The 57,671-nt window shown below is 54.7% G+C and carries 45 protein-coding genes (2 of these 45 running past the window's edge); 24 read left to right on the forward strand and 21 right to left on the reverse strand.

Annotated features, from left to right (window positions below):
* The 4 genes from GSQ62_RS01885 to GSQ62_RS01900 all read right to left on the reverse strand — a co-directional run.
* A protein-coding gene (locus tag GSQ62_RS01885) for a serine hydrolase domain-containing protein (RefSeq protein ID WP_161887936.1) crosses the window boundary here: on the reverse strand, positions 1-646 show its 5' portion. Its footprint begins 650 nt before the window's first position; only the first 646 of its 1,296 coding nucleotides appear in the window; its start codon is at positions 644-646; its stop codon lies off the left edge, out of view.
* A 530-nt stretch (positions 647-1,176) separates the two neighbouring features.
* On the reverse strand, positions 1,177-2,691 hold the full coding sequence (locus GSQ62_RS01890; protein ID WP_161887937.1) for a SpoVR family protein: 1,515 nt from the start codon (positions 2,689-2,691) through the stop codon (positions 1,177-1,179).
* Positions 2,692-2,814: 123 nt separating this feature from the next.
* Positions 2,815-4,080 carry a YeaH/YhbH family protein gene (locus GSQ62_RS01895; RefSeq protein WP_161887938.1) on the reverse strand — a complete coding sequence of 422 codons (1,266 nt, stop codon included), beginning with the start codon at positions 4,078-4,080 and terminating at the stop codon, positions 2,815-2,817.
* A 153-nt stretch (positions 4,081-4,233) separates the two neighbouring features.
* The gene (locus GSQ62_RS01900) at positions 4,234-6,162 is read right to left on the reverse strand and encodes a PrkA family serine protein kinase (protein WP_161887939.1); all 1,929 of its coding nucleotides are present in this window, start codon (positions 6,160-6,162) and stop codon (positions 4,234-4,236) included.
* A gap of 854 nt (positions 6,163-7,016) precedes the next feature.
* On the opposite strand from GSQ62_RS01900, the gene GSQ62_RS01905 reads away from it, so the two are divergent.
* Positions 7,017-8,276, forward strand: coding sequence for an asparagine synthetase B (locus GSQ62_RS01905; protein ID WP_161891271.1), 1,260 nt, complete (start codon positions 7,017-7,019; stop codon positions 8,274-8,276).
* A 286-nt stretch (positions 8,277-8,562) separates the two neighbouring features.
* Here the strand turns inward: GSQ62_RS01905 and GSQ62_RS01910 are convergent, their stop codons facing one another.
* The gene (locus tag GSQ62_RS01910; protein WP_161887940.1) at positions 8,563-9,813 is read right to left on the reverse strand and encodes a metallophosphoesterase; all 1,251 of its coding nucleotides are present in this window, start codon (positions 9,811-9,813) and stop codon (positions 8,563-8,565) included.
* Between the two features lie 309 nt (positions 9,814-10,122).
* Here GSQ62_RS01910 and GSQ62_RS01915 point away from each other — a divergent pair, with 309 nt between their 5' ends.
* Entirely contained in the window at positions 10,123-11,346 is a 1,224-nt protein-coding gene (locus GSQ62_RS01915; protein ID WP_202621823.1) for an MFS transporter, read from the forward strand.
* A gap of 472 nt (positions 11,347-11,818) precedes the next feature.
* Here the strand turns inward: GSQ62_RS01915 and GSQ62_RS01920 are convergent, their stop codons facing one another.
* The 4 genes from GSQ62_RS01920 to GSQ62_RS01935 all read right to left on the reverse strand — a co-directional run bounded on the left by GSQ62_RS01920 (position 11,819) and on the right by GSQ62_RS01935 (position 16,222).
* Positions 11,819-12,829 (reverse strand): cellulase family glycosylhydrolase, encoded by a 1,011-nt coding sequence (locus GSQ62_RS01920; protein ID WP_161887941.1) that lies wholly within the window; start codon positions 12,827-12,829, stop codon positions 11,819-11,821.
* Between the two features lie 77 nt (positions 12,830-12,906).
* Complete coding sequence (locus tag GSQ62_RS01925; RefSeq protein WP_161887942.1) at positions 12,907-13,803, reverse strand: aldo/keto reductase; 897 nt, start codon at positions 13,801-13,803, stop codon at positions 12,907-12,909.
* A gap of 80 nt (positions 13,804-13,883) precedes the next feature.
* Entirely contained in the window at positions 13,884-14,954 is a 1,071-nt protein-coding gene (locus GSQ62_RS01930) for a mechanosensitive ion channel family protein (RefSeq protein ID WP_237586903.1), read from the reverse strand.
* 437 nt (positions 14,955-15,391) lie between these two features.
* Positions 15,392-16,222: an MBL fold metallo-hydrolase gene (locus GSQ62_RS01935; protein ID WP_161887943.1), complete on the reverse strand. Its 831-nt coding sequence runs from the start codon at positions 16,220-16,222 to the stop codon at positions 15,392-15,394.
* A 139-nt stretch (positions 16,223-16,361) separates the two neighbouring features.
* Between GSQ62_RS01935 and GSQ62_RS01940 the strand changes: the two genes are divergently transcribed.
* The 5 genes from GSQ62_RS01940 (at position 16,362) to GSQ62_RS01960 (ending at position 23,905) form a co-directional block, all read left to right on the forward strand.
* Positions 16,362-18,029, forward strand: coding sequence for an alpha-amylase family protein (locus GSQ62_RS01940; protein ID WP_161887944.1), 1,668 nt, complete (start codon positions 16,362-16,364; stop codon positions 18,027-18,029).
* A gap of 124 nt (positions 18,030-18,153) precedes the next feature.
* Entirely contained in the window at positions 18,154-18,630 is a 477-nt protein-coding gene (locus GSQ62_RS01945) for a VOC family protein (RefSeq protein ID WP_161887945.1), read from the forward strand.
* A 274-nt stretch (positions 18,631-18,904) separates the two neighbouring features.
* The gene (locus GSQ62_RS01950; RefSeq protein ID WP_161887946.1) at positions 18,905-19,387 is read left to right on the forward strand and encodes an ankyrin repeat domain-containing protein; all 483 of its coding nucleotides are present in this window, start codon (positions 18,905-18,907) and stop codon (positions 19,385-19,387) included.
* A gap of 737 nt (positions 19,388-20,124) precedes the next feature.
* Positions 20,125-21,165, forward strand: coding sequence for a sensor histidine kinase (locus GSQ62_RS01955; protein WP_161887947.1), 1,041 nt, complete (start codon positions 20,125-20,127; stop codon positions 21,163-21,165).
* A gap of 808 nt (positions 21,166-21,973) precedes the next feature.
* Entirely contained in the window at positions 21,974-23,905 is a 1,932-nt protein-coding gene (locus GSQ62_RS01960; protein WP_237587161.1) for a M13 family metallopeptidase, read from the forward strand.
* Between the two features lie 129 nt (positions 23,906-24,034).
* Here GSQ62_RS01960 and GSQ62_RS01965 read toward each other — a convergent pair whose 3' ends face one another.
* The gene (locus GSQ62_RS01965) at positions 24,035-25,963 is read right to left on the reverse strand and encodes an OmpA family protein (protein ID WP_161887949.1); all 1,929 of its coding nucleotides are present in this window, start codon (positions 25,961-25,963) and stop codon (positions 24,035-24,037) included.
* A gap of 7 nt (positions 25,964-25,970) precedes the next feature.
* Positions 25,971-26,624: a 7-carboxy-7-deazaguanine synthase QueE gene (locus GSQ62_RS01970; RefSeq protein WP_161887950.1), complete on the reverse strand. Its 654-nt coding sequence runs from the start codon at positions 26,622-26,624 to the stop codon at positions 25,971-25,973.
* A 434-nt stretch (positions 26,625-27,058) separates the two neighbouring features.
* Here GSQ62_RS01970 and GSQ62_RS01975 point away from each other — a divergent pair, with 434 nt between their 5' ends.
* The 4 genes from GSQ62_RS01975 to thrA all read left to right on the forward strand — a co-directional run bounded on the left by GSQ62_RS01975 (position 27,059) and on the right by thrA (position 33,375).
* Complete coding sequence (locus GSQ62_RS01975; RefSeq protein WP_161887951.1) at positions 27,059-28,468, forward strand: aspartate kinase; 1,410 nt, start codon at positions 27,059-27,061, stop codon at positions 28,466-28,468.
* A gap of 10 nt (positions 28,469-28,478) precedes the next feature.
* Positions 28,479-29,438, forward strand: coding sequence for a homoserine kinase (locus GSQ62_RS01980; protein WP_161887952.1), 960 nt, complete (start codon positions 28,479-28,481; stop codon positions 29,436-29,438).
* Complete coding sequence (gene thrC / locus GSQ62_RS01985) at positions 29,435-30,757, forward strand: threonine synthase (protein WP_161887953.1); 1,323 nt, start codon at positions 29,435-29,437, stop codon at positions 30,755-30,757. Before GSQ62_RS01980 ends, thrC begins: the two co-directional genes overlap by 4 nt.
* Positions 30,758-30,927: 170 nt before the next feature.
* Positions 30,928-33,375 (forward strand): bifunctional aspartate kinase/homoserine dehydrogenase I, encoded by a 2,448-nt coding sequence (gene thrA, locus GSQ62_RS01990; RefSeq protein ID WP_161887954.1) that lies wholly within the window; start codon positions 30,928-30,930, stop codon positions 33,373-33,375.
* 76 nt (positions 33,376-33,451) lie between these two features.
* Here thrA and folD read toward each other — a convergent pair whose 3' ends face one another.
* The 4 genes from folD to lepA all read right to left on the reverse strand — a co-directional run bounded on the left by folD (position 33,452) and on the right by lepA (position 36,775).
* Positions 33,452-34,333 carry a bifunctional methylenetetrahydrofolate dehydrogenase/methenyltetrahydrofolate cyclohydrolase FolD gene (gene folD / locus GSQ62_RS01995; protein ID WP_161887955.1) on the reverse strand — a complete coding sequence of 294 codons (882 nt, stop codon included), beginning with the start codon at positions 34,331-34,333 and terminating at the stop codon, positions 33,452-33,454.
* A 197-nt stretch (positions 34,334-34,530) separates the two neighbouring features.
* Positions 34,531-34,683 (reverse strand): hypothetical protein, encoded by a 153-nt coding sequence (locus GSQ62_RS02000; RefSeq protein WP_161887956.1) that lies wholly within the window; start codon positions 34,681-34,683, stop codon positions 34,531-34,533.
* A gap of 104 nt (positions 34,684-34,787) precedes the next feature.
* Positions 34,788-34,913 (reverse strand): DUF4160 domain-containing protein, encoded by a 126-nt coding sequence (locus GSQ62_RS02005; protein WP_202621824.1) that lies wholly within the window; start codon positions 34,911-34,913, stop codon positions 34,788-34,790.
* 77 nt (positions 34,914-34,990) lie between these two features.
* The gene (gene lepA / locus GSQ62_RS02010) at positions 34,991-36,775 is read right to left on the reverse strand and encodes a translation elongation factor 4 (RefSeq protein ID WP_161887957.1); all 1,785 of its coding nucleotides are present in this window, start codon (positions 36,773-36,775) and stop codon (positions 34,991-34,993) included.
* Between the two features lie 190 nt (positions 36,776-36,965).
* Here lepA and GSQ62_RS02015 point away from each other — a divergent pair, with 190 nt between their 5' ends.
* The 4 genes from GSQ62_RS02015 to GSQ62_RS02030 all read left to right on the forward strand — a co-directional run bounded on the left by GSQ62_RS02015 (position 36,966) and on the right by GSQ62_RS02030 (position 42,550).
* Positions 36,966-37,517, forward strand: coding sequence for a DUF1003 domain-containing protein (locus tag GSQ62_RS02015; RefSeq protein WP_161887958.1), 552 nt, complete (start codon positions 36,966-36,968; stop codon positions 37,515-37,517).
* A 233-nt stretch (positions 37,518-37,750) separates the two neighbouring features.
* Entirely contained in the window at positions 37,751-41,161 is a 3,411-nt protein-coding gene (locus GSQ62_RS02020; protein ID WP_161887959.1) for a methylmalonyl-CoA mutase family protein, read from the forward strand.
* Positions 41,162-41,431: 270 nt separating this feature from the next.
* Positions 41,432-41,569 (forward strand): hypothetical protein, encoded by a 138-nt coding sequence (locus GSQ62_RS02025; RefSeq protein WP_161887960.1) that lies wholly within the window; start codon positions 41,432-41,434, stop codon positions 41,567-41,569.
* A 381-nt stretch (positions 41,570-41,950) separates the two neighbouring features.
* On the forward strand, positions 41,951-42,550 hold the full coding sequence (locus tag GSQ62_RS02030; RefSeq protein ID WP_161887961.1) for an FKBP-type peptidyl-prolyl cis-trans isomerase: 600 nt from the start codon (positions 41,951-41,953) through the stop codon (positions 42,548-42,550).
* Between the two features lie 203 nt (positions 42,551-42,753).
* On the opposite strand, the gene GSQ62_RS02035 is transcribed toward GSQ62_RS02030, so the two are convergent.
* The gene (locus tag GSQ62_RS02035; RefSeq protein WP_161887962.1) at positions 42,754-43,248 is read right to left on the reverse strand and encodes a hypothetical protein; all 495 of its coding nucleotides are present in this window, start codon (positions 43,246-43,248) and stop codon (positions 42,754-42,756) included.
* 308 nt (positions 43,249-43,556) lie between these two features.
* Here GSQ62_RS02035 and GSQ62_RS02040 point away from each other — a divergent pair, with 308 nt between their 5' ends.
* Positions 43,557-44,981, forward strand: a complete 1,425-nt coding sequence (locus GSQ62_RS02040; RefSeq protein WP_161887963.1) for a Glu/Leu/Phe/Val family dehydrogenase — start codon at positions 43,557-43,559, stop codon at positions 44,979-44,981.
* A 20-nt stretch (positions 44,982-45,001) separates the two neighbouring features.
* Here GSQ62_RS02040 and GSQ62_RS02045 read toward each other — a convergent pair whose 3' ends face one another.
* From GSQ62_RS02045 to GSQ62_RS02055, 3 genes are all read right to left on the reverse strand, one after another.
* Entirely contained in the window at positions 45,002-45,385 is a 384-nt protein-coding gene (locus tag GSQ62_RS02045; protein ID WP_161887964.1) for a hypothetical protein, read from the reverse strand.
* 417 nt (positions 45,386-45,802) lie between these two features.
* Positions 45,803-47,611, reverse strand: coding sequence for a M61 family metallopeptidase (locus tag GSQ62_RS02050; RefSeq protein WP_237586905.1), 1,809 nt, complete (start codon positions 47,609-47,611; stop codon positions 45,803-45,805).
* Positions 47,612-47,704: 93 nt separating this feature from the next.
* Positions 47,705-48,127 (reverse strand): hypothetical protein, encoded by a 423-nt coding sequence (locus tag GSQ62_RS02055; RefSeq protein WP_161887965.1) that lies wholly within the window; start codon positions 48,125-48,127, stop codon positions 47,705-47,707.
* A 288-nt stretch (positions 48,128-48,415) separates the two neighbouring features.
* Between GSQ62_RS02055 and GSQ62_RS02060 the strand changes: the two genes are divergently transcribed.
* The 3 genes from GSQ62_RS02060 to GSQ62_RS02070 all read left to right on the forward strand — a co-directional run bounded on the left by GSQ62_RS02060 (position 48,416) and on the right by GSQ62_RS02070 (position 50,562).
* Positions 48,416-48,976 (forward strand): C40 family peptidase, encoded by a 561-nt coding sequence (locus GSQ62_RS02060; RefSeq protein WP_161887966.1) that lies wholly within the window; start codon positions 48,416-48,418, stop codon positions 48,974-48,976.
* Positions 48,977-49,085: 109 nt separating this feature from the next.
* Positions 49,086-49,460: a hypothetical protein gene (locus GSQ62_RS02065; protein WP_161887967.1), complete on the forward strand. Its 375-nt coding sequence runs from the start codon at positions 49,086-49,088 to the stop codon at positions 49,458-49,460.
* A 670-nt stretch (positions 49,461-50,130) separates the two neighbouring features.
* A complete protein-coding gene (locus GSQ62_RS02070; protein WP_237586907.1) occupies positions 50,131-50,562 on the forward strand; it encodes a DUF2147 domain-containing protein in 432 nt (143 codons plus the stop codon).
* Positions 50,563-50,777: 215 nt separating this feature from the next.
* Here GSQ62_RS02070 and GSQ62_RS02075 read toward each other — a convergent pair whose 3' ends face one another.
* A complete protein-coding gene (locus GSQ62_RS02075) occupies positions 50,778-51,245 on the reverse strand; it encodes a hypothetical protein (protein ID WP_161887968.1) in 468 nt (155 codons plus the stop codon).
* A 204-nt stretch (positions 51,246-51,449) separates the two neighbouring features.
* Here GSQ62_RS02075 and GSQ62_RS02080 point away from each other — a divergent pair, with 204 nt between their 5' ends.
* Complete coding sequence (locus GSQ62_RS02080) at positions 51,450-52,046, forward strand: hypothetical protein (RefSeq protein WP_161887969.1); 597 nt, start codon at positions 51,450-51,452, stop codon at positions 52,044-52,046.
* 131 nt (positions 52,047-52,177) lie between these two features.
* Positions 52,178-54,694 (forward strand): gliding motility-associated C-terminal domain-containing protein, encoded by a 2,517-nt coding sequence (locus GSQ62_RS02085; RefSeq protein ID WP_161887970.1) that lies wholly within the window; start codon positions 52,178-52,180, stop codon positions 54,692-54,694.
* Between the two features lie 377 nt (positions 54,695-55,071).
* Here the strand turns inward: GSQ62_RS02085 and GSQ62_RS02090 are convergent, their stop codons facing one another.
* A complete protein-coding gene (locus GSQ62_RS02090) occupies positions 55,072-55,698 on the reverse strand; it encodes a cytochrome c oxidase subunit 3 (protein ID WP_161887971.1) in 627 nt (208 codons plus the stop codon).
* Between the two features lie 291 nt (positions 55,699-55,989).
* Between GSQ62_RS02090 and GSQ62_RS02095 the strand changes: the two genes are divergently transcribed.
* The 3 genes from GSQ62_RS02095 to GSQ62_RS02105 form a co-directional block, all read left to right on the forward strand.
* A complete protein-coding gene (locus GSQ62_RS02095; protein ID WP_161887972.1) occupies positions 55,990-56,559 on the forward strand; it encodes a hypothetical protein in 570 nt (189 codons plus the stop codon).
* A 193-nt stretch (positions 56,560-56,752) separates the two neighbouring features.
* Positions 56,753-57,409, forward strand: a complete 657-nt coding sequence (locus GSQ62_RS02100) for an HD domain-containing protein (RefSeq protein ID WP_161887973.1) — start codon at positions 56,753-56,755, stop codon at positions 57,407-57,409.
* 109 nt (positions 57,410-57,518) lie between these two features.
* On the forward strand, positions 57,519-57,671 hold the 5' end (the start) of the coding sequence (locus GSQ62_RS02105; protein ID WP_161887974.1) for a cation:proton antiporter domain-containing protein. Its footprint extends 1,845 nt past the window's final position; 153 of the gene's 1,998 nt are visible here — the first part of the coding sequence; its start codon is at positions 57,519-57,521; the stop codon falls past the right edge of the window.

Genomic DNA, 57,671 nt, shown 5'->3' on the forward strand with positions numbered 1-57,671 from the left:
AATGCAAGGGTAGTTTCGCCAGTTTCTTCACGCTCTCTCCGATGCTGACAGGTTCTGTGGTGAACAGGTCCGTCACCCCAGCCTTGTGGTACAGCATCTTAAAACGCTCGTCGCCGTCAATGACGCCGTAGCCCAGCCCGGAGGTATGCGTGAGCAACTGCCGGATGGTGATTTCGCTGGCGGCAGGCACGGCGGTATAGCTGGTGTCGCTGTACCGGAAGGACTGGAGCACCTGCGGGTTTTTGAACTCCGGGATGTACTTGGAAATCGGGTCGTCGAGCTGAAACTCCCCCTCCTCCCACAGCATCATCACGGCTGTGGACGTGATGGCTTTGGTCTGCGAGGCAATCCGGAAAATATCATCCTTTTTCATTTCCCGCCCCGACTCGTTGTCGGCCATGCCGTAGGCTTTGTGAAAAACGATTTTGCCATTGCGGGCCACCAGGGCCACCGCGCCCGGCACATCCCCCTCGGCCACGGCCTCCTGCAGCATCGCATCTATCCGTTGCAGGCGTTCCGGCGACAGGCCCACCTTTTCGGGCGCGGCCTCCGTCAGGGGTTTAGACTTTTGAATGGAGTTTGTCTGTGCATTGGCGGTAAAGGCAAAGGCTGCCAGCAGCAGGGTGCAAAGGGTCGTGGTGTTCATATATAAAAGTCGTGGTGTGGTTTATAGCTTCCGGCTTCCGCCCGCTTCCACAACAATATATATAATTCTGATGATTTGACGGCCATAACCGGGGTTGCTATTTCTTTTGCCTGCAAACTGAACAGGTATATATGGTATTCGATATAATTTATGCTGGTATAAAGCGGGTGCTTGTTTCTGTCATTTGCTTTTGTACCAGGTCCAACCACCCCTGCCCCTCCTTGTCTAAGGAGGGGAATCTGCTTTCACTTTCTCCATTTTATGGACTATAGTTGACCGTTCAGTATGGCTACGTGAACAGGTCATATATAAATCATATATACCTGCGCTTGCAATAAGCAAGTAAGGTGAAGGAGTAAGAAAAACGCCCCTACTGGGGGTAGAGGCCCTCGAAAAAGACAAGGAAGGGCAGGGGTAGTTGGATAGATACGCAAATCTATTTGATAGTACTATACATTCCCAAAACCTGTCAGATGTTCCGGGCAGCGCCGCTCATGCCACAGCCGTCGCGTGCTTGAAACAGGCTCTTCCTATAGCACATCATACGTGCTTTCGTTTATCCCCAGTTTGTTTTTGGAGTGGAGTTCCACCGGATATCCCCAGAGGTAGCGGATATGCTCCAGGGTGTCGTAGGTACTGTCGGCGTCGAGGCGGCGGTCTTTCTGGATGTAGTGCGTCAGGTACAGTTTGCTGGTCTGGTGCAGGTCCACTTTCGTTACCTGGATGTTTGGCACCATCGAGGAGCGGTCGTACTGGTTGCTGAGCTGCTCGCGCACCCTTCTGTAGCCCCGCTCGTTGTGGATGGCCCCGATCTCATACTCATTCTCCAATTCGTTGTCTATGATGGTGAACAGCTTCATGTCGCGGATAACTTTTGGGGAGAGGTACTGCAGGATGAAGCTGTCGTCGCGGAAATTCTCCATTACGTAATGCACCTGCTGCAGCCAGTCTTTCCCCACCAGGTCCGGAAACCACTGTCTGTCCTCCGCCGTCGGCTCCAGGCACATGCGCTTGATGTCCATGAAAATGTTGAAGCCGAGCGTGTAAGGGTTCAGGCCGGAGTAGTACTTGCTGTTGTACCCGGGCTGGTACAGCACGCCGCTGTGGCTTTTAATAAACTCCAGCATAAAGCCGTCGTTCACGTATCCCTCCTCAAACAGCTTGTTGATGATATGGTAGTGCGTGAAGGTGGCAAAGCCCTCATTCATCACCTTGGTGGCACCCTGCGGGTAAAAATACTGCGACACCTTCCGCACAATCCGGATGATCTCCCGCTTCCACTGCGGCAGCGCCGGGGCAAACTTTTCGATAAAGTAGAGGATGTTCTCTTCCGGCTCTTTCGGAAACACCTGCTCCTCCACAAAGATAGTATCGGTGGCGGCGGGCGCTGTCGGCAGTGTGCGCCATAGCTCGTTGTAATTCTCCCGCCGGATGTGCGTCAGTTTCTTCAGCCGCTCGTTCTCCTCTTTGGCCGATATTTTGGAAGGCTTCTTATACTTGTCCACGCCGTGGTGCATCAGGGCGTGGGCTGCGTCCAGCACCCGCTCCACCTCCTCTTCGCCATATTCCTCCTCGCACTTCAAAATAAACTCGCGGGCAAACACCATATAATCCACGATGGAGTCGGCGGAGGTCCAGTCAAGGAACATGTAGTTGTTGGCGAAGAAGGCATTGTGGCCCTGGCAGGCATGGGCGATCACGAGCAGCATCATACAGGTGGAGTTGTTCTCCATGTTGTAGCTGATGCAGGGGTTGGAGTTGATCACCAGCTCGTAGGAGAGCCCCATGCGGCCCTTGGTGTAGTTGTTCTGGTTGAGGACGAAGTCTTTGCCGAACTTCCAGTGCGGGTACGAGGTGGGCAGGCCCGTGAGGGCATAGGCATCCAGCATCTGCTCCGACGTCACGATTTCGATCTGGTTGGGGTAAGTTTTCAGTTTCAGGTACTCGCGCCCAATCCTGCTGATTACCTCGTCCGCCGCCTCCAGCGTGTCGTAGTCCCAGTTGGGGTTGCAGAACATCGCTCTGTATTTCTCTTTCTCCATCATGGCTTTCATTTTTGAGACACAAGTATCAAGACACAAGACTCAGGACTCCTGCTTGAATGAATTGTTTCACAAGCTCGCACCAGCAGGGAATCCTGTTAATCCCTTCCTCCTGTAAATCCTGATTCAGACAGTCGCTTCGTTCCGTTTTCGGAAGAGGCCCTGGAAGACCGGCCATATCTCATAGACCTCGTATATATGCCGGATGGCGAAGTTCTCGTCGTTGCTGATCCGCTTGTAGGCCTGCCAGAGGTCGCCTTCCTTGGGCTTGTTGTTGATCTCGATGTAGGCCATGTATTGGATAGCCGGCAGGATGCTTTCCTGCACCAGCTTTTTACAGTCCACCGCATCCTGCTTCGACCACACGTCCCCGTCCGAGGCCTGGCAGCAGTACACGTTCCAGCTCTCGTCGTATCTTTCCCGCCGGATCTGGTCCATCAGTTTCAGTGAAGGGGCCACCACGGTGCCGCCGCTTTCGCGGGAGTTGAAAAACTCCTCCTCGTCCACCTCCTTCGCCTCGGTGTGGTGCCGGATAAAGACCAGCTCCACATTCTTGTACTGCCGGGTCAGGAAGATATATAAAAGCGTGAAGAAGCGCTTGGCAATGTCCTTTTCATGAAAGCCCATGGAGGCCGACACGTCCATGATGCAGAACATGACGGCCGAGGTAACCGGCACCGGCACCCGCTCAAAGTTGTTGTAGCGCAGGTCGATGTCCTCGAAAAAGGGAATGGTGTTGGCCTGTTTCCGCACCTTCTCGATTTCCACCTCCAGGGCTGCTCTTTCCTCCGGGTCGGTAGTGGTTTCCAGCTGCTCCAACAGGTTTTGCAGCTTTTTATCGAACACGCCTTTCAGGGCCAGTTGCCGCCCCAGCGACTGCTGGTAGCTGGTCTTGATGTTCAGCCGGGACGGCACGCTATCACGGGTATAGCCGGCCCGTTTCATCTCCACGATCTCGGTGCTCTCCATCAGCTTCTTCACCATGTTGGGCAGAGCCAGATCCTCGAAGAAATACTTCAGGAACTCTTCCCGCGACAACACCACGGTAAACTCGTCTTCTGTCACTTCCGGGCTGTTGGAGCCTTTGCCAACGCCGCTGCCTTTGCCGCCGTTTTTGGGCTTGGGCACCCGGTCGCCTTCGTTGAACTTGTCGTTCCCCGGCTTCACGATCTGCTTTTTCCCGGACTTCGGGTCGTGCCGGAAGCTGGGCTCATCCAGCCCGCGCACGGGCACCTTCACGTTGCCGCCGGTCTGGGTATCCTTGATGCTTTCCTGGCTGATGATGTCGGGGATGGCCTTCTTGATCTGGCTCTCGACCCGCTTCAGGAACTTCTGCCTGTTGCCGGTAGACTTCCCCTTGTCATTTTTCCTTCTGTCAACGATATGGCTCATAGCTAATTTTGAATGAGTGAATGAGTGAATATTTAATTTCGGATAACTGACTTCTGAATAACTGAATGAGCCATATATGAATGAAGGCACGTATTTTATATATGCCATTCACCAAAATCACTCATCCACTCATTCAAAATTCACTCATTGTCACTACGCCATCGTCTTCCTTACCCGCATAAACCAGTCTACCAGTATCCGTATCTGCTTGTCGGTATAGCCGCGGTCCTTCATCCTTTTGGTAAAATCCCTGTGCTTCTTCTCATCCTCCTTGTTGGATTTGGCCGTGAACGACACCACCGGCAGCAGGTCTTCGGTGTTGGTGAAGATTTTTTTCTCGATCACGTTCTTGATCTTCTCATAAGAGTCCCAGCGGGGGCTCTCGCCGCCGTGGTTGGCCTTGTAGCGCAGCGTGAAATTGGTCACCTCAGCCCTGAAATCTTTTGGGTTGGCGATACCGGCGGGCTTCTCTATTTTCTCCAGCTCCGCGTTCAGGATGCTCCGGTCGAAGATCTCCCCGGAGTCCGGGTCGCGGTAATCGTTGTTCTGCATCCAGTGGTCCGCATAGATCACGTACTTGTCGAAGATGTTCTGGCCGTACGAACTGTAGGATTCTATATAGGCTTTCTGGATCTCGTCGGCGATGAACTCGGCATACTTGCTGGCCAGCACCGATTTGATCAGGTGCAGGTACTTTGTCTCCGTCTCAGGCGGCAGCATCATCTTAATCACCTCCTGCTCCAGCACATACAGCAGGTGTACCGGGTTGGCGGCAATCTCCTCGCTGTCGAAGTTAAACACCTTCGACAAAATCTTGAAGGCAAAGCGCGTGGAGATGCCCTGCATGCCCTCGTTGATGCCCGCATCGTCGCGGTACTCCTGGATAGACTTGGCGTTCGGGTCCGTCTCGCGCAGCGTCTCCCCGTTATATACCCGCATTTTGGAGTAGATAGTGGAGTTCTCCGGCTCCTTCAACCTGGACATAACCGAGAACTCGGCCAGCAATTCAATGGTCTTAGGCGCGCAGGGCGCCTCGCGCAACGAACTTTCCCGGATGAGTTTCTCATATATCTTAATTTCCTCGCTCACGCGCAGGCAGTACGGCACCTGCACTTTATAGATACGGTCCAGGAAGGCCTCGTTCTTCTTGTCGTTCAGGAATTTTGCCCACTCCGATTCGTTGGAGTGCGCGAGGATAATGCCGTCGAACGGGATGGCGCCAATCGGCTCGGTGCCTTTGTAGTTTTTCTCCTGGGTAGCGGTCAGCAGCGGGTTGAGGACTTTGATGGGGGCTTTGAACATCTCCACAAACTCCAGCAGCCCCTGGTTGGCGAGGCAGAGGCCGCCGGTATAGGAATAGGCGTCCGGGTCGCTTTGCTGGTATTCTGCCAGCTTGCGGATATCTACTTTGCCCACCAGGGTGGATATATCCTGGTTGTTCTCGTCGCCGGGCTCAGTTTTGGAAATGGCGATCTGCTCCTGGATGGAGGGGTACAGCATGATGACCTTGAACCGGTTGATGTCGCCGCCAAACTCGCGGAGCCGCTTGGACGCCCAGGGGCTCATGCAGCTCGGCACGTACCGGGGCGGGATACCGTACTCGCCCTCCAGTTCTTCGGTATAATCGGCAAACAGGCCCAGCGGGCTTTCGAACACAGGGCTCACCTGCTCTCCCGCCTTCAGCACATAGATGGGGTTCTGCTGCATCAGGTGCTTCAGCTTTTCGGCCAGCGAGCTCTTGCCGCCGCCCACGGGCCCCATCAGGTACAGAATCTGTTTCTTTTCCTCCAGGCCCTGCGCCGAGTGCCTGAAGTAAGACACAATCTGCTCCACGGTGCTCTCCATGCCATAGAAATCCCGGAAGGCCGGGTATACCTTGATCCGCTTGTTGGAGAATATCCTGCTCAGCACCGGGTCCTGGCGCGTGTCCACGAGCTCAGCCTCCCCGATGGCATCCAGTATCCTTTCGGCGGGCTTGGCATATACCTTCGGGTTTTTCTTGCATTCGTCGAGATAGGCAGCTACTGTCATCTCGTTTGTTGAGGCACTGTAATTCGTTTTGATCTTTTCTAAAATGCTCATAGGGTGTGTCTTTAACATTGTCAGAATCATTTTACAACTTGGAGCAAAAGCAGTGTCTCAACTCGGTTTTGTCAGGTGTTCAGGCTACTGCTCAGCAAAAATCTGATCATAGGAAAAGGGTGTTATATATAATAGTGTGTTTCTAAATCACTAACAGAAACCGGGTGCCTTTCGTGGGTCTCAGAAGCAGTTTTTGAGGCTTCTGCGTTTCTGTCCGCTAGCGTCGTCAGTTAAATCCCTGCTGCCTGCACACAACAGCTATATAGAGGTGCGCAATAGAGAAACAGGCCCGGCTGGCGGATGTTCTCCCGCAGGTTGTCAGTCCAAACAGGTGAAGGGAGATATATGGACCTCTTCAAAGAATCCCTATACACCCTGTGTTATTAAACATAAAAGATAAACATTCGCCACTTCAAAAACAAGAGGAAAATGCGAGGTGCATATTTTCAGGCGCGGGGCTACTACAGAAACAGTAATTAGATTTTTAAAATTCAAAATAGGTAATATTTTATAAATTCCTTTGCCTGCCGGTCCCGTCTTGGTAATGCACCACAAAGTTACATATGATTTAAGCCTCCGGCTATACAGCGGCCGAGCAGCCAGTTCCTCGGCTTTGCGTGGACTGTTTTCTGTGAAGCAAGCATAAAACCTGCCAAGTGTGAAGCTTCCGCCATATTTCCGGATTTATATATCCAGCTATATATAAGCTGCCTGCGAGCGCTTCTCCCGTGCGGCGCAGGGCTGCATCGGGTTTTCTAATGCAACTACTTGTGTACCAGATAAATTAACAGCTATATAGGATGAAGTTATGGCTGGATTTTATATATTTATACCTGTACATTTTCGGCCTGGTCATGAGCAAGCGACTTTTCATCAGCCTTACCTTCCTGCTGCTCTCCGCCACGGGTGCCGCCGCCTCGCAGGTGCTGGTGCCCATGGACGAAGCACAGAAAAATCACCTCAAAGCCTACGGCATCGCCTATTTTGTGCTGCAGCACCAGCAGGAAGTGGACTGGCTGCTCAACTACCGGGGCGGCAGCTTCGGGTTCCGGCAGACGCCGCTGTTTGAGGAGGAACTGCGGGCCAGGGGCGTCAGCTACGAGGTTTTGACCGATGGCCAGTACAACAACATACTGCAGCAGATTGCCGACCCGGAGGTGAACATGGAGGTGATGAAGCTGGAGAAGGCGCCTGCCATTGCCGTGTATTCCCCCGAATCGCAGCAGCCCTGGGACGATGCCGTGACGCTGGTGCTCAACTACGCCGAGATTCCCTACGACCAGGTGTTCGACGAGGAGGTGCTGACCAAACAACTTCCCCGCTACGACTGGCTGCACCTGCACCACGAGGACTTCACGGGGCAGTACGGCAAGTCCGGCCTCAGCCACGGCGAATGGCTGATGCAGCAGCAAATGGAGTCGGAGACGGTGGCCCGCAGGCACGGCTACGGCAAAGTGTCGCAGATGAAGCTGGGGGTGGTGAAGGAGATAAAGGCCTTTGTGACGGGGGGCGGCTTTATGTTTGCCATGTGCTCTGCCACCGACACCTACGACCTGGCCCTGGCCGCCAACGGTGTGGACATTGTGGATGCCCTCTACGACGGTGACGGCGTGGACCCGGAGGCGCAGCAGAAGCTCGATTTTAGCCTGAGCTTCGCTTTCCGGGATTTTGAGGTGTACCTGGGCCCCTATAGCCGCGAGTTCTCCAGCATCGACAACTCCTGGAACGAACGCGGCCTGTACGAGGGAAACGACTACTTCTCGCTCTTCACCTTCTCCGCCAAATGGGACCAGATACCGAGCATGCTCACCCAAAACCATGAAAAAACCATCCGGGGCTTTATGGGGCAGACTACCGCTTTCAAAAAGCAGCTTGTAAAACCGACGGCCACCGTGATGGGCGTGACTGAGGAGGCAGGCGAGGTGCGTTACCTCAACGGCACCATGGGCAAGGGCACCTGGACCTTCTACGGCGGCCACGATCCGGAGGACTACTGGCACATGCCCGGCGAAGCGCCCACCGACCTGGCGCTGCACCCGAACTCCCCCGGCTACCGCCTCATCCTGAACAACATTCTCTTCCCTGCAGCCAAAAAGAAAAAGCCGAAAACCTGATTCAGATTTGAAAATTTGGGAATATGTGGATTTGGAGATGAGTCAATGTGCTTATACAAAGTGTTGAAGTGATGGCTGGTGTTGGAAATAAACTGATGATTTACATCATCTCATTTTTCATTTCTCCTGAATGAAAGGCTTTTTACTTCGAATGCAGCGCAAGCATATATGATAGAAATAGCTTCTAATCATTTATTTCTCATCATTTATTTCTAAAATTTGGATTTCCATATCTCCAAATCCTCAAACCTCCAAATCCACACATTTCCAAATTCCCAAATCTGAATTACCCTTTCCGCAGCTCCAGCACTGTGATTTCGGGCCATATGCCCACCCTGCCGGAGAAGCCGATAAAGCCGAAACCACGGTTCACGTACAGCAGCCTGCCGTTTTCCTTCGCCAACCCTGCCCAGTTTTTGTAGCGGTACTGCGCGGGGCTCCACCTGACAAGCGGCGTCTCCACCCCTACCTGCATGCCGTGCGTGTGGCCCGACAGGGTGAGGTGTACGTGCGTGGGGTGTACCTTCACCACCTCCTCGAAGTGCGTCGGGTCGTGCGACAGCAGGATTTTAAAAGTGTCGGCCTCCACGCCGTTTAGGGCCTTGTCCAGGTCGCCTAGCTGGATGAAGCCCCTGCCCCAGTTCTCCACCCCTATCAGCGCTATTTTTTCACCATCTTTCTCAAGCATCACATGCTCGTCCAGCAGCAAACGGAAGCCCATGTCGGCGTGGTGCTGCTTCAGTTTCGCCAGGTTTGCCTCCTGCGCCGCCTCGCTCTCCCAGTTGTGGTACATGCCGTAGTCGTGGTTGCCCAGGATGGAGAACTGCCCGTGCGGTGCTTTAACCTGACGGAGCGCCGGTATATAGGGTTCTATCTCTGAGGCCAAGTCGTTCACGAGGTCGCCGGTAAAGACGAAGAGGTCCGACTGCTGCGCCTTTGCAAGCTCTATCCCCTCATATACTGCCGCTGCATCGCCGAAGCTGCCGGAATGGATGTCAGACAGCTGCGTGATGGTGAAACCGTCGAAGGCCTCGGGCAGGTCGTCGAAGTACAGCGTGTGGCGGTGTACGGTGTAGTTGTATTTGCCCCTCGTGGTGCCATATACAAAGGCAAAGAAAGGAATACCGGCAAGGGCGAGCCCCAATTGGCTCATGAACTTGCGGCGGTGCGGCAGTAGCGGTTTCTGTGCCGTTTTCCCATCGCCGGCGCGCCGGAAGAGACGGAAGATGGCCACAAGGGTGCGGTACACGTCTTCCGCGAAAAGCACCAGCACAAACACCAGTTTCGTGACAAAGAAAGTCAGGAAGGCGTTGATGAACCACTCGACAAGCGGGGTGGAGCGGTCGGCGGAGAAACGGAGGTATATGGTGATGGCAAACCCGATGATGAGGCCGATAAAGAAAAACCAGAAGGCCCAACGCACCGCCGCGCGGAGCCGCGCTGATTGCCAGTTTGCCGTGATTCTTTTTACTCCCTGGTACACGTACCAGTCCAAGAAGAGGGATATCACTCCCAGAAACATTATAAAGCGCAGCATGCAGAAGTTATATAACGATATTAGTATGTGCCCGGAAAAGGCACCCAAAGGTAGCGAACTTACCGCTAAGCCAGGCTGTACGATGTGCCGCTGATGCAATCTTTTGCCTTGTAGGGTTGTAGGGCAGCCAGTGATATAGGTAGCACAAAGATGTTAAATTAAGCCTCCCCGGAAAACTGATACCATATATAAGCAGTTCCCTCCGACGACACAACAGGACCACGATCCGCCATGCAGTTAAAAACTCTTGGTACTTGCGGCTGTTTCTGTTCCCGCTGTTGCTTATACTTGCATTGTTTTTAACCGTCCATGAATAACACGCACACTGCCACCGCCGAACCTCAGCTTACGCGCTCTACTTTGTGGCTGATGACGATTGGCTCCGGAATGGTGGTGGCTAACATTTACTACAACCAGCCGCTGCTGGTGGAGATTGCCCGGACATATGGCGTGCCGGAGGCGAGGGCGGGCAGTGTGGCCATGCTCACGCAGGTTGGCTACGCCATCGGGCTGCTGTTCATTATTCCACTCGGGGACATGCTGCGGCGCAGGCGTCTGATCCTGCTGGACTTTGTCCTGATTATCTTCTCGTTGCTCGGGGCGGCATTCTCGCCCAACATCTACGTGCTGATGGTGGCCAGCCTGCTGATAGGGGCAACCTCGGTGGTGCCGCAGCTTTTTTTGCCGATGGCCGCGCACCTGGCCCGGCCGGAGGCGCGGGGCAAAGCGGTGGGCACCGTGATGAGCGGGCTGCTGATCGGCATCCTGTGCTCGCGCACGCTCAGTGGCTTCGTGGGGGCGCACCTCGGCTGGAGGGCCATGTTCCTGATAGCGGCAGGCATGATGCTGGTGCTGTGGGTGGTGTTGTACTTCCTGCTCCCGGAGGTCAGGCCGCAGTTTAAGGGCAATTACCGCAGCCTGATGCAGTCGCTGCTGCACCTGTTCCGGACTGAGCCGAAACTGCGCCTGGCCGCAGCCCGGGGCGCTTTGTCGTTCGCCTGCTTCGGGGGATTCTGGACCACGCTCGTTTTTTTGCTGGAGGGGCCGCCCTTCCACGCCGGGCCCGATGTGGCCGGTGCCTTCGGGCTCATCGGGGCGGGCGGTGCCGTCATGGCCTCTGTCATGGGCCGCCTCAGCGACCGCTTCGACACCCGGTATATCCTGATGGGCACCATCTCCATGCTCTTTCTCGCTTACCTTATTTTCGGCTTCTTCAGTTACAGCCTGGTCGGTCTGGTGGCGGGGGTTATTCTGCTGGATGTGGGACTGCAGTCATCGCACATCGCCAATCAGACCCTCGTTTTCTCGCTGAACCCGCAGGCCCACAACCGCCTCAACACCGTTTATATGTTTATCTATTTTATGGGCGGCGCCGCGGGCACGTATATCGCGAGTCAGGCATGGCGTATATGGCGCTGGGATGGCGTGGTGGCCGTAGGGCTGGTGTTCTCCTCGCTGGCGCTGGCCGTACACCTGCTGTACTCCGGCAGGAGAAGCCAGGCAACGGCAGAGAATCCGGAAGCTGCTTCCTGATTCCCACAACTACACCGTAGGACATGCGGATTTATATATAAGAAGTTGCCTGCTGGTAAGGCTGCGGTAGGCGGTATATATAAATTATTTTTTCTCACCAGGCACAACCACTCCCTAAATGCCGCCGTATATATAACTGGCTAAAAGTTGAAAAGTAAAAGTTGAAAAGTAAAAGTTGAAAAGTAAAAGTTGAAAAGTAAAAGTTGAAAAGTAAAAGTTGAAAAGTAAAATTTTCACAATAGAAGCGACGGCACCGCTCTGCAGGTGCCGTCGCTTTCTTTTTACACCCGCTATTGAAGTTTATATATAAATGCCTCCAGCTGTTACCCAGCAAATTGATTTCGCATTAACTTCTTAATGTTTCACTTTAATGTTTCACTGCACCGCCAACGGCAACTCATCCCTCCGGCGCCACTCCCTCAAAAATTCGGTGCTAGGATGCGGCACTCCATGGCCGGACGGCCTTATTATCTTACTTCACTTTACCAAGGGTCTTCATATAGTGGGTCTTTTTCGCGGTGTTCCGGATGCTGTACTTGTCCGTCAGGGCCACTTCTTTGCCCCAACCGGAGAGCCCCTTGAACCGGCCCTTGTGCTCATCGTCCGTCATGTCCATTAGCTTGCAGTCGCTGTTGTCCACCAGCCCCCACGACCAGGCCATCCACCCTATTTCATTTTTCTGGCACTCCTCCAGAATGGTTTTATAGTCGATCGACCCGGCACAACCCACGCCCATCGGGGCAAACTCCCCTACTATCAAAGGCAGCCCCTGCTCCACCGATGCCTTGATTTCATCTTCTATGCGCTTCGTAGCGCCGTCGGGAGCCGTCCACCACATATGAACCGAGAAGAGCAGGTTCTTCAGCGGGTCTTTTTGCAGCAGATAGCGCCCGTTGGCCTGCAGGATGTCGATGCTCTGGCCCCAGTTGGCGCCGTCAATCACCAGCGGGCACTGGATGCCCGCTTTTCGGATGCGCGCCACGGCCAGCCCATACCCCTCCCTGAACTGCTTGTGTGTCACCTGCCTGTCCCCCACCTCGTTGGCTATGTTCAGCAGCAGGTAAGGTTCGTGCTTTTTGAGCACCTGCACCACCTCCGGCGACACCCAGTAGTCCACCTGCTGCTGCAGTTTGCCCCAGTCGCCGGTGGCGCCGTGCAGCTCCGGCATCGGGATCATCCCGCTCTTCACGCAGTTTGAGATCACCGCGTCCAGGTTGGCGGCCGCGCCAATGGGGTTCTCCGCTGAACTGAGCCAGGCGATGCGCACCACGTTGGCCCCGGTTTTAGCAATCTCCGGGAAGGTGGCCTCACCCGTCAGATCCCTTTTAGACCAGATAAACATTTCGTTCACGCCCCGCAGGACGACCTTTTCGCCGTTCGGGTCGTGCAGGAAGCGCCCTTTTACCTGAAAGGTTTTCTGGGCGGGGGCCTGCAGGGTGAACAGAAAGCCAAAAGCTAAAAGCAGCGGTAGCGTTTTTTTCATGTGCGTGGGGAATATGTGGGACAGCGTAAGTTGGCTATATAGCCTGAAGAGGCTAATTTATATATAAACCAGCGACATCACCGGTGCTGCTCATACAAGATTGGTTTGGCGGCTTGCCTCAACTGCTCCAGATCCGCTTCCTTTAATGGGGCGGCCTCCGCCACCTGCAGCGCATCCCCAAGCTGCTCCTCCGTCCGGATACCCAGTACGGCGGATGTGATGGCCGGATGGTGCAGCACAAACCGGGCGGCCACTTCCGCTGCCGTCCGCTGGATGCCGGCTGTCTTGCGCACAGCTTCGGCTGCCGCAGCTACCTCAGCTTCCGGGTGGCCCAAGTAGGACTTTGGCGGTTTGCCCAGCAAAAGCCCCTGCGCGTAACTGCCCCTTGCCAGCACCCCGATTCCGTGCTGCTGCAACAGCCCGAGACACGCTTCTTCCGGCCGTTGGTCCAGCAGGCTGTACTGCATCATCACCGATGCGATGTCTGAGCGCCGCACATACTCCCGGATCACGTTTGGCCGGATGGAGGAAATGCCGTAGGCCCGTATTTTGCCCTGCCGCCGGAGTGTTTCAAATGCCTCGATCGTGTCGTCTATCGGGTCTTCGATGGTGCCGCCGTGCAGCTGGTACAGGTCAATGTAGTCGGTTTGCAGGCGCTTCAGGCTTTCCTCCACGGCCCGCAGGATGTGAGCTTTGGAAGGGTTCCAGTCCCAGCCGCTGCCGTCGGGCCGCCACTGGTTGCCCACCTTGGTGGCCAGCACCACCCTGTCGCGCATGCCTTTGAAGGCTTTGCCCACCGTTACTTCATTCTCCCCTTTCTGGTAGAGGTCAGCGGTGTCGAACAGCGTGATGCCCTTGTCCAGCGCCCGGTGCAGCAGTGCCGCGTTGGCGGCATGGTCTTCGCCCAGCGACATGCAGCCAAAGCTGACCTCGCTTACCTCAATAGCTGATTTTCCAAGTGTTTTGTAGTGCATGCGCCGTTTCTTTCTCTGTTGCCGCTACCGGGGTGAGGCAGCGTTATAATATATGATGCTGTAGCCCGACTGCCGCCGGCTCAGGTGGAGGCCTCCTGTGCCTGGTGCTGCAGGTAGAGCATGCGTGTCGGGTAGGCGAACTCAATTCCCCTGTCCTGAAACTCCTCGAAAATGCGCAGGTTGATGGCCTGCTGGATATCCATGTACACGTTGAACTCTGCGCTGAGTACGTAAAACACCGTTTCGAAGTCGAGGCTGGATTCGCTGTAGGAGGAGAAGTGCGAGCGGTCGAACTCGGTGAGTTTCTGCGCCTGCACAATCGATTTGATTAGGACGGGGATCTCCTTCACCTGCCGCAGCGGGGTTTGGTACGTGACGCCGATCTTGAACACCACCCTGCGCCGCTGCATCCGCTTGTAGTTGTGGAGGCGCGAGCCGGTCAGGTCGCTGTTGGAGAATACCAGTTGCTCCCCGGTGAGGCTCTTGAGGCGCGTGGTCTTGATGCCTACGTACTCCACCACCCCCATTTTGTTGTCGACGGTCACAAAATCGCCCACCTCAAACGGCCTGTCGAAGAAGATGACGAAGTAGTTGAACAGGTCGCCCAGGATGTTCTGCGCGGCGAGTGCCACGGCGATACCGCCTATCCCCAGGCCCGCGATCACTGTCGTGACGTCGTAGCCCATGTTGTCGAACAGGAAGACGAGCCCGATAAACCAAATCAGCACGTTGATGAGCAGCATCAGGCCTCCGAGCTGGTTCACTTTCTCCTCGCCATGGTTTTGTTTCCGGACGTACCCGCGGAGCATGAACAGGATGGCCGAAGAGATAAACCGGATCACCAGCACCGTCACCACCACCGTCACGGCAATGCGCAGGATGTCCACCATCCTTTCGGACAACACCAGGTACTGGAGGGCCATATAGAACGTGGTGATATAGAGGGCCGGGATTCCGAATCGCTCCACCCCCTCCACCACATAGTTGTCAAAGGAAGTCTGGGTGTGCTGGGTGAGTGCCTGGAGCCTGGTCAGGATGATTCGTTTGAAGGTGGCTATCACGATGAACCCAAGCACAACAATGCCGAGGGCAATCAGATAGTCCAGTACGGAATTATGGAAATAGACTCTTTCTAAAAATTCATTCATCATGTAACAGGGTTTATAAACAATCAGGTTAACCAGCCCGGAAAGCAGCCTCTTTCAGGAAATTAACTTAATGGAAGCTTACGTTGCAAAGGCAGGCATATACCTTTAACACCATTTTTAAAATAGTGTTTTACAGCATCGCAGCCTTTGGCGAAGGAAAACGACCCTGTTGCGCAGGCTTGAACCAGCCTGATGCAGGTTTGGTGGCCGGAGGGTGCATGTGCTTACGGTGCTCCAATTGCATCGTAACACCAAGGGCTAACAATATAGGAACAAGACCGCAATTCATTTTGGCTGTTGAAACACGACTCCCCCTTAAATCCTTGAGAAGTGGATTTACAGCCATCGGAAAAAACCAATTTATAGTACGCAGCACGAGTTATATACAGGTTTTACACAAAGCGGCCTGACTGAGACGCGGCATATATAACCGGAACTTTTTAGAAAGCAAAGGCTGTCTGTGCCCCTTTCAAGGGAGGGCCAACCGCAGTGGGCAGCACCTCCCCGGCGCGTATCGTGTACACGGCCGTCTCCTCGAAGCGCGAGGCCACGATCACTTCGGTGCCTCCGGCATGCGCGGCAAAAAGTTCCTTCACCAGGTTCGGGCAGTTGTTGTCTTTGGAGAGGTGTGCCAGCAGCACATGGCTCAGGTGGGCGGGTCGGTGGGCCGCAAAAACCTGGAGCGCCTGCGCGTTCGACAGGTGGCCTCTCCCCCCGCGGATGCGCTGCTTCAGGTAGTACGGGTAATAACCACGGTCCAACATGTGCTCGTCGTAGTTGGCCTCCAGAAAAACTGCGTGGCACTCCCGGAAGTGGCGTATCAGGTGGTCGCAGGGCGCGCCGATATCGGTGAACACGCCGATGTTCACGCCTTCGCTGCTCACCACAAAGCTGTGCGGGTCGGCGGCGTCGTGCAGCTTGGGAAAGGGCCTGACGCTGAGGCGGCCCACCTGGACGGGCTCATACGCTGTAAAAGGCAGCACCCGTACACCCTCGTAGCTCAGCCGCGAGTTCTGCTGCGTGAAGGGAGTGATATAGACCGGCAACTGGTATTTGCGGGCCAGCACCGGAATGCCCTTGATGTGGTCGGTGTGCTCGTGCGACACGAAGATGGCCCGCACCCTGTGCATCGACAGCCCGAGGCGCTTCATGCGCTTCTCCGTTTCGCGGCACGAAATGCCCGCATCCACCAGAACGGCCTCTTTCTCGTTCCCGATGTAATAGCAGTTCCCGTTGCTTCCGGAGTTGAGCGATGTAATGGAGAGTGGCATAGATACCTGCAAAGTAAGCGGTTTTTCCCCTTTTATTCAACCCTTAAAATCCCGGAGGGGTATAATGGCTGTGTACCCGCCCCTCCGGATAATATCGGCGCGGCCACGTTCCTGTATAGCCAACCTAAAAGCAACCCATATGATAGAAGACCTGTGGTACAAAAACGCCGTTATATATAGCCTGGACCTTGAGACCTTCATGGACGTGAACAGCGACGGCACCGGCGACTTCGGGGGCCTGGCCCGCCGCCTCGACTACCTCCACGCGCTGGGCGTGGACACCCTCTGGCTGGCCCCCTTCCAGCCAACCCCGAACAAAGACAACGGCTACGACATCAGCGACTACTACGGTGTGGATCCCCGCCACGGCTCCAGCGGCGACTTTGTGGAGTTTATGCACCAGGCGAAAAAGCGCGGCTTCAAGGTTATCATCGACCTGGTGGTGAACCACACCTCCAACAAACACCCCTGGTTCCAGGACGCACGCAGCAGCAAAGACGCCAGGCACCGAGACTGGTACGTATGGTCGGAGGATAAGCCCTCGGACTGGGATGAGGGGATGGTGTTCCCGGGCGTGCAGAAGTCCACGTGGACCTACGACAAAAAAGCAAAAGCCTACTTCTACCACCGCTTCTATGATTTTCAGCCCGACCTTAACATGGACAACCCGGAGGTGCGGGCCGAGATACGGCGCATCATCGGCTTCTGGCTGGAGCTGGGTGTGGCCGGGTTTAGGGTAGACGCGGTGCCTTTTATACTGGAAACTCCCGCGCCGGGCAAGGCCAAGCCCACCATGAACTTCGAGTACCTGCGCGAGATGCGCCGCTTCCTGCAGTGGCGTCGCGGCGATGCCGTGCTGCTGGGCGAGGCCAACGTGCTGCCCGAGGAGAGTCAGAAATACTTCGGGCACGAGGGCGACGGCATTCAGCTGATGTTCAATTTCTACGTGAACCAGCATGCCTTCTACGCCCTCGCCACCGCCGACACCGAGCCGCTTGCAGAAGCCCTGGAGGCCACGAAAGACCTGTTCTTCACGGCGCAGTGGGCGCAGTTTCTGCGTAACCACGACGAGCTGGACCTGGGGCGGCTCACGGAGGAGCAGCGGCAAAAGGTGTTCAGCCGCTTCGGTCCGGACAAAAACATGCAGCTGTACGACCGGGGCATCCGCCGCAGGCTCTCGCCGATGCTGGGCAACCGCCCGCAGGTGGAGCTGGCCTATAGCCTGATGTTCTCGCTGCCCGGCACCCCCGTCATCCGTTACGGTGACGAGATAGGCATGGGCGACGACCTGAGCCTGAACGAGCGTGACGCCGTCCGGACACCGATGCAGTGGTCTGCCGACCCACAGGCAGGCTTCTCGAGGGGCAAAAAGCTGATACACCCCGTCATTAACGAGGGCCCCTACGCTTACACCCATGTGAACGTCGAGAACCAGCGCCGCGACCCGGACTCGCTGCTTAACTGGATGACGGCCCTGATACGCCTGCGCAAGGAGTGCCCTGAGATTGGCTGGGGTAAGTGGCAACTGCTGCAAACCGGCTTTAAGGAGGTGCTGTGCATCTGCTACTGCTGGAAAGGCAACTCGCTGGTGGTGCTCCACAATTTTAATGAGAAGGCATACGAGGTGGAGATTGACCTGAAGCAGCAGCCGGGCGACAAGCTGATCGACCTGATGAACAATTTTGAGGGGGAGGCCGACGGCAAGGGCAAACAGCACATCACCCTCGACGCCTACGGCTACCGCTGGTTCCGCACCGGCGACCTGAGCTACCAGCTGTTCGGCGAGCAGCAGGTGGAACCGGAGTGACAGCCAGAAAAGTATTAAACGAAAACGGGGCCCGGCAGTATATATAAACCTGTCTGTCGCGCTTGCGCATGGCCGCAATCCACCACTGCAGAGGCTGTATTTGTTTCACCATAGATGCTGTTTTATGAAAGCTATATATAAACTGCTGCTCGCCTGCCTCTTCTGCTTTGGCGGGCAGGGCGCATTTGCCCAGTCGGCCACCGCCAGCGCCAATGCGCCGGTCCTCAACCACATTGCCGTATATGTGCATGAGCTTGGCAGGAGCACGGCCTTTTACGAAGAGGTGCTGCAGCTGCAGAAAATACCAGAGCCGTTCCACGACGGCCTGCACACCTGGTTCACGCTCGGGCCTGCCGGCCAGTTGCACCTGATACAGGGAGCGGCTGAAGTCCTGAAACCAAACAAAAATGACCACCTGTGCTTCAGCGTGGGCTCCATCGAGGACTTCATCGCTAACCTGGACAAGCACCGGATCGAGTACACCAACTGGCCCGGTACGGCCAAGGCACCCACCGTCCGGGTAGATGGGGTGAAGCAAATCTACTTTCAGGACCCGGATGGCCACTGGATTGAGGTCAACAACGACCGGCCAGGCAGGTAGCTTCGCTGCCGGTATTTTATGCAACGGGGAACTGTCCAGATTTTGCCGGACTTTCGCATTTCCGGCTCCTCCTCCACTTATTTATGGTTTCATATATAAAGAGAAAGACGGCAGGGGTCTACAAGCCCATTATATATGTCAGATTATATATGTAGCGGACATGAGCCCGCTACGGCGTATACCCGGCAGGAAGCCATATATAAAATGGCCTCTCCCCTAAACATTTTGCCGCGCGTCGCGGTACTAAGGCTGATGCTATAAAACTCCAGGCTATATGACGTTCAGTTCCACCAGACCAGAAGACCTTCTCTTTGATGCCGCCCGTAAAGGCGATACCGCCTATATAAAAGAGTTGCTCGACGCGGGCACAGACGTGAACATACAGGACGGAAGGGGCTTCACTCCTCTGATACTGAGCACCTACGAAGGCCACCTGGACGCTGCGAAACTGCTGATCGCCTCCGGCGCGGATGTGAACGCCCAGGATTTTGGTGGTAACACCGCCCTGATGGGCGTCTGCTTTAAAGGCTATCCCGAAGTGGCCGAACTGCTGATCCAGAACGGGGCGGCGCTTGACCTCCAGAACGGCAACGGCGGCACCGCGCTGATGTTCGCCACCCTGTTCGGCCGGAACGAGCTTGTCAGGATCATGATAGAAAAGGGCGCCGACAAAACCATCCGGGACTCCCGGGGCCTCACCGCCCTCGACCTGGCACACCAGCAGGGCAATACGGAGGCGCTGCCTTACTTTCAGTAGTTCCGGCGGTTTCTACAACACCGAGCCAGAAGCCCCTTCTCATTTCCTCAGTTCCTATATAGGCTGGCCTTTGACTAAAAACAGGTATATGGCTGTGCGCAACGCACATACACCTATTCCTTGTCTGCTGCTGTGCCGCAGGCACCTGGCCATGTATGCCTGCTTTCATACGGGCTTTCTGTCGGCAGAAGCCTCCCCTCCCTACAACTGAAATGCCCGGAAACTCCAAAGTAAGCCAATAATGAATTGCACCATTTTTTCCAGGAAAGGAAATTATCTCGGGAACCCCTCTTGTTTTAACACATGACGCTTTATGTGCATAATCCTGTTTCTGGAGGCCTTAGAACATATATTACATATATATAATATTTAATTTCCTAAAAGCTTCTATTATATGATATAACGTATTATTTTGCACCGATATAACCAATTACATTATTGCTTGCTATATGAAACGGCCTCTTTCTCCTCTCCTAATACTCCAAATAAGTTCTCACCGATTGGGCGCGGCTTAAGTAGCATATTTTCACAGACACCACCCCCGGGTTTATACTTCCCCGATGAGAATACTTCTACTGCTTCTTTTCCTGCTGCTTCCGGCTACTTGCCCACAGTACCACCCGGAAATGCGCTTGGCGGATGCATCCTACAGCATCCGTACAGATCCTGCGCAGGCCTTGCCCCAAAACAGTCTGCCTTTACATGAAGCACATGAGGCGGGAAAAAACGGCGCTAGCTTGTCCTCATCCACACAAGCCGCTTCGGAGGCGAAAGAGCAGGAATATCTTTTCCTGAAGGCGGAAAGGAAGAGGCATGAGATAGCTTTCAGGCAGCAACAGGCGATGCTGGCTTTGGGCGGAGCCGCCGTTCTGCTGCTGCTGGTGCTGCTGGTGGCGCTTTACCTCAGCAGACGGCGCGAAAGGGCAGCCCATCAGGCGCTGCAGGAGACGCACCGCCTGATGCAGGCGCAGCAGGCGGAAATTATCAGGCAGAAGAATGAGCTGACGGACCAGGCGGCGACGCTGCGCGCGCAGAACGGGCAATTGGAGATCCATAAGCAATTCAGGACAAAAATATTCTCCATCATCTCCCACGACCTGCGCGCCCCCTTCAACTCCCTGAAAGCCGCGCTGGGGCTGGTGTTGCGCAAATCGTTGTCGGAGAGCCAGATGCAGCATGTGTTTGGGCTGCTAAGCCGCGACGTGGAGGCGGCTGCCGACATGCTGCAGAACCTGCTGGTATGGTCGAAGGCGCAATTGGAGGAATCGCATGTAAAAATGGAAAACATCGATCTCCGGCAGCTGGTGGAGGAGAACCTGGCCTTTGCGGCAGCACAGGCGGAAGAGAAGGAAATCCGGCTGGTGAGCCTGATCTCAGCGCATATCCAGGTCCGCGCCGATCGGGAAAGGCTGAATTTCGTGCTGCGTAACCTGTTGGTGAACGCCGTGAAGTTTTCGTTTGAGGGCGGCGTGGTGCTGGTGCAGGTGCGCGTGCAGGAGAAGTCCGTCACGCTGGCGGTGCGGGACAGCGGCAAAGGCATCCCTTCGAATTTCATCCCGAAACTTTTCACCGAGGAGCGCGTGACAACCCCCGGCACTCGCAATGAGAAGGGGACCGGCCTGGGTCTGATGCTCTGCAGAGACTTCATCGAAAGCCAGAACGGCAGCATTGAGGTGGACAGCGAGGAAGGCAGGGGCAGCGTTTTCTCCGTTACGCTGCAGCGCACAGACACCTGCGCCACCAAGGCCACCGAGGCAGATGCTGTTGCGCTGGCTTAGGCTCCAGAAACACAAGCTATATATAAATATCAGCTATATATAAAATCGCCCCCTTTACGCCATATATGGCCCAGGAGGAAGCGGCATGCATACCAGCGACGTTACCTTTACTACCCAATTATTATTCCCTTCCAACCCACGCATTTACTCCGGCATGAACTGCAGGCAACAATCTGATGTTCAAACTCTGAGGCTTGAAATCTATAAGCTGTCGTTAGCAGAACCTCGCTTGTATTTACTGGATTTAACGCGAACTCTGGAATTATTCTGCCTCAGTCTTGAACTGCTGTACATCCCTTCGGCCTAATTTCATTTAAGTTCTATAGTTTACATCGGAGCTCTCAGGCCGTGAGGCCTCGTTTCCCCTCTCAGCGCTGTGTACATTTCCTGCCATACGGATGCCGCTCCCGCGGCACCGGAAATCTACAAGACGCTTCAAGGAAAAACTGGAAACAGTGTCGCTTTGAGCTTCTTTAGAGGTTTGCACATGAAGGTAGTAGAATGATCCCCAGTAGATTAATTATGGATTAATCTCCGAGTTTACATTGGATTTATATCCTGTGAAAGGCATCCTGCGAACGGCAGCGGGATATTCTGTTAAATTGCCTTACTTTTGTTGCGCTGGCTGCAGTCCGGCCATCAATACAGCATACCATTTCCAAAATCTAACAACCATTAATCATATATGAAGAGCATCCCGAACCCGAAAAACAAACTGCGGCTTTTACTTTTCGGCGCTGTCGCCCTAATTGGTGCGGAGGCCTCGGCACAGGACAGAGGGCAGGACCAGTTTATTGATAAATCAAACATGGACCTGCGCGTGAAGCCGGGCGACGATTTTTATACCTACGCCAGTGGCGCCTGGATCGAGAATAACCCGGTTCCGGCGAAAGAGACGCGCTGGGGCAGCTTTAACCTGCTGCGCGACTTCAACATCAATGCAGTTCGCACCATCCTGAGCGACGCGGCGGCTAACCAAAATGCGGCACCGGGCTCTGTGGAGAAGCGCGTGGGCGATTTCTATGCGGCGGCCATGGACAGCGCAGCCATTGAGAAAGCCGGCTACAAACCCATTAAAGCCGATCTGAAAAGAGCGGGCGCAGTGAAAGACTCGAAGGGCGTGCTGAACGAGGTTGCCCGCCAGAAGGCCACCGGCCTTGCCTCCCCCATGTTCGGCTTCTACGTGGGCCAGGACCGCAAAGACGTGGACAACATGGTGCCGCAGCTGAGCCAAGGCGGCACCACCCTGCCCGACCGCGACTACTACCTGAAAAACGACGCGCGCAGCACGAAGATACAGGAGGCGTTGAAAACCTATATCACCACCCTCTTCACCCTCACCGGCGTGCCGGAGGCCAGGGCAAAGCAAAACGCAGCGACCATTTTTGAGCTGGAGAAAAAGATGGCGGAGGCGCAAATGGCCCGCGTGGAGATGCGCGACCCGTACAAAACCTACAACAAGTTCTCGGTGGCCGACTTCAGCAAGGCCACGCCGAACATCGACTGGAAATCAATGCTGGCGAAGATGAAGGTGAGCGGTGAGGATACCATCCTGGTGAACAACCCTAAATTCTTTGCGGCGCTGGACGGGCTGGTGAAAAGCACACCGGTTGCTGACTGGCGGACGTACCTGCAATGGAACGTGCTGAAGGCTTCGGCCCCATACCTGAGTTCTCCGTTTGCCGATGCGAATTTTGCCTATACCCAGGCGCTGTCGGGCCAGAAGGTACAGACGCCGCGCTGGCAGCGCATGTCGTCGCTGACGGACGATGCGATAGGCGAGCTGCTGGGGCAGCTATATGTGCAGAAGCACTTCAAGCCAGAGGCCAAAGAGCGGATGAACGAGCTGATCGGCAACCTGGTCAAAGCCTACGAAATCCGCATCAGCAACCTGGAGTGGATGAGCGCCGAAACAAAAGAGAAAGCGCTGGCCAAGCTGCACGCCTTCACCCCGAAAGTGGGCTACCCCGACAAGTGGAAAACCTACAATGGCCTCGAAATCAGCCGCAAGTCCTTCTTCCAGAACGTGCGCAACGCCGACCAGTGGAGCTATAACGACATGGTGAGCCAGTTGGGCAAGCCGGTGGACAGAACGAAGTGGGGCATGACAGCCCCGACAGTGAATGCCTACTACAGCCCGGTGATGAACGAGATTGTGTTCCCGGCAGGCATCCTGCAGTTTCCTTTCTTCGACCCGGAGGCGGACGATGCGGTGAACTACGGCGGAATCGGCGCGGTCATCGGCCACGAAATCTCCCACGGCTTCGACGACTCCGGCAGCCAATACGACAAGGACGGCACGCTTCGCAACTGGTGGACGGAAGAAGACAGGGCGCGTTTCAAGGAGAAAGCGCAGTCCCTGGCCGCACAGTTTGACGCCTATACGGTTCTGGACACCATCCATGTGAACGGCCAGTTGACGCTTGGCGAGAACATTGGCGACCTGGGCGGCCTGAATGCAGCCTACGAGGCTTTTAAGATGACGGAGCAGGGACAGTCGGATGAGAAGATTGACGGCTTCACGCCGGATCAGCGTTTCTTCCTGTCGTGGGCACAGGTGTGGCGTGGCAACATCCTGCCCGAAAGCGCCGCACAGCAGATTGTGACCGACCCGCACTCCCCGGGCGAGTACAGGACCATCGGGGCGCCCGTGAACATGGATGCCTGGTACGAAGCCTTCAACGTACAGCCCGGCGACAAACTCTATAAAGCGCCTGAGGAAAGAATCAGGATCTGGTAAGCAGCGGCGATCCGCACTATGTAACCATCCGATTCATATATAAAGCAGAACCCTCCAGCGCATTGGTGCTGGAGGGTTCTGCTTTATATATGGTTAGGGTTTTTTCTTACATCCGGGCCTGTATGGCTCTCATAGCACCCGCATCTCTATCCGGCGGTTCAGCTGGCGGTTCTCTTCGGAGGAGTTGGGCGCGACGGGCTTGCTTTCGCCGTAGCCCTTGTAGCTCAGGCGGCTCTTGCCGATGCCGTTGCTGCTGAGGTAATCCACCACGGCTTTGGCTCTTTTCTCGGAGAGCACCTGGTTGTCTTTCTCTGAGCCCACATCATCGGTATGGCCCGAAATCTCCATCTTTACAGCCCCGTTCTGCTGCAGAAAGCGGATCAGCTTGTTCAACTCAGTCTTTGAATTGTCTTCGAGCTTATACTGGCCCGTGTCGAAAAAGAGGTTGTTCAGCACCACGGCAGCCCCCGCTTTGATGGGCTCCAGGTACACATCCAGCGCCACCGGCGACAGATTTTTCGGCGAAGTGTAGTCGAAGCTCAGGCTGTTGAGCAGGTAACCGGGCGCACTCACATATAAGGCATATTGCTTCCCCTCGGTCAGCACCACCGTGTATTCGCCGTTTGTCGCGTCAGAATCCACCTGCTGCACCAGCGAGTCCGTTTCCACATCGTATAGTTGCACCTGCGCGGCCAGCGGCTTTTTGGTGCTTTTGTCGAACACGCGGCCCTGGGCGTAGGTGCTGTTCACGCTGCTGCGCCACTCGGCGGGCACATCAAAGCGATAGAGCTGGATAGTGGGCGTGCCCGCTTCATTGGACTCTTGCCTAGAGTAATAGCCGATCTTGTTGTCGGGGGTGATGAAAAGCGAGCCTTCGTCGGCATGCGTGTTGAGTGGGTAGCCCAGGTTTTGCGGCACCGACCACTGCTGTTTTCCCTCTTTTGTCGCTTTGAACACATCCAGCCCGCCCAAGCCCAGGTGCCCGTCGCTCACGAAGTAGAGGGTGGAGCCGCTGGCATGGATGGACGGGGCCATGTCGCGGCCGGTGGAGTTAACGTCTTCCCCCAGGTTCACGGGCCTTCGCCACGAGCCGTCTTCCTGCTGGTACACCACCCATATATCCTCCTTGCCCACACCCCCTCCGCGCGTGGACGAAAAGTACAGGGTGCGTCCGTCGGCGGAAAGACTTGGCTGTGAGTCCCAGGCGTTTGAGTTCACCATGTTGCCCATGTTCTTTGGCCTGCTCCACGCATCGCCTGTCCGGAAGGAGATATATAAATCGCAGTCGCCCTGGCTGTCGGGGCGGTTGCAGGAGGTGAACACCAGCGACCTGCCATCGCCGGAAATGGTGGCGGCCCCTTCGTTGGCGTGCGTGTTGATGGCTTTGGAGATAGGCACGGGTTCCTGCCACTCCCCGTTTACCCGCTCACTGATGAAGATGTTCTCGTCGTGGTCGGGGCGGGCACTGGCCCGGGCGGTATATATAAAGTAGCGCTGATCGGCGGTAGTGTAGGGGAAATACTGCAAACCGAAACCGTTCAGGGGAGCGTGCATCCGGATCGGTTCGAAATCCACGGGATGCTGCATGGCCTCCAGGGCATATTCCGCCGTCTTCACCTGTTTCCTGGACCAGTCGATCAGCTTCGGGTTCTTCGGCCTGGATTTCAGGTACGCTTCATAGTTCGCTTTGGCGGCGGCGTACTCCCCGCGCTCAAACTGCAGGTCGGCCAGGTCGAAATAGTAGCCGCCATAGGCAGGGGTATAAGGTACCAGTTGCAGCCCTTTCTCCAACAGCTCATAAACAGCAGCCTTGTTGCCCATCATCTTCTGCAGGTTGGCGGCCCGTATATAGGCTTCTATAAACTTCGGGTCTTTCTCAATCGCCTCCGACAGCGCCTGCAGCGCCCGTTCAAAGTCCCTGCTGCGCATATACTCGTCGGCTTTCTCATACAGGCGCTCTGCTTTGGCAGAACTGGTGCTTAATTTCTTGTTTTGTGCTACACTGGCAGTAACGCAGCCGACCGTCAGGAGCAAGGCTGCAAGCAGGGATTTGTACATAAGGTAATTAAGGGATATCCATATATTTATGCGCCTGCAACGACACACGCCAATGCGGATGGCGCTTGACATAGTCTACCAGCAGCGGCATCATTGCGGCAGCTTTGCTCCACTCCGGCTGCAGGTAAAGCCTGCACTTCTCCCCCACCCGCGCGGCGTGCTCCTCGGCCCACTTCAAGTCGCTTCTGTTAAAGATAATCACTTTCAGCTCATCTGCAAAAGGATAGACAGACGCATCCGGGGCCTTGAACTTTTTCGGCGACAGGCACACCCAGTCCCATATGCCAGATACAGGATAAGCCCCAGAAGTCTCAATCATGGTCCGGATGCCGCGCTCCTGCAACTGTGCCGTCAGCGGCTGCAGGTTGTACAGCAGCGGCTCGCCTCCCGTTACAACCACGGTTTTGCCCGGAAAGGCATCGGCCATCTCCACGATGGCCTCCACTTTGGTGAGCGGGTGCAGTTCCGCATCCCACGACTCCTTCACGTCGCACCAGTGGCAGCCCACATCGCAGCCCCCCAGGCGTATAAAATAAGCGGCTGTGCCCGTGTTGGCACCCTCGCCCTGTATGGTGTAAAAGGCCTCCATCAGCGGGAGCTCACTGCCATCTTTCGGCACTGTGTGGATGGAGGCTGTTTTGTATGCTTTTGTTACTTCCAATTTCGTGTTGCTTCGGCCAGTGCCTGTTATCTATAAAACCTGCGCTGTCGTAAGTCATGTGCGGCGCAGAAAGTGCAATTTAGCTAAAAATGCAACAAGCGCTGCTACGCATAATGTTCCGGGCTGCCGTTCCCGCAGCTCCTCCGTTTACTCAATTCATAACAAAGTTTACAAAAAATTAGTAATTGAATAAATCAGGTAGTAATTTGTCGCTTCGTAAGCAATGGAAAGCGCAAAACACATAGTACAGCACCTGGTTCCTTCTCTGAAAAAAGGGAAGACGGCACCTTTTTTTTCCGCTTCTTTCATTGCCACCATTATTACCCCTTCCGGGGTGCTGCTATACATATCGTCCCTTCTCTAATACCGCGCCACGTGCGGTTTAGGCCTGCTGTAAGGCAATTTCTCTTGTATCAAGCTTTTATATATTCCTCATGCTGGTTTTAAAATTTGGCGGCACGTCTGTGGCCAACGCGGCGGCCATGCTGCAAATAGCCGCCGTCCTGAAAGAAAAAAAGTACCCGCGCAACATGGTGGTGGTCGTGTCGGCCATGTCGGGTGTCACGGATATGCTCATCTCCTGTTACCAGAAAGCAGGCAGGCAGGACAACTCCTATCAGGAGGTGATACAGCAACTGGAGGCAAAGCACATGGAGGCCATAGAGCAGTTGGTGCCCTACAGCTGCCAGATAGAGGTGAAGGGAAAGATAAAACTGCTGCTGCGCGAGTTGGAGGATATATGCCAGGGGGTGGTGCTGCTCGACGAGCTGAGCGACAGCATCAAAGCCAGGGTAATGTCGTACGGCGAGTTGCTGTCCTCTTCGATTGTTTCCGTTGCTTTTCACCACCAGGGCCTCGCCAACACCCTGATTGACAGCCGCGACTATATCACCACCGATAGCAACTACCTGAATGCCAAGGTAGACCAGCGGAAAACGTACGCCCGCATCAAAGAGCAGATGCCGGATGTAGCGTTGGTGGTGGCACCGGGCTTTATCGCCCGAACAGAGGCTGGCAAGACATCGGTACTGGGCCGCGGCGGCTCCGATTACAGTGCTTCCATCTATGCGGCGGCACTGGAGGCGGAGCGGCTGGAGGTGTGGTCAGATGTAGATGGCATGTATACCGCAGACCCGCGCAAGGTGAAGGCGGCCCGCTCCATCAAGGAACTGAGCTACAAGGAGGCGATGGAGCTGGCCTATTTCGGGGCCAAAGTGCTTTACCCGCCCACCATCGCGCCGTTGGTGGCTGCCAGCATCCCGCTGATCCTTAAGAACACCTTCAACCCCTCGCACCAAGGCACGCGCATCACGGCCACGCCTGCCCCGGGGCCGAACATCATCAAGGGGGTTTCCTGCATCGACAACATTACCCTGATTACGCTGAGCGGCAGCGGCATGGTGGGCGTGCCCGGCATTGCGATGCGCATGTTCAAGGCAGTGGCCACCCGCAACATCAACATCTACTTTATCACGCAGTCGTCGTCGGAGCAGAGCATTACCATCGCCCTCGCCGACACAGAGGGCCAGGCTGCGTTGGAGGCGCTTTCAGATGAATTTAAATACCATATAACGGAGGGCGAGGTAGACCCCGTGAACCTGGAGCAGCATATGAGCATTGTGGCCATTGTCGGCAACGGCATGATTCAGCAGCCGGGCATCGCGGGCTCCATGTTCTCCATCCTGGGCGGTCACAACATCAACATAAGGGCCATTGCGCAGGGCGCCACCGAACGCAACATCTCGCTGGTGATTCGCGGGGAGGACGCGGTGGCTGCCGTCAACCTGCTGCACGACAGCTTCTTTCTGGCGAAAACCGATAAATTTGCCGGCTCACTGGCATAAGCATATATAAATGGAAGGATCAGAGTATATAAAAGTGTTTGCCCCGGCCACTGTGGCCAATGTCTGCTGCGGCTTCGACGTGCTGGGCTTTGCCTTGGACCAGCCCGGCGATGAGGTCTGGGTGCGTAAAAAGGATGCACCAGGCATCACCATTTCCGCCATCAGGGGTATCAGCGGGCTTTCACAGAACCCACAGGAGAACGTGGTGGGCGTGGTGGCGCAGAAAATGCTGGCCGACCTGCAGGTGCCGTTCGGCCTGGACATGCAGCTGCACAAGGGCATGCCCGTGGGCAGCGGGCTTGGCAGCAGCGCCGCCAGTTCTGCCGCCGCTGCGTACGCCGTAAATGAGCTTTTGGGAAAGCCTTTCACGACAGAGGAGCTTGTGCCCTATGCCATGGAGGGCGAGCGCATCGCCTCCGGATCGGCCCACGCCGACAACGTGGCGCCGTCCCTTCTGGGGGGCTTTGTGCTGGTGCGGAGCTACGACCCACTGGATGTGGTGCCGCTGGGCGTGCCGGTGAAGCTATACTGCTCAGTCGTTCATCCGCAGGTAGAACTGAAAACCTCCCTGGCCCGCAGCATCCTGAAAAAAGACATTCCGCTGCAGAAAGGCATCCGGCAGTGGGGCAACCTGGCCGCCCTGATGGCAGGCCTGCTGAAAGCGGATTACGGCCTCATCGGGCGCAGCCTGCACGACGAGATATTTGAGCCGGAGCGCGCCTTCCTGATCCCGCTGTTTAAGCAGGCAAAGCAGGCGGCCCTCGATGCAGGCGCCTTGGGCGCCGGTATTTCAGGTTCAGGTCCTTCTATCTTCGCCTTGTCGGCGACGGAGCAGGTGGCTTCCGAAGTAAAAACAGCCATAGAGCAGGTATACCTCTCCAGCGGCATCGACCTGCACGCCTACGTCTCGCAGGTGCCGGAGCAGGGCGCCCGCGTTATTCAACAACCTACTTTACACGCACAACAATGAAATATTACAGCACCAACCGCCAATCGCCTGACATGAGCTTTAAAGAGGCGGTTGTGAAAGGACTGCCCCAAGACAAAGGGCTTTTTTTCCCGGAGCAGGTTCCTGTACTGCCCCCCTCCTTTTTTGAGGCGCTGCCGGATATGACGCTGCCTGAAATCGCCTTCGAGGTGTTGCAGCCCTATACCGCCCCGGACATCGCACCGGAAGCGTTAAAACATATATGCGCGGAGGTGTTCACGTTTCCAATTCCGTTGGTTCAAGTGGAAGATACCATCTATAGCCTGGAGCTGTTTCATGGGCCGACATGTGCTTTCAAGGATGTGGGGGCACGGTTTATGTCGCGCTGTCTGCAGGCTTTTGCCGAGCCGGAGAAGCCGGTAACTGTGCTGGTGGCCACGTCCGGCGACACGGGCAGCGCCGTGGCCAACGGCTTCCTGGGCGTGGAAAACATCGAAGTGGTGATTCTGTACCCAAAGGGCGGCGTGAGCGAGATACAGGAAATGCAGTTCACCACGCTGGGGCAGAACATCCATGCCGTGGCCGTTGAGGGCACTTTTGATGATTGCCAGCACCTGGTGAAGCAGGCTTTCTCTGACCCGGAACTGGCAAAGGAAATGCAGCTGTCATCAGCCAACTCGATCAACGTGGCGCGCTGGCTGCCGCAGATGGTGTATTACTTCCATGCCTGGGGGCAGTGGCGTAAGCAACAGCCGCATACCGAGGCCGTGACCTTTGCGGTGCCGAGCGGGAACTTCGGCAATCTGGCGGCCGGGGTGCTGGCCCGGCAGATGGGTCTGCCGGTAAACTACTTCATCGCGGCCACCAACCTCAACAAAATCGTGCCGGCTTACCTCGAATCGGGGACATATACGCCCGCCCCTTCGGTGGCAACCATCGCCAATGCCATGGACGTGGGCAGCCCGAACAACTTCCCGCGCATTCAGGAGACATTCGGCCAGGAATATGAGGCCCTGACACAGGTGATCAAAGGCTACTGGACGGAGGATGAACCGATTAAAAAGACTATTCAGGAGGTGCAGCAAAACCAGGGCTACCTGCTGGACCCGCACGGCGCTATTGCCTATATGGCCCTGAAAAAACACCTGCCGGAATTGCAGACTGCGGGTATTTTCCTGGAGACAGCCCACCCTGCCAAGTTCAAGCAAACCATCGATGCCATATTAGACTCGGATATTGAACTGCCGGAGCAACTGCAGGCTTTCCTGAACAGGCAGAAGAAAGTGAGCAGCATCCGCAATAACTTTGCAGAACTGGCAACCCTGCTGCAGGAGCAAAACCGGCTGCACACCGCCTCCTGACCTGTAGCAGGTACAAAGCCTATCCGGGCAATTTATATATAAGTTTAGATAGACTCTTATATATGCGCCGCTCCGTTTTACAGACGCAGCAGAAAGGCAAACTTCATTCATCAAAACAAAGCGACAGGCAAAGCAGAAGCCTGCGCCCAGAAATTAGCTCCTATATACACATGAAAGTCCTGAAATTCGGGGGAACAACGGTTGGCTCAGTTCAGAATGTTCTCACGCTATTAGATATACTCGCCGAAGAAGCCAAGACAGAGAAACCGATTGTCGTGGTTTCGGCCATGAGCGGCGTAACGAACCAGCTTTCCAGTCTGGCAGACCATGCCGCTGACGGGAAGGATTTTTCCAGATACCTGCAGGAACTGGAGGAGCGGCACCTCGCCGTGGCAGATGGACTGATCCAGGAAGAGAACCAGGAATCGGTGACGGCGAAGCTAAAAGCCTGTTTCCGGGAGTTGGAGAGCCTGCTACACGGGGTAGCATCCCTGCGTGAGCTTACCCCAAAGACCCGGGACATCGTGCTGAGCTATGGCGAGCGCTGCGCCACTTTCCTTATCAGCGAGGTAGCCCGGCAGCGTTTCCCGGAGGCGCTCTTCGTGGATGCCGCCACGCTCATCAAGACCGACAGCAGCTTCGGCCATGCGCGGGTGCAGGCGGAGGTAACTGAACTGCTTATCCGCAGCTTCTACAGCGAGCATAAAGACAGCCTGCTTTTCGTGACCGGGTTTATCGCCAGCGACGAGCGAGGACAAATCACGACGCTGGGCCGTGGCGGAAGCGACTATACCGCCGCCCTGATTGGCTCTGCCCTGAACAGTTCCGAGATTCAGATATGGACCGACGTGAACGGTATGATGACCGCCGACCCGAAGATGGTGAAGAAGGCGATTCCGCTGACGGAGCTCTCCTACATCGAAGCGATGGAACTCTCCTACTTCGGGGCCCGGGTGATCTATCCGCCTTCCATGACGCCGGCTTTCCTGAAAAGAATCCCCATTATAATCCGGAACATCACGAATCCCGCTTTCCCGGGCACAGCCATCCGGCACGACATTCAGAAGTCAGGCTCGAACATCAAGGGAATCTCCTCTATCAACGAGACGAGCATCATCAACCTGCAGGGCAGCGGCATGGTGGGCAAGGCGGGCTACAGCGGGCGACTTTTCTCGCTGCTCTCGCGGGAGCAGATCAATGTCATCCTCATCACGCAGGCCTCCTCTGAGCATAGCATCACGTTTGCCCTGCACCCTGCCGATGCCCCGAAGGCAAAAAGGCTGATTGAACAGGAGTTTGAGCTGGAACTGCAGGCAGAGAAACTGGAGGCGCCCACCATCGAGCAGGACCTTTCGGTGATGGCCATTGTGGGCGAGAACATGAAGCAGACGCCAGGCATCGCAGGCAGGCTGTTTCACGCGCTGGGCCGGAACGGCGTCAACGTACGCGCTATTGCACAGGGCTCCTCAGAGTACAACATATCCGTCATCATCTCGCGCCATGACCTGCCCAAAGCCCTGAACACCGTCCATGATGCGTTCTTTGTAGAACTGAAGAAGACGCTGCACCTGTTTTGCCTCGGCACCGGAAACATCAGCAGCACCCTCATCCGGCAGTTGCAGGAGCACCAGGGCTTTTTGCAGCAGCACAACGGCATACAGGTGAAGGTGGTGGGCATCAGCAACTCCCGTAAAATGGTGTTCGATGCCGATGGGCTGCCGCTGGACAACTGGCGGGAGGTACTTGAAACAGCCGGGGAGCCAGCCGACCTGCAGGAGTTCGTGCAACGCATGAAGCGCATGAACCTGCCCAACTGCATCCTGGCCGATAACACCGCAAGCCCCGCTCCCGTCCGGTTTTACGAGGAGGTTTTCAGGTCCAACATCTCTATTGTCACCTGCAATAAAATCGGCAACTCCTCTGATTACGCGCAGTACAAAAACTTCAAGGACACGGCCTTCCAACATGGGGTAGACTTCTATTACGAAACGAATGTGGGGGCGGGCCTGCCGATTGTCCGGACGCTGCGGGACCTGATGATGAGCGGCGACCAGGTGCTGCGCATTGAGGCAATCCTCTCCGGCACCATCTCCTTCATTTTCAACAACTTCAAGGGCGATGCCTCTTTTCACGACGTGGTGAAAATGGCGCAGGAGAAAGGATATACTGAGCCGGACCCGCGCGACGACCTGAGCGGCATGGATTTTATGCGGAAGATGCTGATACTGGCCCGCGATGCCGGTTACGCGCTGGAGGCAAAAGACGTGCAGATAGACAACATCCTGCCGCCTTCGTGCCTGCAGGCAGCCTCGGTGCCGGAGTTTTATGCGGAGTTAAAAGCGGCGGAAGCCTACTTCCAGGAACTGAAAGACAAGGCCGAAAGCAGCGGGAAAGTCCTGCGTTATATAGGCAAGCTGGACAACGGCAAAGCCACTATTTCGCTGGAAATGGTGGACGAGACCCATCCTTTCTACACCCTCTCGGGCAGCGACAACATCATCTCCTTCACCACCGACCGTTACAAAGAGCGCCCCATGGTGGTGAAAGGCCCCGGAGCAGGAGCCGAAGTAACTGCCGCCGGCGTGTTTGCCGATATCGTGAACGTGGGCGCACATTAACGCATCAGGCATATATACAGAAAGCCCCGTGGTTATATATGGCCACGGGGCTTTTTGCTTCACAGCTATATATAACTCAGGAATATACTTCCTTTTTCGCAGCCTTCAGGGTGTTCTTCAGCAGCATGGCAATGGTAAGCGGGCCTACGCCGCCGGGCACGGGCGTGATATAACTGCTCTTGGGTGCCACTTCCTCAAAGTTCACATCTCCCTTCAGCCTGAAACCGGACTTGCGGGAGGCATCCGGCACGCGGGTGGTGCCCACGTCTATCACCACGGCGCCTTCTTTCACCATATCGGCGGTCACGAACTCCGGCTTGCCGATGGCGGCAATGATGATGTCGGCCTGGCGGGTGTAAAATGGCAGATCGACGGTGCGGCTATGGCAGATGGTGACGGTGCAGTTGCCGGGGTAGGTGCTCTTGGCCATCAGGATGCTCATGGGCGAACCGACAATGTTGCTGCGCCCGAGCACGACGCAGTGCTTGCCGCTGGTCTCTATTTTATAGCGCTCCAGCAACTGTAAGATTCCGGCAGGCGTGGCAGGCAGGTAAGCAGGCAAGCCCGCCACCATACGTCCCACGTTTATCGGATGGAAGCCGTCCACATCTTTCTTCGGGTCCACCGCCTCCAGCACCTTCTCCGGGTCAATGTGCTTCGGGAGCGGCAGTTGCACGATGAAACCGTCAATGTCCTCATCCAGGTTCAGTTCTTTTATCTTCAGCAGCAGCTCCTCTTCCGAAATGGTGTCCTCGAAATGAAACAGCGACGAGGCAAAGCCCACGCGCTCGCAGGCCAGCACTTTGTTGTTCACATACGTCACCGATCCGCCGTCATTGCCGACGAGGATGGCCGCCAGATGCGGTGTTTTGCCACCACTGGCTTTGAGTTCGGCCACCTCAGCAGCAATTTCCTGTTGTATGGCTTCGGATGTCTTTTTACCGTCAAGTAAAGTCATTTGTGTAGTTGAGAGTTATGAGATTGGTTATTATTCGTTTCTATGGGTGAAAAAGCGATGCAGTGCATCCGTTAAGCCTCGTCTTTCTTATCCAGTATTGTGCTGAGACTATACAGCACATCAGGACATAAGTCTATTTCGTCTTCTCAGACAAGGGTATCGTAGTTCTCATCAAGACTTACTTTTTGGAAGTTCTCTTAGTCTTTCAGTTCTGCAAATTTTGACTGTGGCGTTGTCGCCCATTCATTTAGTTTATCTCCTAAATCAAGCAGTCTCACTTCTCCCGTGATGAATCTCAAAGTGAGATTAAAAGGCTCAACTGCAACGATTTCTTTGACCAAGTGTATCATCTTCAAACTAAGTTAAAGGTTCAATCTTCATAAGCTCTGGATTATCCGACTGGGCTCTTTCCCAATTATCAACCGTAAAGCTCTTCTTGGCAATTACCCCTCGATCAAACTGCTGTTCTAATATCAATCACAACTATAAATTCACCGTACTTTGCATGGAAATGCGGTGGATTATGGTCCTTTGCAAACCTATAAACAATAATCCCATAAAATCTGCTCAGTTCAGGCATGTATACTGCATAAAAGGGGAATTGCTATGAAGCGACAAGCCCCGGCGCGCAGGCAGCACATCGGGGCTTGTTATGTGTTAATCCAGTTTCAGCACGGCCAGGAAGGCTTCCTGCGGAATTTCCACGTTGCCTACCTGGCGCATGCGCTTCTTTCCTTTCTTCTGCTTCTCCAGGAGCTTTCGCTTTCGGGAGATGTCGCCGCCGTAGCACTTGGCCAGCACGTTTTTGCGCATGGCTTTCACCGTTTCGCGCGAGATGATCTTTTGGCCGATGGCCGCCTGGATGGCAATCTCGAACATCTGGCGCGGCAACAGCTCGCGCAGCTTCTCGCAGAGGCGCTTGCCCCAGTCGTAGGCCTTGTCGCGGTGTACGATGGCGCTCAGCGCATCCACCTTCTCCCCATTCAGCATGATGTCCAGCTTCACCATGTTGGAGGGGCGGAAGCCGATCAGTTCGTAGTCCAGGGAGGCGTAGCCGCGGGATATGGTCTTGAGCTTGTCGAAGAAGTCAAACACGATTTCGGCCAGCGGCATTTCGAACGTCAGTTCTACGCGGTCGCTGGTGAGGTAGGTCTGGTTCTTGAGGATGCCGCGCTTGTCCATGCACAGCGTGATGATGGGCCCCACAAACTCAGACTTGGAGATGATCTGCGCCTTTATATAGGGCTCTTCAATATGGTCGATATAATTCGGCTCCGGCATTTCGGATGGCGCGTTTACCTTCACCATCTTCTCTTTGGTGGTATAGGCATGGAACTGCACCGAAGGCACCGTGGTAATAACCGTCATGTCGAACTCCCGCTCCAGGCGCTCCTGTACAATCTCCATGTGCAGCATGCCCAGGAAACCGCAGCGGAAACCGAAGCCAAGGGCAGCGGACGTCTCCGGCTCCCACACCAGCGAGGCGTCGTTCAGCTGGAGTTTCTCCATGGAGCTGCGCAGCTCCTCATACTCGCTCGTCTCCACCGGGTATATCCCGGCAAACACCATCGGCTTCACGTCCTCAAAACCTTGAATGCCTTTGGCCGGGCGGTCCACGTGCGTGATGGTGTCGCCCACTTTCACCTCTTTGGCATTTTTGATGCCGGAGATGAGGTACCCCACGTTTCCGGCGCCCATCTCCTGCCGGGGCTCCTGGTTCAGCTTCAGCACCCCAATCTCATCGGCCTCGTAGGTTTTGCCCGTGTTGATGAACTTCACCTTGTCTCCCTTTTTCAGGGTGCCGTTGAAAATACGGAAATACACTTCGATGCCCCTGTACGAGTTGAAAACAGAATCGAAAATCAGCGCCTGCAAGGGGGCAGCGGGGTCTCCTTTCGGTGCCGGGATGCGGTCGCAGATGGCGTTGAGGATATCTTCTATCCCGATGCCCGCCTTGCCGGACGCCAGAATGATGTCTTCCCGGTCGCAGCCGATGAGCTCGGTGATCTGGTCCGACACCTCCTCGGGCATGGCGTGCGGCAGGTCTATCTTGTTCAGCACCGGGATGATCTCCAGGTCGTTACCGATGGCCAGGTACAGGTTCGAGATGGTTTGTGCCTCGATGCCCTGCGAGGCGTCCACGATCAGCAGCGCCCCTTCGCAGGCGGCAATCGAGCGGGATACCTCATAGGAGAAGTCGACGTGGCCGGGCGTGTCGATCAGGTTGAGCACGTAGTCTTCCCCTTTGTAAGGGTAGTTCATCTGGATGGCGTGGCTCTTGATGGTGATGCCCCGCTCCCGCTCCAGGTCCATGTTATCCAACAGCTGGTTCTGCATTTCGCGCTCCGCCACCGTGGAGGTATACTCGAGGAGCCGGTCGGCCAAGGTACTCTTGCCGTGGTCGATGTGCGCGATGATGCAGAAATTGCGAATGTTCTTCATAAATTTTATATACGGAAAACAAAGTTAAGAAGAATGAGGCTTTGTTGCTGCCTCCGGGCCCAACATTTATATAGCACCCCGGAAAGCAGCAGTCCAGCCAGAAGTGCAGCCGTCGCCTGCCAAATTTGAGGAAGCCGCCCCCCGGCTGTAACCCTTCCCCGTATATATACCCTCCATAACACAACCAAGCATGAAAACAGAATCACCTATAGCAACAGCCCCTGACAAATCGGGGAGGATGGCAGGCGTGGTAGAGCGCAATATCAAGGCCCTGCTGGAGCGGAAAAAGCAGGAAGACGAAAGAAGATCCACTCAAAACAGAATCGCGGACGGCATCACCAGGTTTGTCGGCAGCATGACGTTCGTCTATATACACATCGTGTTTTTCGGGGTGTGGATACTCTGGAATACAGGTGTGCTGGGCCTGGAGCCGTTCGACCCGTCTCTGGTGGTGCTGGCCATGGAGGCATCCGTAGAGGCCATTTTCCTGTCTACGTTTGTCCTCATAAGCCAGAACCGCATGTCGGCCCAGGCCGACAAACGAGCCGAGTTGGACTTGCAGGTCAGCCTGCTGACCGAGCACGAGGTTACGTCCCTGATAAAAATGGTGAGGGCCATAGCCCAAAAAATGGACATACGGGAGTCGGACAACCCGGAAATAGACGAGTTGGAAAAGAACGTAGCCCCGGAAAAGGTAATGGACACGATGGAAGAACATCAGGAAGAGATAGAGAAAAGCTAACAGGACCAGAAGCAGGGGCTATAGGTTATCGCAGGTACAAACACCGGCAGCATATATAGCCGCCCCGATGCAAGGCTCTATCTGTGCCGGCTATATAGGGCTATCCCTTGCGCTGCTTCGCTTACACGTTTTTAAAGAATGTCCAACCTCCCGCCTACCCAGCGGTTTGTAAGCCCTCTTCCAAAATTGCCTATATTCGCATCTTATTTGAAGAGATACTGTTATAGCAGAGTATGCAAGCAACAACTGTAGAACCTTACAAGCCTGTCAACCACATCCGCATCGTGACGGCCGCCTCTCTGTTCGACGGCCACGACGCGGCCATCAACATCATGCGCCGCATCATCCAGGCCTCTGGTGCGGAGGTGATTCACCTGGGCCACAACCGCTCGGTGCAGGAAATCGTGGATTGCGCCATCCAGGAGGATGCGCAGGCCATCGCCATCACCTCCTACCAAGGCGGCCATATCGAGTACTTCAAGTATATGTATGACTTGCTGCAGGAGCGCGGCAGCGGCCAAATCCGTATTTTCGGCGGCGGCGGCGGCGTGATTCTGCCTTCGGAGATTGATGAGCTCCATGCATATGGCATCGCGCGCATCTACTCGCCCGACGACGGCCGCGCGATGGGACTGCAGGGCATGATAAACGACATGCTGCAGCAGTGCGACTTCCCGACAGGCGAAAATCTGAACGGCGAATACAAGCACCTGCAGGAGAAGAACCCCAAAGACATTGCCCGGCTGATCTCGGCTGCCGAGAACTTCCCGGAGGAATACGACAAAGTAAAAGCCCACATCACCGGCAAGGCTGACGAAAAACGTAAAACGACCCACACAACTCGAACCACGCCTGTCTTGGGTGTAACGGGTACGGGCGGTGCCGGAAAATCATCGCTGGTGGATGAACTGGTGCGCCGCTTTCTGAAGGATTTCCCGGAGAAGCGGATTGCCATCATCTCGGTAGACCCCTCCAAGCGCAAGACGGGCGGCGCCCTCTTGGGTGACAGGATCCGGATGAACTCCATCTCGAACGATAGAGTTTACATGCGCTCGCTGGCCACACGCCAGAGCAACCTGGCCCTGAGCAAATACGTGCAGGACGCCGTGGACATCGTGAAAGCCGCCGACTTCGATTTGATTATCCTCGAAACCTCCGGCATTGGCCAATCCGACACAGAGATTGTCGAGCACTCCGACACCAGCCTGTATGTGATGACGCCGGAGTATGGGGCCGCCACACAGCTCGAGAAGATCGACATGCTGGACTTTGCCGACGTTATTGCTCTCAATAAGTTTGACAAGCGCGGGGCGCTGGATGCCCTGCGCGACGTAAAGAAGCAGTACAAGCGGAACCACCAGTTGTGGGATATAACTGACGAGGCCATCCCGGTTTTCGGCACCATTGCGTCGCAGTTCAACGACCCGGGCATGAACCAGCTCTACCGGGCGGTGATGGCCAAGATCTCTGAAAAGTCAGGGATTGATTTCGACTCCAGCCTTGTAACCTCAAAGGAGATGTCGGAGAAGGTGTACATCATCCCCCCTGCCCGCACGCGCTACCTTTCGGAGATTGCCGAGACAATCCGCAGCTATGACAAATGGGGCAAAGATCAGGCAGAAATAGCGCAGAATCTCTACGGCATCAAAAAGTCCATCGAAGCCGTACAGAGCATCGCATTGGATGACAAAGACCGGCTGATAATGCAACTGGAGCAGGCGTACGCGGAAGTGGAAATGCACCTCGACGGCCAGAACAAGAAGATACTGGAGAACTGGAAGGACAAGGTGCAGGCATATAAAAATGAGTTCTATGTGTTTAAGGTGCGCGACAAAGAGCTCAAAATAAAGACGCATTCCGAGTCGCTGTCGCATTTGCAGATACCGAAAATTGCCACGCCGCGCTACAAAGCCTGGGGCGATTTGCTGAAGTGGAACCTGCAGGAGAACGTGCCGGGCGAGTTTCCATATACGGCGGGCGTGTTCCCGTTCAAGCGCGAAGGCGAGGACCCCACCCGTATGTTTGCCGGCGAGGGCGGCCCGGAGCGCACCAACCGCCGCTTCCATTATGTGAGCCTGGGCATGCCGGCCAAACGCCTCTCCACCGCTTTCGATTCGGTGACGCTGTACGGCGAGGACCCGGATTACCGCCCCGACATATATGGCAAGATCGGCAACTCCGGCGTCAGCATCTGCTGCCTCGACGACGCCAAGAAACTCTACTCCGGCTTCAACCTGGCCGACCCGATGACATCAGTTTCCATGACCATCAACGGCCCGGCGGCCATTCTGACTGGCTTTTTCATGAATGCCGCCATCGATCAGCAGTGCGAGCTGTATATAAAGGAGCAGGGCCTGGAGGATCAAATCGACCAGAAAATAGAGGCCATATATAAGGAGAAAGGCGCAGAACGCCCGCGCTACCAGGGCAAACTGCCGGAGGGCAACAACGGGCTGGGCCTGCTGCTGCTGGGCGTAACCGGTGACCAGGTGTTGCCTGCCGAAGTGTACGAGCCGATAAAGGCGCGCACGCTGGCATCGGTGCGCGGCACCGTTCAGGCCGACATCCTGAAGGAAGACCAGGCGCAGAACACCTGTATTTTCTCCACGGAGTTCTCGCTGCGCCTGATGGGCGATGTGCAGGCATACTTCATCCACAAGAATATCCGCAATTTTTACTCCGTGTCAATTTCGGGCTACCATATCGCGGAGGCAGGCGCCAACCCCATTTCGCAGCTGGCCTTTACGCTGGCCAACGGCTTTACCTTTGTGGAGTATTACGTGAGCCGCGGTATGGACATCAACAAGTTTGCGCCCAACCTGAGCTTCTTCTTCTCCAACGGCATCGATCCGGAGTATGCGGTCATCGGGCGGGTGGCCCGCAGGATTTGGGCGAAGGCGATGAAGCAGAAGTACGGCGCAGATGCCCGCTCGCAGATGCTGAAGTACCATATCCAGACCTCAGGCCGCTCTCTGCACGCGCAGGAGATTGACTTCAACGACATCCGCACCACCCTGCAGGCCCTTTATGCCATTTATGACAACTGCAACTCGCTGCACACCAACGCCTACGACGAGGCCATCACCACACCGACCGAAGCGTCTGTGCGCCGTGCCATGGCCATCCAACTCATCATCAACCGGGAACTGGGCCTTGCCAAGAACGAGAACCCGCTGCAGGGGTCTTTTGTTATTGAGGAACTGACGGATCTGGTGGAAGAAGCGGTGCTGGCCGAATTTGACAGAATATCAGAGCGCGGCGGCGTGCTGGGCGCCATGGAAACGATGTACCAGCGTGGCAAGATCCAGGAAGAAAGCTTGTACTACGAAACGCTGAAGCACACGGGCGAGTACCCGATCATTGGCGTGAACACCTTCCTGTCCTCTACCGGCTCCCCAACCGTGCTCCCCAAAGAGGTTATCCGGGCGACGGAAGAGGAAAAGCAGTACCAGATAAGGATGATACACGGCCTGCAGAAACGCAACGCTGACGAATCGGAGGAGTTGCTCAGGCGCCTCCAGCAGGTAGCCATCCGGAACGAAAACATCTTTGAGGAGTTGATGGAAACGGTAAAATACTGCTCCCTCGGCCAAATCACAAACGCCCTGTTCGAGGTGGGTGGACAGTACAGACGGAATATGTAAATGGCATATATAGCTGGGGTTTATTTTGCCACAACTTCTCTAAAAGCCCAGGTTTCTGAAAGGCGTGTCGGGAAACTGCATATAGCTAGCCGACTAGGTGCAGTTCCTGCTGTTCTCTTCCACTTCATGTGGCAGGATTACCAGTTTGTAAACAAAGAAGTGAGTAAGCACTAAATATTTACATATTATTAACGCAGCAATAAAACTTATTAATATACGGATACGTTAATGTGCCAAATGGTGTCTCACTCCTAAACATAGCCCTGGCATATGAAAAACATCACTACACTTTCCTCTTTCTTTCTGATTGGCACCACGCTAAGCCTGCTGATGAAAAGCTGGCTTCAGCCAAGCACCCTGCACCTCGATGACTCAGACACAGAGGAGGATTACCACCTGTATCTGTGATGCTTTCCCCCTGCTGCAGACATTCTTCAGCCCGCTGAATGCCGGTTTAGTGATCCTGCCATATGGATGTTTAGGCACGTGAGAACTCGGCCAAATGATATATAGAAAAGCTAGAGACCCCATGCAGAAATGGGTGTGGCCTCTCCTTTCGCCATAGTTGTCTAAGCGTTACCCTCTTTCTTCCCATCCCGACAGTAGCTGAACAGTACAAAGCAACAGCCCCCACTGCACTGTGGCTCGTTTGTCTGCCTGCTTTGCACAGCATGGTTTTTCTCAACCTGTCGCTCCCGTTTCCAGCAAAATGCATAGCTTTGCAACTTAGCCGCTGCCAGGCGGTATACTTAAATTTTGATGGCACCAAACGGTGCAAAACGAGACACTATGGAATTAAAGGAGAAAATCAGCTACATTATTGGACGCGACATGGCCAGCAACCTCAGGAAGCAGGGCATCGACATAGAGGCAGAGTCCTTTATCAAGGGTATGAAGGAAGCACTGGAAGGCAAGCCCTCTTCCCTGTCGCAGGAGGAAGTGCAGCAGGCCATGATGGCGCTGCAGCAGGAAATGGCCCGAAAGCAGGACGCCTCCGGTTCAGACAACAAGCAGGCTGGCGAAGCTTTTCTGGCGGAAAATAAAAATAAGGAGGGCGTTAAAACACTCCCAAGCGGCCTGCAGTACCAGGTGCTGCAGGAAGGCACCGGCAAATCGCCTTCTAAAACAGACACGGTAACCACCCACTACCACGGCACATTGATTGATGGAACTGTTTTTGACTCCAGCTACCAGCGCAACGAGCCCGCCACTTTCCCGGTGAACGGTGTAATTGCCGGCTGGACAGAGGCCTTGCAAATGATGAAAGAGGGAGCCAAATTGAGGCTTTTTATCCCGTCTAACCTCGCTTACGGTGCCCAGGGCGCCGGTAGTGACATCGGCCCCAACTCTACCCTGATTTTTGACGTGGAGTTGCTTTCCGTCAAATAACTATTTCATTTAAATCACTCAGCGAAGCCGCTGCCCTGACGTATGGAGAAACCCTACGCTGGCAGCGGCTTCGCTATATATGGTTATATATAATAAGGTAATAACGGAGTTGAACTACACAACCGCATATGGCTCCTGAGACCGCAAATTGCTGTTTACAAGAAAGGCAAAACAAAAACAGCCTTATATCCTGTACCTGACATTTATGCCCCTTTGCTAACGCCCGCGTAGGAAGCCCTGGCGGCAATTGCCTCCATATCATTTAACCAGCGAATAGCCTCTGCGCGGTATAGGGCATGGTGAATGATGAGGAAATCATTCCCGTTCATCAGTTCGTCGCCGTTTATGTCTGTCACCAGCCCATGATAGAGCTCTACAGGAAGTACAATGGCCAGAAACACATTGTCGCCTACAGTGCTCAAAATGTTGGGGAAGACGTAGCTGAAGACCCACCGCTGATCCCGGCGCCGGATAGACAGGCGGTTGTGGAAGTCGAGGAGGATTTTCCGGGGCCTGAGCAGCTGCACCCTTTTCATCAGCAGCGTGTAGCCATTGCGTATGCACTCCGAGTTTATTTCCCCCTCCCAATTCACAACCAGCACCTCGTTGTCAGCATCATAAGAAATATCCAGATTCTCTAAACAGGAATTGCCCTCCGGCTGCATAGAGAGCGGTGGCAACGTTTCTTGTTGAATCATCTGTTCAGCTTTCATCGGTTAGTCAGAATTAACAGCTTGCCAGTTAGATAGAGCAGCACACGCCTGTTCGTGCTGTTGCGGAACCAAATCTAAGCTTGTAAAGCTACAGGTTTGGTTGCTATAAAACAACAAAAATAAAACGCATCCTTTATTAAATATAAACTTACCCACAAAAATAATACCCATGAAGTGCCAAAGAACCTTCTTGGGCAGAGGTCAACTCCCGACAATGGGGCTGCGGGAACAAAACCGACCGGAAGCCGTTCATAAATCAACACATGGACATATAAAACAATAAGAATATCCGTATGGCAAACGAACCTAACGAAGGGAAAAAATTCTTAGACAGCGTACATGAGTTTTTCGACCATGCCGCCAGCTTTTCTAAACTCAGCCCGGGCATACTGGCCCAGATCAAAGCGCCGAACAGCGTCTACAAAGTATCCTTTCCAGTGGAGATTGAGGGCAAGATAGAAGTGATTGAAGGCATCCGGGTACAGCACTCCCACCACAAGCTCCCTTCCAAGGGGGGGATCCGCTACAGCATGCAGGTGGACGAGGACGAGGTAAAGGCGCTTGCCACGCTCATGACCTTTAAGTGTGCCGTGGTGGACGTGCCCTTCGGCGGTGCAAAGGGAGGGGTGAAGATAAACCCGCGCACCAGTTCCGTTAAAACCTTGGAAAGCGTTACCCGCCGCTACGCCACCGAGCTTATCAAGAAGAACCTCATAGGACCGGGCATTGATGTGCCCGCGCCCGACTACGGCACCGGCAGCCGCGAAATGGCCTGGATTGCCGACACCTATCAGACGTTTAAGTATGGCGAGACAAGTGCTCTGGGCTGTGTGACGGGGAAGCCTGTGGGTCAGGGGGGTATCAGGGGCCGGGCCGAGGCGACGGGTCTGGGCATTTACTACGGCATACGGGAGGCGCTGGCCGATACGGAGCTGCTGATAGGCAAAAACCTGGACGGGGGCACCATGCAGGGCAAGCGCATTATTGTGCAGGGCTTGGGAAACGTGGGCTACCACTCCGCCTACTTCTGCCAGCAGGACGGCGCCGTGATAATAGGCATAGCCGAACGGGAGGGCGGCATCTACAACAGCAATGGCATTGACGTGCAGGAGGCCTTCCGGCACCGGAGCGAGAATGGCTCGATACTGAACTTTAAGGACTGCAAAAACTACGACGATTCTTCCGAACTGCTGGAGATGGAGTGCGACATCCTGATTCCGGCTGCGCTCGAGAACGTGATACACGAGGGAAACGCCGCTCAAGTGAAGGCAAAGATTCTGGCTGAGGGGGCCAACGGACCGGTGACGCGCGCAGCGGAGGAGGTATTGCGCCGCAATGGCGTCATTTTGATTCCGGATCTTTACCTGAACGCCGGCGGTGTAACGGTGTCGTACTTCGAGTGGCTGAAGAACCTGTCGAACGTGCGCTTCGGGCGGATGGGCAAGCGTGCCGAAGAGGCGAGTTACAGGCGGCTTGTGAATGCAATTGAGAGTTCGTCCGGGAAAAGCATGACGCAAAAAGAGCGGGCCTTCTTAACGCAGGGCGCAGATGAGATCAGCCTGGTAAGGTCCGGCCTGGAAGACACCATGATCAACGCATTCCATGAGATAAGGGATGTGATGCAGCAGAAGAACATTCCGGACATGCGCACGGCTGCATTTTACACCGCGATAGAGAAAATTGGCGTAAGCTACGAGTCGCTGGGAATATTCCCCTGATGGGGAAATTTACATACCAGTTACAGGAGGCCAGGAATGCGCGGCATGAGCGCTGTATCCTGGCCTTCATTAATGCTCGCCAGCCAATGCAGCGCCTCGTTCTGGCAGGTAAAATAGTTGAAATGCACAAACTCGTGCGCATAAGCAGTTTCCGGCAGAACATAGTTAAATACCACGGCTTTGAAATGATCCTCGGAGAAAACTACCGCCACAAAAAAGTCATCCTGCAGTACATTATATGATTTTTTATAGCACTCCTGGCTCAACCACAACTCCTGGGTCCTCGTCAGCGGGCCAATTAACGTTAAATCAGTGCAAAACAGCTTTATTGGGAATATATGTTTCAGGAACTGCAGGGCGGTAAGATATGCATCAGCAAAAGTGGCATCATCAGGCTTATCCACCCACTTAATAACCAGTATATCAGACTGATTCAGAAAATCTATTCTAACAAAAGAAGTTTCCAGTATAACCATCTACAAGGAGCCGACCTGGCTTTTTGATTTCGAAAGGTACATAGAAAACTGCAAATCAAAAACTATATCTGAAATTATTGACTGTATAGAATCAGACTGAAGATTCAATATGAAATTGAATTATTATATATCCTAAGAAGCAGGACTACCGCTTCCGGAAGAAGTAATGATATATGGCTGCACGCCAGTAATTTATATAGCCTGAAGTATATGGGCAGGCAATAGCTTCTAATAGTTATATATAGTGGTTCATAAAATTTTGAGCCCAGGGCCATAAACAGCGGCGGCGGCAGAAGACCTGTACCTCTTCTGCCGCCGCCGCTGTTTATGGCCAGTTTTGTATCGTCAGCTGTTATCCAGCGCGAGCCACTCATTAAATACCTTTTGCTGCACACTGCTTGGATTTGGCACGCGCTCGAACCTGTAACGCACACTCTCATCCTTTAGTATGGGGATGTGGAGCGTCAGCAGCCTGCCTTCGCGGGCCACCACCACCTCGGTCGTGTCGCCTATGTCCAGGCGGTTCACGAAGCTGTCCAGGTCCTCTCCCACGCGGTAGCCGTTGATGGCCACAACCTCATCGTTGGCATTCAGCCCTCCCTCATAGGCGCTGCCGCCCCTGCTCACGCTGCGCACCAGCACCCTGCCGTCCGACACAACCGTAGAGGCTCCCCAACTGGCCGCTTTGCCGCCCTCGTTTATATTGACAAGGCGCAGGCCCGCCGCATCGAAGTAGCTGTTATAGTCCGGTGTTTTGGTGCCGTTCACGAAGTCCCTGAAAAAGGCATCCATATTGCGGCCGGACACTTTCTCCACCGCCTCTTTAAACTCCTTTTCCGTGAAGCCGCGGTCCAGCTGTTTGTAGTAGCGCTCATACATATACCGCATCACATCATCCAGCGATTTTTCGCCTTTTGTTGCCTCCATCACCTCCATATTAAGCAGATGCCCCAGCACACCGCCCTTGGTGTAGTAGGAAACTTCGGCATTTCTGGAGTTCTCGTTGCTGCGGTAGTACTTGATCCAGGCGTCGAAGCTGGCCTCCGCCACCGTCTGCACTTTATTGCCCGGCGTGCTCTCCACAGAGGTGATGCTGCCGGCGATGATATCGAGGTAGCGCTGCGGGGAGGTGAAACCGGCGCGGCGCACCAGCAGGTCGTCGTAGTAACTGGTGATGCCCTCCGACACCCACAGCAGGTCCGTGTAGTTTTCCTGGTTGTAGTCGAAGGGGCCGAGTGGCTGCGGGCGCAGGCGCTTCACGTTCCAGAGGTGAAAGTACTCGTGCGCGACCAGTGACAGGAAGCCGTTGTAACCTGCCTCCGTGCCATAGTTCCATCGCGAAGTCTGCAGAGTGGTTGAGTTCAGGTGCTCCAGCCCGCCGCCGCCGCGCTGCAGGTTGTGTACGATAAACAGGTAGCGCTCCACAGGCAACTCGCCGAACACGCTCACCGCTTGCTCCGTCACCTGCTGCATATCCGCCATCAGTTCCTTCGGGTCGAAATTGCCCTCGCCATATATGGCCACCTCGTGCGGAATGCCGGCTGTGGTGAATTTATATACCTCGTGGTTGCCGATTTCCAGTGGAGAGTCCGCCAGGATATCATAATTTGGGAAGGTATAAGTGAAGTTGCCGGTGCTCTTCAGCCCCGTCGACACCTTGTCCCAGCCTTTGTGGGGCTTTACGGCGAGGGTGCCGTTCAGGTCCTGGTAGCCCTCCGGGTACATAAAGACGCTGGTTCCGTTCACATAGCCGTGGGAGGCGTCGAGGAAGCTGGTGCGCACGGTGAGCTCGTTCGCATACACATCATAACTGGCACGCACCACGTCTGCTTTGTTGCTGTACACGCGCCAGGTGTTTTTATCAATTTTCTCGGAGCGTAGTGGCTTGCCCTCCTTGTCGGCGGCCTCAAAGCCTTCGACATTTTTGGCAAACTCCCGCACCAGGTAAGACCCCGGCGCCCACACCGGAAGCGTGAAATCGATATGATTTTTCTTTACCCCTGACAGTTCCGCCTCCACTTCAAAATAATGTGTGTGGGGCTCGGGCATCGAGAGGGTGTAGCGCAGTTCGGCCGCGAGCGCCGACGCTGCGTTGCCAATACTAAGAAATACAAAAAATAAGAGAGAGTGTGTTAATCGCTTTTTAGAGTGCATGTTTTAGCGTGGATTGTTGATAGCTACGGCATTTTACGACAAAAACCGTGCATATCAAAATCCGGTGGAGACGCCAGCGGCTTTGCAACTATGTCAGGAGGCGTGGGGCAGTGCCCTGCCGCTTAGCCAGGCCGTGGCCCGCTCCGCATCGCAGAAGGTGTTGATGATGATGAAGGAATTGTAGCTCTGCAGCCCCAGAAGCCCCGCCTCGTTCAACAGCGTCTGATAACACGCTTCCGACAGCACAACAGCCACGTAATTGTCGGTTCCCATGGTCATCATGATTCGCGGGAACAGGCTTGTGTGCAGCCAGTTTTCTTCTGTATCGTCCAGGGTGCCGATGGCGGTATAGTCAAGGAGCCACTGCTTTACGTGGTGCGCTTCCGCAAAGCGGAGCGCCGCCAACAGGCTTTTGCGAAACTCCAGCGCATTGAAGTTCCTGGAGCACACCAAATGTAGTCTGCCACTTGCCTCATCAAACTTCACCTCCACCGATAATGTGCTATATACCTTCATCCTTCCTCAATTACTATACGCCTTACACAAAAATATTTCTTCTGCTATACAAAGCAATGCATCCCTATAAAAATGTTTCAAATTAATCATATAAAAAGTTAAAGAATGCATAAATAGTGTATATAGGCTAAATTAGAGTGTAAACATTTATAGCCGTTTCTATCGTTGTTAGGAAATCGGAGGACTTTGTTACCAGCAATAACGACAGGTTCTGCTGCCTGCCTAGGCGAAAAGGCAGCAATGGCATGATATTTTCTCTTAATCGGGCAAATCCTATACCCTACAGCTATGAAAAAGAAGAAAACGCTCCTGTTCTCCCCGCTCCTGGTGCTGCTGGCGCTATTTTGGGCCGGGTCCCGCAATCTCCTGACGCAACAGGCCCCGGATATGGAAGCAACCGCAGCTGCCAGCAAACCCGAAGGTGCCGTTCATCTGACTGCCTCCGCCCATGCGGTTCCTGCCAACGGCAGCGATAGCATTGTGGAGTATGCCATGAGCCTGCTGGGCAGCCCGTATGTGTATGCGGGCATTACGCCTGATGGGTTTGACTGCTCGGGTTTTATCACCCATGTGTATGGAAAGTTTGACATAGCGGTGCCGCACTCTTCTGCGCTGCAGGCCCGGGAGGGGGTGCAGGTGGCGCGTAAAGAGGCACGGAAAGGCGATCTGGTTATTTTCACGGGTACCAACGCCGACGTGCGGGAGCCCGGCCACGTGGGCATCGTCATTTCCTCCCCCGGCGACACGATTGAATTTGTGCATTCCTCCTCTAACGGGGGCGTAAAGGTAAGTGAGGTGGAGGGCACCCGCTACGACCTCCGTTTCCTGCAAATCCGGCGGATACTGTAGGGATATAGAGATTATCTGAAAGCACCTATATAACCCTCAATGATTTCTACGTACACAAAACCATGACGAGGCCACAACAGGCCCTGTTGCTGTACATAATGACAACGCCATGGTACATCCTTACATCATCAACACCGTCAACGCCGCAGTGCTGCTGGTAGCCGGGTTAATCGTTTACTTCACCAACCCGGCCAAACCGCCCACCGCGCTTATCGCGCCCCTTTTCGGGCTGCTGCTGCTGGCATGCACCTACCACCTGCGCCGGCACAACCGCTTCGTTCTCCATACCGTCACCGCCCTCACGCTGCTGGCGGGGCTGCTGGTCGCCTGGCGCATAGATCCGGAGGCCTTCAGTTGGAGCGGGCGCAGCATGCTGCTGGTGCTGATGGGATTGAGTTGCCTTGTCGCGACGGGTTTCTACGTTGGCACTTTTGTAAGGGAGCGGCGGCTGCGCAACAACACCATCTTCAAAGACGACCTGTAGGGAACGGGGAGAATATAAAAAAGAACACCTGATGCAGCCCGTCAGGTTACACCAGGTGTTCCGGAATCCTAAAAAGTCTTACCAAGCGGCTTCCTGTGATTCAGGTTACCGTCCGAAGACCAATGCAATTGCATGCTGCACAAACAGCAAAATCCCGTTTATGAAGCCAGTTCACGGTTTAGGTGAATACTATTACGCAGGCTTGATAACACTTGTTTGGGATTAGACATCAGCACCTCCTTTCTCATTAGTCCAACATAACCCTGAACCTTCGACCATCTAGCATTAGGCTGTTAGACCAGAGCCGCAGCACTCGCTGCTGAGTTATAAAGATAAAAGAACCTCTAAAAGTTCACAAGATTTTACATAAAAGAGTAAGATTTATTTGCGAAGCTTCCTCTTCAGCAGCAACGTTCTTATTATCAGCAACCTAATCTTAAACAACCTTAAGCGGCTTCAGCATTACAGCACCACAAGCCGCTCCATATATAATTCGTCGATTTTTTTAGCACAGCTGATGCAGCACGAAAAGGGCCTGCGGAAAGTGCGTCCCGCTGCGCTGCCAGCTCTCCCTGGTGTTGCCTGATTTATATAGGAATGGGCGCGGCAAGCATTTTATATCTGATTTTTCATTATATTTCGTTGCCTGTGCTAACCTACCGTTTTATATATGAAAAAGTATTTTCTGACATTTATCATCCTCTCGCTGCTTGCAACCGTTGCCTGGTCTCAAAGTATGTCCCCGGTCGGCACCTGGGTAAACGAGGAGGGCAAGGCCGAATTTGAGATATATGCGTGCGGCGACAAACTGTGCGGCAAAATAGTATCGCTAAAGGAGCCGCTCAAAGACGGCAAGCCGAAAGTGGATGAGAACAACCCCAACAGGAAGCTGCAGGGCCGCCCTTTGCAGGGGCTGGTGTTTCTGAAAGGCTTTGAGTACAACGGTGACAACACCTGGGACGAGGGTACCATATATGACCCGGAAAGTGGCAAGACCTACTCCTGCTACATGAAAATGCTCGGCAATGACAAGATGGAGGTGAAAGGCTATATAGGCATCTCCCTCATCGGCAGGTCGCAGAACTGGAGCCGGACGAACTAGCTTCTGAGTGGCACTATACTAAAAGGGCCGCGTCCATGCGGCCCTTTTAGTATAGTGCCTTTGAATGTCCAGCGCGTATGCCTGGCAAAATTCTGTCTGCTGTCGCTGGGTTATATATGGCCTTGAACAGGCATATATAACCCAGCGACAGCAGACCACCAAAGCCGGCTGCTTCCCGGGTGTCTGCAACATTGCCCGACGCAGGTAAACCGGCGCTAATACACCTGCAGTATCTTATAGGTGTTGTCCCGGAAGGTGAAGGTTTCCCCGGCAGCCCTGCCCGACATAGCCTTGAAGAGCGGCGACATGCCCGAGATGGCAAAGTAGGATTCGCCGTCTATTTTTATCTCACCCAGGCTCACCCCGATAAAGTAGTTTTGCAGCTCGGTCTGCACCACCGCCCCCATCGACACCTCCCTATTGCTTCTGGTCGCGTTGATGTTCCGGAGAATGCTCTGCGTCCTGATCAGCTCGTCGAGTTGCCGGGCGTACATGTCGCGCTGTATCTGGCAGTTTTCCCGGAAAGACTCGAACTTGTCCTCCATGGCGCCCTGGTGCTCGTTGGCACTCTCCTGCGCCTCGTCCATGGCGTCTTTCGCAGCCTTGATCTGGGCATTCAGTATTCTTGTACACTCCTGAAGCAGCCGCTTCTTGGTGTCAAGTTCTTGGCTAAGCATTTCCATAGTTCTCGATTTGCGTTAAATCCAGTGTCGTTTGTTCCGGCAGTTGCACAGGGCGCAGCCAGAACAAACGACACTGGCATGTTTAGAATTTTTATTTAAGTAGGTTTGAGATTTTACAATGCCTGCACGTACCACTGGGTCGGTAAGTCGGAGACAAGGCTTAAACTATTTAAGCGGAAGTATGTTTTACGGGTAAATTATCGCATGCCAATAAACGAGTTTTTCAAGCGATTGTTGGGCCGTACCACCGGCGAAGCCACCTGCACCAGGTTAAGGCGGTCGGGCAGGTATATAGCCTCCTACGAAGCATGGGTGGCACAACAGGCCTACCTGAAGTGGGCAAAGGCATTCTTCAAGTCATATCACTACACAAAAGCGGGCCTGAACAGCCCGCTACGGGTGCAGGCGGTGCGCGACACGCACCAGCAGGGCGTTATCCTTTTTTATGACCCCAGCATCGGGGAAGAGAATTTCTCCTTCTTTTTCAACCTGCTGAAGGACCGGGCACAGGCCCTCGGGTACACGCTGCACAGCTGCGACAAGCTAAAGCTCAGCCATGATCGCTACACGGAGCAGGTAGAGAAACACCTGCTGACGCCCCCCGCCTCCGACCTGCCGGGCACCAGCCTCTGCAACCAGTTGTACGGCAATATCCTGCTCGATTATATCAGGGTGAACCGGCGCCCAGGCTATATCCGTTTCATAGCCAACGCCTATAACGATTCTCATTTTTCTCAGCCCCTCCCATTCGACGACCTGCTGGAGAAGGTGCTGCAACCGGAAGAGGAAGATAAAAAGTAATTCCTTGTGCTCAATTCCTTATGCCCGTGAGCTTCTCTTACTGAAGAAATATACGCAAAATCCCGTTTTAAATTACATTAATTTTAGATACATTTAAAACAGCATCGCATTGAAATTTATATGGAGTGTGCATGAGGCAACGTTTACTTACATTTCTTTTCGCTTTCTTCCTTTCGCTGAGCGCGGGCGCCACCCATATTGTAGGCGGCGAGTTTGAGTTAGAGCACCTGAGCGGCTTCAACTACAGGCTCAAACTGAACCTGTACTTCGACGTGGTGAACGGAGACCCCGGCGCACTTGACCCGTACGTGACGGTGAACGTATTTAGCAAGGCCAATAACCAGCGGGTAGGCTGGCAGGTGATGTACCTGCAGGAACGGTCGCTGGTGCCCTACACCAACATCGACTGTGCCATTGGGGAGCTCGTGACCCGGAAGCTCGTCTACTATGAGACGGTTTACCTTGACCCGAGCGTGTTCGACAGCCCCAGCGGCTACTACGTTACCTGGGAGCGATGCTGCCGCAACAACACCATCAACAACATTGTGGCCCCGGAGAGCGCCGCCCAGACCTTCTATATGGAGTTTCCGCCGGTGGTGCTGAACGGGCAGCCTTTCGTTAACTCCTCCCCCATCCTTTTCCCGCCGCTCAGCGACTACGCCTGTGTCGGCGAGCTTTTCTACTTCGACTTCAACGGCACCGACCCTGACGGCGACTCAATTGTGTACGATATGGTAACGCCCCTGAACGGCTACACTACCCCGGCCATGCCGGTCTATACCGTTCTTCCGGAGCCAGCTCCCTACCCCGAGATTACCTGGCGGCCCAGCTACGGCCCCACGGCGCAGGTGCCGGGCACCCCGCCCATCAGCGTAGACGCCAGCACGGGCCAACTGACGATGCGGCCCAGCCAGAAAGGCCTGTTCGTGTTCGGCATCCGCGCGCAGGAGTTCAGGGGCGGCAGGAAAATAGGCGAGGTCCGGCGCGATTTCCAGGTGCTGGTGCTCGACTGCCCCCGCAACCAGTCGCCGCAGGTGAGGGCGCGTGAGCAGGGGCAAAAAGACTTTTACGAAGCGGGCACCGTGCTGCGCATCGACCCGACCGGCAACCGCTGCGTAGACGTGTTTATCACCGACCCTGACCTGAGTGAGTTCGTCTCGCTGCGGGCGCGGCCGGTAAACTTCTCTGAGAAGGACTTCACGTTCGTGGGCACCACCAGCGGCATGGTAAACCAGGGGGCGGCCCTGGACTCGCTGAAGGCCACGCTCTGCTTTGCCGACTGCTTTGACACCGAAGGGAAAGTATATGAGTTGGATCTTATTGTGCAGGACGACGGGTGCAGCCTTCCCCGCCAGGATACGGTGCGCCTGCGCCTCCAGATAGCTCCCATCCCGGATGCGCCGCCCGCTATCTCGCTCTCCACCACAGAACGGTTATTCAAAGTAAAGTCCGGCGACAAGCTTACGTTTGATGTGCTGGGCATTGATCCGGACGAGGATGTGGTGTCCATAACCGCCGAGGGCCAGGGCTTCTCGCTCACAGAACATGACATCACCTTTACAGGAGGCAGCGCCGCCGGAGAGGTCAGCTCTCCCTTTGTCTGGAACATAGACTGCAACACGATGAAGCAGGAGTCCTATAAAGTGGACTTCAACGTCACCTCCACGGCCTGTAACGAAACCGTTACCCGCACCGTCACGATTGAGGTTCAGCCGGAGGGGACAAACAACCTGCCCACCCTCACCTCGGACCAGCCTGAACGGGTCATAGAACTGGAGGTGGGGGAACTGTTCAACGCCAAGCTGTTTGGGGCGGACATAGACCTGGACCTGCTGACCCTGCTGGCAGAGGGAGAAGGCTTTACATTGGCCGACTACGGCATGAACTTTACCAGCACCGGCGGCAACGGTGAGGCAAACGGCGTCTTCTCCTGGACGCCGACCTGCATCGCCTTTTCCCAAGATGCGATCCGGGTTAAATTTATTTTGAAGGAGGATGCCTGCGCCCCGGACATGGAGCAGGAACTGGTGCTGGAGTTCCGGGTAAACAGCCCGAACAATGCGCCCGTGCTCACCTCAGACAAGCCTGTGCTGACGTTCGACCTGAAGCTGAACGATAATTTTGAGGCACAACTGGCAGGCACAGACATCGATTTGGACAACCTGATTATCACGGCGGCTGGGGATGGGTTTAACCTGGAGGAGTATGGGATGAGCTTCGAGAGTACCACTGGCAAGGGCAATGCAGCCGGGCTTTTCAGGATGCAGGCGCTTTGCCAGGCTGCGGAGAAGGGGGTGGTGCGGGTAAATTTCACGTTGGCAGAAGATGCCTGTGACCCGTCGCCGCAACTGCTGACCATGGAATTCAGAATTGAGGTGCCGCAGATAGAGGATTACGTGCCGCCCAACATCTTCACCCCCAACGGCGACGGGAAAAATGACTTCTTCGAAGTACCTGACCTTCCCTCCGAGTTCTGCTCTGCCGTCTTCTCCAGCATCCGCATCTATAACCGCTGGGGCCAGGAGGTGTTCTTCAACACCAGCAGCAACTTCCGTTGGGACGGCAGCGAGGTGAATGATGGCGTCTACTTCTATGTAATCGACTACAAGACAACAGAATACAGAGGATCTGTCACCCTTGTCAGGTAGTAGAACGTTATGCTATATATAGAGCACGGGCCTTCCTCATTCAAAAAAAAATGGGTTCCGTGTTTTATATATGGTCTGCTTATATATAAGTAACCTGCCTAATGCGGGCAATGCTGAACCCCAGCCGACAATGGCGCCACAACTCGCTTGGCTCCCATATATGGCTGCGGTATACATAACAGCGTGGTTTCAGGTGCTTGCCACCCCACTCCTATTAAGTGAGCACCTTTCCGCATATAGCAGCTTTACTCACCAGAAAATATAGGATGGATTTTCATACCGGTGGCGGAGGGAAGCGGCAACCTGAGCCATATATAGCCGCAACAAAAAAGCCGGCTTTTACGCCGGCTCTCCTCCTTTATATAAAGATGCCTGGGTTATGCGATGAAAAGGAAAACCAGGTACAGCCCCAGCCACAGAAAATCCATGAAGTGCCAGTAGCTGTTCAGCATCGACAGTTGCAGGTGCCGGAACGGGTCGCGGATAAAGATAAGGCTCCGGACGCCGTCGGAGGCCACGTAGATGGTTTTGAAGAGCATGAACGACAGAAAGATGATGCCGCCCAGCAGGTGCAGGATGTGCAGCGCCGAGATGAGGTAGAGGTAGGTGCCCGACGCTTTGCCTGAGAAATACACACCCGTTGCAGCCATCTCGTTCCAGCCGATCAGCTGCGCCACGATGAAGAGGACCCCCAGGGTTAAGGTCAGGGCCAGGTAGCGGACCATCTTCTTCAGCTTCTCCTTTTTGTACATGCGGGGCACCTTCGTCATGGTATAACTGCTGAAGAGCAAAAGGATGGCACTCACACTGAAAAAGTTGGGAAGCTCAAACTGTTCGTCGGGGAAGCCGCCGGTTCGCGCAAAGGCCACCGTCAGGATGAAAAACAGGACGCCGATGCCGATCATGCTCAGATAAAGCAGCATCCGGATGGGATGCATCCTCTCGATGCTCCGGAAGGCAGAGCGCTGGGTCGCGTTTACTTGCTTTTTCTTATCTGAATCCATTCTCAGCCCCTTTATCGCCTATGGGTATATAAAATTTCCACGCAGTGCTATAACCAGAACGCAGCTTTGCGTTTACCTACTCTATTTATACCTGTGCAGACGTTTTTAGTTTTGCATTTTTCCCAATTAATTTCTGCTTAAAACGTCTCTTTCCCGTAAACAACCCTAACCGGATTTTGTTGCGCCTCACCTGCCTTGTCAATGCCTATTCCACCGAAAGCAGCTCCTGTTGAACATCCTTACCGACAGAACTGCGTTAAAACATAGGACGTTCCTTCAATTATGTAATTTATGAAAATTTACATACTCCGCATATTTTTTTTCGCGCTGCTCAGTTCCCTGTTCGGTGCGCAGGCCATCGCGCAGGACGAGCGGGAGCCTTACACCGGTAATAACACCATCCTCATTGCTTTCGAGGGCCAGGGCCAGCGATACGAGTTTAAGTCAGAACAGATGCTCGTGCGCCACAACAGGGACCGGCATACGCTGGAATGCGTGGTGCCGGTTGCCACGCTTGTGCCACTGAACGACACCATACCGCCGGCCATGGCTTACGAAGTGCTGTTCGGGGCCAAGTACCCGGAACTGCTGATCTCTATCGCAGCCCCCGAGGAGCAATTGAATGCGGCGGTCTTCGTGCCATCCACCACCAACCGCACCACCACCATCGTTCTGCAGGGCATAAATAACGAAACCGTGGTTCCCATCGCCATCCTGTCGGATAAAAACTCGTTTTACTTCTCCACCAATTTCGACCTGAACCTGGAAAACTTCCAGGCTTCGCTGCCCGTCAAATACCTGCCGGTTCTTACAGGCCGGGTGCTGGTCAGCATCGATAAAGCCTATTGGTACAACCTGTAGCAACACCGGCCTAAGTTAGCAGTTTTCTCGGTCATATATATGCTCCACGCCTGTTCGGCTATATAACTTCCCCCAATAAGCAGCACCGGTTGTTTCTGGCGCTCCCCATAAAGTTAAAGACCGTTCACGCACCCCGAGGCTTGCCCCTTCCACTTTTTATGTTCAGTTTTGAGTTCTAAACCGCTTACATTGCATGAAGACAGAACAGGAAATCCTTGCTGCCACCGCCGCCTATGTAGAAGTGCTGCTGTCGGGGGAAGGCTCCGGGCACGACTGGTGGCACATCTACCGTGTCTGGAACAACGCGAAGATGATTGCGGCGCAGGAGCAGGTGAACTTATATATAGTGGAGTTGGCGGCTTTGCTGCACGACATCGGCGACCATAAGTTCCATAACGGCGATGAGACAGTTGGCCCGCGCATGGCCAGGGATTGGCTCCTGAAATGCAATGTTGGTGTGGAGGAAACAGCTCATGTCTGCTCCATCATAGGCGAGTTATCCTTCAAGGGCGCCGGCACCTCTTCTGAGATGAAGTCGCCGGAGGGCCGCGTGGTGCAGGACGCCGACCGGCTGGATGCGATAGGCGCCATCGGCATCGCCCGTGCCTTTGCCTACGGCGGCCATAAAGGGAGGGAGCTACATAACCCCTCCATAAAGCCCGTGCTGCACAATTCGTTCGGACAGTACAAGTCCAGCACCGCCCCCACCCTCAACCACTTTTACGAGAAGCTTTTGCTGCTGAAAGGCCGTATGCATACCGAAACCGCACGGAAACTTGCAGAAGAGCGCCACCGCTACATGGAGGGGTTCCTGAAGCAGTTTTACGCAGAATGGGAAGGTAAAATCTGATGAACCATCAAGCGGGCGCTCAAAACTGGATGCAGGGCACTGCCGGTACAGATGGAAGCATTCCCTCAACTTTGAGACACTTAGCCGCCGCTCCTATATAAATTAGCCCATGGATATTCCTTTTCTCTCAGACATCGTCATCATCCTGGGGTTGGCTATCGTGGTCATTCTGCTGTTTCAGCGTTTCCGTTTCCCGACGCTGCTGGGCTTTCTGGCCACCGGCGTGATTGCCGGTCCGCACGGCCTGAGCCTCATCAACGAC

This window comes from Pontibacter russatus (genome assembly GCF_009931655.1).
GTDB classification, from domain to species: domain Bacteria; phylum Bacteroidota; class Bacteroidia; order Cytophagales; family Hymenobacteraceae; genus Pontibacter; species Pontibacter russatus.

What these genes read in the sequence shown, in the direction of transcription:
- GSQ62_RS01890 (WP_161887937.1), bottom strand. Translation starts at nt 2,691, where the DNA reads ATGATGGAGAAAGAGAAATACAGAGCGATGTTCTGCAACCCCAACTGG.
- GSQ62_RS01895 (WP_161887938.1), bottom strand. Translation starts at nt 4,080, where the DNA reads ATGAGCCATATCGTTGACAGAAGGAAAAATGACAAGGGGAAGTCTACC.
- GSQ62_RS01900 (WP_161887939.1), bottom strand. Translation starts at nt 6,162, where the DNA reads ATGAGCATTTTAGAAAAGATCAAAACGAATTACAGTGCCTCAACAAAC.
- GSQ62_RS01905 (WP_161891271.1), top strand. Translation starts at nt 7,017, where the DNA reads ATGAGCAAGCGACTTTTCATCAGCCTTACCTTCCTGCTGCTCTCCGCC.
- GSQ62_RS01910 (WP_161887940.1), bottom strand. Translation starts at nt 9,813, where the DNA reads ATGCTGCGCTTTATAATGTTTCTGGGAGTGATATCCCTCTTCTTGGAC.
- GSQ62_RS01915 (WP_202621823.1), top strand. Translation starts at nt 10,123, where the DNA reads ATGAATAACACGCACACTGCCACCGCCGAACCTCAGCTTACGCGCTCT.
- GSQ62_RS01920 (WP_161887941.1), bottom strand. Translation starts at nt 12,829, where the DNA reads ATGAAAAAAACGCTACCGCTGCTTTTAGCTTTTGGCTTTCTGTTCACC.
- GSQ62_RS01925 (WP_161887942.1), bottom strand. Translation starts at nt 13,803, where the DNA reads ATGCACTACAAAACACTTGGAAAATCAGCTATTGAGGTAAGCGAGGTC.
- GSQ62_RS01930 (WP_237586903.1), bottom strand. Translation starts at nt 14,954, where the DNA reads ATGATGAATGAATTTTTAGAAAGAGTCTATTTCCATAATTCCGTACTG.
- GSQ62_RS01935 (WP_161887943.1), bottom strand. Translation starts at nt 16,222, where the DNA reads ATGCCACTCTCCATTACATCGCTCAACTCCGGAAGCAACGGGAACTGC.
- GSQ62_RS01940 (WP_161887944.1), top strand. Translation starts at nt 16,362, where the DNA reads ATGATAGAAGACCTGTGGTACAAAAACGCCGTTATATATAGCCTGGAC.
- GSQ62_RS01945 (WP_161887945.1), top strand. Translation starts at nt 18,154, where the DNA reads ATGAAAGCTATATATAAACTGCTGCTCGCCTGCCTCTTCTGCTTTGGC.
- GSQ62_RS01950 (WP_161887946.1), top strand. Translation starts at nt 18,905, where the DNA reads ATGACGTTCAGTTCCACCAGACCAGAAGACCTTCTCTTTGATGCCGCC.
- GSQ62_RS01960 (WP_237587161.1), top strand. Translation starts at nt 21,974, where the DNA reads ATGGACCTGCGCGTGAAGCCGGGCGACGATTTTTATACCTACGCCAGT.
- GSQ62_RS01965 (WP_161887949.1), bottom strand. Translation starts at nt 25,963, where the DNA reads ATGTACAAATCCCTGCTTGCAGCCTTGCTCCTGACGGTCGGCTGCGTT.
- GSQ62_RS01975 (WP_161887951.1), top strand. Translation starts at nt 27,059, where the DNA reads ATGCTGGTTTTAAAATTTGGCGGCACGTCTGTGGCCAACGCGGCGGCC.
- GSQ62_RS01980 (WP_161887952.1), top strand. Translation starts at nt 28,479, where the DNA reads ATGGAAGGATCAGAGTATATAAAAGTGTTTGCCCCGGCCACTGTGGCC.
- thrC (WP_161887953.1), top strand. Translation starts at nt 29,435, where the DNA reads ATGAAATATTACAGCACCAACCGCCAATCGCCTGACATGAGCTTTAAA.
- thrA (WP_161887954.1), top strand. Translation starts at nt 30,928, where the DNA reads ATGAAAGTCCTGAAATTCGGGGGAACAACGGTTGGCTCAGTTCAGAAT.
- folD (WP_161887955.1), bottom strand. Translation starts at nt 34,333, where the DNA reads ATGACTTTACTTGACGGTAAAAAGACATCCGAAGCCATACAACAGGAA.
- GSQ62_RS02000 (WP_161887956.1), bottom strand. Translation starts at nt 34,683, where the DNA reads ATGATACACTTGGTCAAAGAAATCGTTGCAGTTGAGCCTTTTAATCTC.
- GSQ62_RS02005 (WP_202621824.1), bottom strand. Translation starts at nt 34,913, where the DNA reads ATGCCTGAACTGAGCAGATTTTATGGGATTATTGTTTATAGGTTTGCA.
- lepA (WP_161887957.1), bottom strand. Translation starts at nt 36,775, where the DNA reads ATGAAGAACATTCGCAATTTCTGCATCATCGCGCACATCGACCACGGC.
- GSQ62_RS02015 (WP_161887958.1), top strand. Translation starts at nt 36,966, where the DNA reads ATGAAAACAGAATCACCTATAGCAACAGCCCCTGACAAATCGGGGAGG.
- GSQ62_RS02020 (WP_161887959.1), top strand. Translation starts at nt 37,751, where the DNA reads ATGCAAGCAACAACTGTAGAACCTTACAAGCCTGTCAACCACATCCGC.
- GSQ62_RS02025 (WP_161887960.1), top strand. Translation starts at nt 41,432, where the DNA reads ATGAAAAACATCACTACACTTTCCTCTTTCTTTCTGATTGGCACCACG.
- GSQ62_RS02030 (WP_161887961.1), top strand. Translation starts at nt 41,951, where the DNA reads ATGGAATTAAAGGAGAAAATCAGCTACATTATTGGACGCGACATGGCC.
- GSQ62_RS02035 (WP_161887962.1), bottom strand. Translation starts at nt 43,248, where the DNA reads ATGATTCAACAAGAAACGTTGCCACCGCTCTCTATGCAGCCGGAGGGC.
- GSQ62_RS02040 (WP_161887963.1), top strand. Translation starts at nt 43,557, where the DNA reads ATGGCAAACGAACCTAACGAAGGGAAAAAATTCTTAGACAGCGTACAT.
- GSQ62_RS02050 (WP_237586905.1), bottom strand. Translation starts at nt 47,611, where the DNA reads ATGCACTCTAAAAAGCGATTAACACACTCTCTCTTATTTTTTGTATTT.
- GSQ62_RS02055 (WP_161887965.1), bottom strand. Translation starts at nt 48,127, where the DNA reads ATGAAGGTATATAGCACATTATCGGTGGAGGTGAAGTTTGATGAGGCA.
- GSQ62_RS02060 (WP_161887966.1), top strand. Translation starts at nt 48,416, where the DNA reads ATGAAAAAGAAGAAAACGCTCCTGTTCTCCCCGCTCCTGGTGCTGCTG.
- GSQ62_RS02065 (WP_161887967.1), top strand. Translation starts at nt 49,086, where the DNA reads ATGGTACATCCTTACATCATCAACACCGTCAACGCCGCAGTGCTGCTG.
- GSQ62_RS02070 (WP_237586907.1), top strand. Translation starts at nt 50,131, where the DNA reads ATGAAAAAGTATTTTCTGACATTTATCATCCTCTCGCTGCTTGCAACC.
- GSQ62_RS02075 (WP_161887968.1), bottom strand. Translation starts at nt 51,245, where the DNA reads ATGGAAATGCTTAGCCAAGAACTTGACACCAAGAAGCGGCTGCTTCAG.
- GSQ62_RS02080 (WP_161887969.1), top strand. Translation starts at nt 51,450, where the DNA reads ATGCCAATAAACGAGTTTTTCAAGCGATTGTTGGGCCGTACCACCGGC.
- GSQ62_RS02085 (WP_161887970.1), top strand. Translation starts at nt 52,178, where the DNA reads ATGAGGCAACGTTTACTTACATTTCTTTTCGCTTTCTTCCTTTCGCTG.
- GSQ62_RS02090 (WP_161887971.1), bottom strand. Translation starts at nt 55,698, where the DNA reads ATGGATTCAGATAAGAAAAAGCAAGTAAACGCGACCCAGCGCTCTGCC.
- GSQ62_RS02095 (WP_161887972.1), top strand. Translation starts at nt 55,990, where the DNA reads ATGAAAATTTACATACTCCGCATATTTTTTTTCGCGCTGCTCAGTTCC.
- GSQ62_RS02100 (WP_161887973.1), top strand. Translation starts at nt 56,753, where the DNA reads ATGAAGACAGAACAGGAAATCCTTGCTGCCACCGCCGCCTATGTAGAA.